The organism is Hominimerdicola intestinalis (assembly GCF_054655215.1).
This window is the reverse complement of sequence record NZ_BAAHNZ010000001.1, coordinates 227,535-285,205: the sequence shown is the minus strand read 5'-3', so window position 1 is coordinate 285,205 and position 57,671 is coordinate 227,535. Positions and strand designations below refer to the sequence as shown.

Below are 57,671 nucleotides of genomic sequence, written 5' to 3'. Positions count from 1 at the left end.
CAAGCGAATTAACATAATCGTTGCCTTCGTCGCCTATATTACGCTTGCCCGTAATGCTGATAGTAAGGCTTTTGCCTGTTACAAGACGTCTTGTCCAGCCTGCCGCCTCAAACGGCTTCCATTCCTCTACGTTTCCGTCGATAGCTACCGAAAAGCTCTCCATACCTGCGATAGGCTTAAGCGCCGCAGCGTTTCCGCTTCCTCCTGCGGTATCGATCTGAAACTGATTTTCATAACATGGGTAAACTCCTGAATTGCTCATAAAACTGCCTTCCTTTCAAAATATGTTTTGTTTTTTGCACACACCGAAAATACCGGTCTTTCCGGTGCGCTTTCTGTTTTGCAGGGCCTGCTTTCTGTGCGCAGTTTAACGCCTTAGGCACAGTCCGGGCTATTATGAAAACGGCCTTTACCGTTTTTCACACTTATTTTCCGACAACAGCTCCTGTATCCGCCGCCGCTCCTTTAAAAGCTTTGAAAGCCCTGCAAGAAGCGATACCGTATTTCCCTCAGGAAGCCTGCCGTTACGGCATTTACAGGTATTGAAGCGATCAGCTGTCCGCATAATTTCGGCGCAGATCTCTCTGCGGCGTTTTTCAAGCTCCTTTTCCGTCATTTCAGCCTGCACCCGATTCGATCCTTTCTATCAGAACCGACAGCCTGCCGTATGCTTCCCCTACGGTAAAATATGACGACGGGCTTTCTGCAGCGCATTTCATACAGGTGCTTCTGAGCAGAGCCTGTATTTTTTTAAGCTCGCATATTATGTTTTCAGTCTTTTTTATATGCGCCTTTTCTGCGCTCATTTTCGATCTCCTCCATCAAATAGTTTTCTATCCAGCGTTCATGCCGTTCGCTGAGAGTATTCTGTTTTTTATATGACCATACAAAAATAATAAGCATAACCGTTAACGTAAGCATATGCGCCCTCTCCCAATGAAGCGTCCGACTGTACAATTTACTGTACTGTAAGCTATTGACTTTACGAAAGAAAAATGGTATAACATATACACGAAGCATTTATGTCAACCTTATGTTGAAATTTTCCCTGCCGGATTTCCACACAGCTTTTCATCCGCAGCAATCTGTCAACCTTTCGTTGTCTTTATTATAGCTTATATTTGCCCCTTTGTCAACAGTTTGTTGTGAAAAAATATATTTTCGGCAAAATTGCACAAAAATAGGCAACTGTATGTTGACGCCCTTGACAAGACAACAAACAGTTGATATAATAGTATCATTGATACATGAGAGGAGGACAGTCCGCACAATTATGCGGACGGGAATATGTTCAATGAAAGACTTAGGAAGCTCAGAGCTGAAAAGAAAGTGCCGCAGCAGGCGGTAGCAGAGCAGCTGGGAATAACAAAGCAGGCGTACAGCCTTTACGAGCTGGGAAAGCGTCAGCCTGATTTTGAAACGCTAGTAAAGCTCGGCGAATACTTCGGGGTCACAACAGACTATATTTTAAGGGGAGAGGAAAGCTCTCCTGCGGCAGACGACGACAGCATTAAATTCGCCCTGTTCGGAACTACCGACATAGACGACGAGGTACTGGACGAGGTTAGGCACTACGCTAAGATAGCGCAGAAAATGAGAGAAGAAAAAAACGGGAACTGAAAAAGGAGAGGGGACGGCAGATGACAAGCACCGAGCTTTACCGCTTTGCAGACGGGCGGGATATTCTTACTATCGACGGAAAACTGAATAAAGTACGGTCTATGTCGCTGATGGACTCATGCAGGAACTGCGCCGTTGTGATCGACAGCTCACAGATAGACACCAGCGCTGAGGAAACGGTCATTCTTGCTCATGAGGTAGGGCACTGCGAAACGGGGGCTTTCTACACTGAAAATACTCTTGAACTAAGGTCGAGATGCGAATACCGTGCGGACAAATGGGCAATAAAAACGCTTATTCCAAAGGAAAGCCTTGCCGAGGCCCTGGAGGACGGTATTACCGAGCTGTGGCAGCTTGCGGAGCATTTCGGGGTAACCGAGGATTTTATGCTAAAGGCATGCAGATTTTACGGACTTATTATATAGCCTTACCGGTGCGTATTCGGCTGCTGACCGAATAAAAAAGCAGACAGGCAATTCATCTGAACTGCCTGTCTGTTTTTATAATATTTAGAATATGTACTTTTATTCTGCAGCGTCTTGTTTATACCCGCTGTCAGGGTATTGTACCCCATTGTACGACCTCTAATTTAAAATATTTTTCATCAAAGCCCTGTTTTTTAATTTCGTCTTTTATGATATTCATTGACTCCTCGTTGCTGAAACCTATTTCCAGTATGTTTTCGTCTTTGTCATAGGAGGCGGAGCTGTAATCCATATATCTTGATCTTATTATGTAATTATAAAAGGAAACAAGCTCGTATTCCGTCGGCTCTTTCGGCTTATCCTCCATATAATTTCGATAATAAAAACGTATGCAGACAAAAAACAGAATAATATTTACCAGCACAAGCGCCAAAAGCAATATATTTTTCAGGCTCGTTTTACGCATATTAAATTCCCCCTTACGGTCAAAGCTCTTTAAGGCTTTCGGTTATAATACGATCCAATCCGAGATATTTTTCAGCAGATCTGTCAGACATACTTACCGTTAGAAGCGCAAGCCTTGATTTGTCCTGCGATTTTAAAACTACCATAAAGCCGTTTTCAACATAAGAGTGAAGATTATAATTTTTAATTGAATAAACGGAGTAGTCGGGTATATTACCTCCCGGCTGATTTCCTCCCCGAAATTCGCATATCTGTATACCTTCTGTATCAAGCCCCAGAGAAGCAAGATAATCCGAGGAAAAAATTTTAGAATAGCTTATACCTTGATAGGGACAGTCTGCAACCGCTAAATTTATATAAAACTCTCCCCGTTTTATGATCTGTATACTGCTGTCGTTCCTTACGCATATTATTTTATCCTCATAGCTGTATTCAGAGCTTCCGTCATTATTAAGATAGTAGTTTTTCATATCCTCCGCAAGACTGCTGCTGTCCGTCCACGAATCCGCCCACTGCTGAGGAACAGAGAAGGAAAACTGCTCAAGACCGATACTGTAAAGCGGCAGGCTCTGAGTTTCAAGATATATATCAAAATCTGTTTTTTCCTTCGGACGTGCCGAAAGAATAATATACAGCAGCTGCAGCAGCGCAAGTACAGCAAGGATAATTATGACTGCTGTTTTGGGAAGCTTTTTTATGCTTTTCATTTTTTCACCAACACTTTAAATCTGTCATTACATCGGCGGTTTGCCGAGTTTTAAACATTATTCGTCAATTTCAGACTGATCCTATACTCTTATTATACCGATCAATTTTTATAAAGTCAAGATTTTACAGGCAGATATGTAGTTTTTTGTAATATCTCACCAAAATATTATGCTGTACTTGTAAACATCTCACAATTTACCGCTGTAATTCTCAGAAGCTTTATCAATATAAAAAGCGCAGAAAACCGTACATTCAGCCTTCTGCGCTTTTTATTATTTGTTTCCCGCCTGAGCTAGGACTTGCTTTGTTTTTGCTGTCTTATATCCGCGGCATATAAGTACCCGCCCGCAGAAACGAGCGACGTCAGGAGCGATTACGCAAATTGCGCCGTCTGCGCTAAGACCGACGTCTGAGTCAGGAATAGCATATTATTGATTATCATTACCGACTTCCACCAGTTTGCCGCCGTTTCATATTCCCTGTATTCCGTCCACCACTGCCACGGTACGCTGTATGAACCGTCGGAAAGCTGACTGTTTATTATAAATTCGCACTCAGCCGCTGCGGCTTCTTTATTGTCCTCAAAAAAGATACTGTCGGACGAGCTTATGAACCTTGACGGAAGAGTAACATATTCTTTGCCCCACTTTTCAGTGTCCTTGCAGATATTAAGCGATACCTGCTCTTTAAGTATGCTTATAAGTTTTTCCATATCGAAAAGATCGGTCTTTCCTGCCTCCGAGCAGTATTCGTAAAGCCTGATAAAACAGGAAATAACATGAGAATCGTCCATCGGGAGATTAGACAGCAGCCAGCCGCAGGCCTGTTCGGCAATTTTACACGCTTTTTTATACAATCCGCTGTTTTTGTCTGCAAACCTGATAATAAATCCGGCTAAGCAGGCAGTGGGATTATACTTAAATTCTCCGCCGTCTTTTCCGTATTCCCACCAGCAGGCGTGAGGATGATCGTTGTTTGTGAGAATAACATTGCGCCACTGATCATGCTCCTGTGAAAAATCCGAGCCGCTGTCAAGATAGCGAAGAATACCTTGAATAACAGCATGACCACCGTCGGTAAATCCGATCCCGCGAAGGATCTCCGTCGCCTGCCAGGTCTGTATCGGAGATGAATACGGATTCCAACAGTCCGCTTCAAGTCCGTGTCCAAAGCCGCCGTCATCATTCTGATAATATGAAAGCGCCGTAAGAACCTCCTCCTGCGTGCCGTTTTCAAAGTGATACCTCCAGCAAGCCAGCTCGATCGGTCTGGCGTTCCGATAAATAAATTTTCTTGCGTTTTCAAATACGTCTGCGTATTCCTTTTTCATTATTAAATCCTCCCTTTCGCTTTGCAAGCTTAGCCTCTGATGAATTTTATTATGTTCTTTTCAGACGCAAAGGGGTTAAGCTGAAGAATACGCCCCCTTATTCTGCTCTCGGCGAATTCCGGTTCAATATCCGAGGCGGCTTCGGTAAATTCCCGTCCCCAGAAGCTTTCAGAAGTGCAGAAAGCGGTGCTGCTCCAGCCATAGGCTTCTCCCGCCTTGTTCAGCTTCCGCGCATTGCCGCACATCGTTATGTACATTTTCATCTGCAACGACGTAAGCGCACGGTCAAAACGGCTTTTGTCCTCCTTTGAAAAACCGCCCAGCCGCTTTATCTCATGAACGGGAGCATATCCCGTTTCCCTTATCACACTGTAAATGCGCTTTTCAAAGACGCTGATCCTTCCGTCGGCATACTCACCGTACAGAGTTTTTTTCCCTCTGCGTACAGCGTAGAAATACGGATACCATTCCTTTGTTATATAACCGCCGCAATTGAAAAACAGCTTTGAATAGGCTATATCTCCTCGCTCGTCAAGTACCCTCATGCGCCACTCCCAGGGGTCGGTCTCTGGATCGCCGGTATGCCATTTTACGGGGGAATCAATATTCTCCTGTTCCTCCCATGAGTAGGGTATAAGCGCAAATATGCCCTTTGAACTGCCGCCGCCCATTGTAAAGCCGCATTTTAAAAGCTCTGTACAAAAATCCGAAAAATTATTTATCATTTTACCGCCTCCCTTCCTCTGACTTCTTTGCGTCCGTTTCAATTATACTTCAAATAAAAGCGAACGTATTGTAAAAATGCGACATCATACCTTTTGAGCCGCATATTTTTTCAGCTGAGAGGGAGTCATGGTGGAAAACCGCCTGAAATCCCTGAGGAGATGAGGCTGATCGGTATAACCGTACTTTAAAACTGCATCCTGAACGTCGAATCCGTCCCTGAGAATATCCTGCCAGAGCAGCTGACAGCGTATCATTGACACAAGCTTTTTCGGCGCAGCTCCCGTATTCCTGACAAACAAACGCTCAAGCGTGCGCAGGCTGACCGCGGTATAGCTGCATATATCGGGAACTCTTATATTTCCGTTCGATCTGATAATATAATCAACGGCGTTCATAAGCCCGGGATCAAGCTTAGAGGTATCAAGCCTTTCAAGCAGGTATTTTTCCGCCGCCTGCGTTCGGGTGTAAATATCCGAACAGTAAACAAGCCGCTCTTCAAGCTCCCGCTTAAAACCGCTGAAATATCTCTCAGTATCCTCCGCACAATTGAGCGCAGACGACATATCCTCTCCAGTAAACAAAATCACGCTCCAAGCATAAAAACGTATCGCAAACGTCGCGGTAAGACTGTTTGAATTTTCACCGCAGGAGATAAACGGAAGGTCGTTTATGCCGCAGAAAAAGCTTCCGTAACAACCGCCGGTAAAATTAATATCGAGAATAATATCCATACAGGTATCGGGAATTACCAGACCTTTGCGCGGAGTTTCCTCAGGCTTTGAGCGCACAGTCCCTTTACTGCCCCAGAAACAGCGTATGTACGGTCTAAGTGCGGGACAGGGGGGTATCTCCATATATTCGGGACAGCTTTTGAACGGCTCTGCGGTAAGCGGCTTATAGGTGGTAATATCCATAGATCGTGCTCCGTTTCACTGAATCTTTTTTGTTAATCCAAGTGTAGCATATTTTCCGAAGAAAGTAAAGAATTGAAAGCCGTAAGAACAGCAAAAAAGGACGGATAATAATATCCGTCCTGCAAGATTCCGTCTGCGCCAAGACCTTGTAAGTATTAGTTTTTACAAACCATATCCGCGGCATATAAGTACCCGCCCGCAGAAACGAGCGACGTCAGGAGCGATTACGCAAATTGCGCCGTCTGCGCTAAGACCGACGTTTGCGCTAAGACCTTATCTGACCGCTGCCGTTGATGAGGTATTTTGTGGTGGTAAGCTCCTTTAGACCCATTGGTCCTCTGGCGTGAAGCTTCTGGGTGGATATTCCTACCTCCGCACCTAAGCCGAATTCCTCGCCGTCGGTAAAGCGTGTGGAGCAGTTTACATATACGCAGGCTGAATCAACACGGCTCTGAAATTCCTCGGCAACGTACAGGCTTTCAGTCACTACGCATTCCGAATGACCCGTCGAGTATTTCGCGATATGCTCCAGAGCGTCGGCAAGTCCGTCAACTACCCTGATCGCAATTATATAGTCGCCGAACTCCGTCGCATAGTCGTCCTCGTCGGCAGGAGTAACATTTTCCGCTTCAAGTATCATTCTCGTAAGCTCACAGCCCCGTATTTCCACATTGTGCTCGTCAAGCCTTGCTTTAAGCTTAGGCAGGAGATCCTCCGCAATGTCACGGTGAACAAGACAGGTTTCCACCGCATTGCATACCGACGGACGCTGGGTCTTTCCGTTGTCCACAATATCTACCGCCATATCCACTGAAGCCGTTGAGTCAACATAAACATGGCAGTTGCCCGTACCCGTTTCAATTACCGGAACTGTAGCGTTCTGCACTACCGCTTTTATAAGCTGAGCACCGCCTCTCGGTATCAGTACGTCGATATAGCCATTTGCCTGCATCATCTGAGTAGCTATGGCTCTGTCGGTATTCTCCACAAGCTGAATAATATCGGGTGAAAAACCGGCAGTCTGAACCGCCTGACGCATAAGATCACAGAGTATTTTGTTTGAATTGAACGCTTCCTTTCCTCCGCGGAGGATAACCGCATTTCCGCTTTTAAGGCATAAAGCCGCAGCGTCGACCGTAACGTTCGGCCTTGCCTCGTAAATTATTCCCACAACGCCCATAGGCACTCTTACTTTTGTTATTCTCATTCCGTTGGGACGAACCGAGCCGCTTATTACCTCGCCTATCGAATCTTCGAGAGCGGTCAGCTTTTCACAGGCGCAGGCAATACCCTCGATACGCTTTTCGTCAAGCCTAAGCCTGTCCTGAAGCGACGGGGTCATATTGCGGCGCACCGCATTTTCAAGATCAAGCTTATTTGCTTCGATAATTTTCGGCATGCACCTTCTCAGGATATGTGCGATCTCAAGCAGTGCATCGTTCTTCTGTTCCGACGAAGCGCCGGCAAGACCTGCCTTTGCAGCCTTGGCTTTTGTTCCGAGCTCCTCAATATAATTCATAAAAATTACTCCTTTCAGGGTAGATTTTATTTTTACTTGATATGTATCATATCCTTATCTAACTTCAATATGATCTCAAAACCTGTATCAATATTAATTGACATTTTATTTTCCTCCTAAAAATATGTAAAACTAATTCTTTTTATCAGACCTTCGGAATTAATTACAAATTCCAGATGTTTCGTATCTGATATTTCATATTTATATTCTATCTTTTTATTATTCATATTGACTTTTTCAATTGGCTCTCCGAAATATTGGATAACCTTTTCCTTGTAGTCATTGATTTCAATACTGCCAACTGACAAGCTTATTCCTTTTGGTAAATCGTCATTCAAAAATGTAAACCCTATTGAACCTATCTTATTATCACTATAATCTTTATCATCTACCGCACAATGCATTGTTACCGTAGCCAAAGACTCTCCTTCATATAGCAGAACACAGCTTCTGAGTTCAGATTCTTCATCAACTATCATTGTTTCGTTTTGATAAGAAAAACCATCACCCAAATCATCCAGCGAGAATGGAAATGAAAAAGTTTTATCGCCTATAACAACGTTACTGACGATCTTATCAAAAACCTCCTCGTTAAATGTTCCGTCGTACTCATTTATTTCCGACTGAACCTCAGTTTTGCTCTGAGTATCGCTTTCCGTACTTTCCGATACCGATTCGGAAATACTGCTTTGTGTGCTTCGGCTTTTATCATTATCGGACGATAGTGTGTTTTCAGAATTTTTGCAGGCTGTTAAATTAGAAACCAAAAAGGCAGCCGCCATAAATAATACAAGTTTTCTTTTCATAGCTTCTCCCCCATTTTTCAGCTCTGCTTTGCCGCTTTGAAAAGTGTTCCCAGATCTCCGTTTTCAAAAAGATAATATAGGTTGTCGGGATTCTTACCGTTCAGGATTATCATATCTATCCCGCTGTTTACGGCTATTTCAGCGGCGTTTATCTTTGTTATCATTCCGCCTGTGCCAAGCTTTGTTCCCGCTCCGCCCGCAAGCGCCCTTATCTCGTCGGTAATTTCCTCAACGACGGGGATAAGCTCAGCTTTTTCGTTCTGCCTGGGGTCGCTGTCGTAAAGTCCGTCTATATCGGACATTATTATAAGCAGATCGGCATGAGCAATAGAAGCTACCGTTGCGGCAAGAGAATCGTTCTCCCCTACCTCAAGCTCCAGCTCGTCGATAGCTACCGTGTCGTTTTCATTTACTATCGGAATAACGCCCTGCTGTATAAGCCTTTCAAGCGCATTCTGTACGTTTATCCTCCTGTCCTCTATAAGGATATACTTAGTCAGCAGAACCTGCGCAACAGTAAGGCCGTAATCGGAAAAAAGCTTGTCGTAAAGATACATAAGCTCGCACTGACCGACTGCGGCACACGCCTGTCTGGAAGGGGTGTCCTTAGGTCTTTCCATAAGCCCAAGCTTCGCCACTCCCAACGCAATAGAACCGCTTGAAACTATAATTATCTCATGTCCGGCATTGTGAAGATCGGCGATATTCTTAACAAGCTGCTCTACACGCCTTATGTTAAGTCTGCCCGTTCTGTGAGTAAGCGTCGAGCTTCCCAGCTTTACGACTACTCTTTTTTTGCTTTTCAGATATGACATCATGATTCCTCTATTCTGTAATATTTATGGCTATGCTCAGCTAAGAACTCAGAATTATTTCCTGTAATGATCATCTCAGATCCTCTCCCAGAATATCGGGAAAAACTCCCTTTATTCGGTTATACAAATATCCTAAAAACTCTCCCTGCTCTGCCATAGCGTAAAGCTCCTGAGGGGTGACAAGCTTAAAATCAACCGTTTCGCCCCTGACATGAGTTTTCCCTAACGGATTTTTGTATTTATCATACAAATCCCAAAGTTCAGACATAAATTCCCCTTTCCGAATATCGGTTAATGTTTTTATGTTATCAATTACTGCAAATATCGTTTAAGATCATCCGCAGATGTTCCGAGGCTTGCCCTCGATCCAGCAGCGGAGATTTTCCGCTACCTTTTCAAGCAGACGTTCCCTTGTTTCTTTGGGCGCCCATGCAACGTGCGGCGTAATTACGCAGTTTTTCGCATTTCTGAGAGGACAGTCCTCCTGCATAGGTTCAAAAGCAAGAACGTCAATGCAAGCCGCCGCAATAGTTTCGTTATTAAGCGCTTCGGCTAAATCATATTCGTCCACAAGTCCTCCTCTTGCCGTATTAACAAGAACAGCGGAGCTTTTCATAAGCTTTAAGCTTTCCGAATTTATCATTCTTTCGTTGTCTTTAGTCAAAGGACAGTGCAGGCTGACCGCATCAGAGTTTTGAAGAAGATATTCAAGCGTACAGGTCTGAGTTCCGTCGTCAACCTTTTGTGGCGAACGGGTATAAGTCAGAACATTCATATCGAAAGCTTTGGCGATCCTTGCGACCTGTCTGCCTATATCGCCGTAGCCGATTATCCCGATAGTTTTTCCCGCCAGCTCATAGGTAGGTATGCCGAAGTACGAAAACAGCTTATAGTTTACCCATTCGCCGCTGCCGACCGAATCGGCGTATTCTCTTATTTTATTGAAATAATTTAGTATCAACGCAAAGGTATGCTGAGCTACGGCGTTTGTGGAATATGCCGGAACGTTGCACACGACCGCTCCGTGACGCTTAGCGGCTTCTGTATCAACGTTGTTGTACCCCGTGGCGAAAAGCCCCACATATTTCAGGTTCGGACATTTTTCAAAAACCTCCTCGGTAATAAGACATTTGTTGCATATTACAGCGTCTGCGTTTCCGATACGCTCAGAGACCTGTTCGTTTGGCGTATATCCAAAGACCTGACTTTCTCCGAGAGAAGTTATACTGTCTAAGGATACGTCGTTTCTTGTTACCGTTTCAGAATCGAGTATTACGAGCTTCACTGCAAAAACCTCCGATAAAAGCCTATTCGCCGTCGTCCTTAAAGGCGTTGTCTACGATCTCCTTTTCCTCTTCCTCTTTCATGCGCTGCATAAGCTTCGCTCTTATAGCCTCCTTTTCGGCTTCCTCATACTGCTTACGGCATACCGCTCTGAGAGCCTTTGAATAGCGATGTGAAAGCACCGCCGCACCTATAAGAAGAGCCGCCTCGGTAACCGCAAGTGCGGAAATAGCGAAGTGAGTCGTCCAGAACTGAGTTATAAAGGTAGCGTCTACAGCAAACATAAGCAAAATATAATGCCACGCTCCCTTTCTGTAAAACTGGACAAGATAAAGCGCAGTTGCTATCAGACAGAATACAAAGTGAATGTTAAGCGGCAGAGGAGTATAAACGTTCTGCATTTCGTTTCTTGCAAGTATCTCCAAAATAAAAACCTCTCATTTCCTGATACCTTTCGGTATTTATATTTACAAATAGCTATAACCTTTATAATAATAACACAATAAGCTGAATAAAGCAACTGTTTAAAAAGTATTTTTTTACTTTTTACCTATCTTACCGCACATAGCTTTAATAAAAAGTAAACCTTTTTTGTGTTTATTCTTGACAATTATTAAAAATAAGTTGACCTGCTCCAAGAAAGTTACTGAGTTGCATAGGTCTCAGCTTCGGCTGTTATCCTGGCAGCGGCTGCTTTAACTGTAAAACGCAGAAAATAATTTATGACATTTGTTTAACGAAGCTTTCTATGGCTTCGTTTTCTTTTTTCCACTAGTATTTTAAACAGTATCAATTTTGATCCTTTTGTTGTCTTTTCCCAAATGCAGTGTACGAAAAAGACGGAGAAATTATATTATTCCCGACGAGTCCCCGTTGGCTTTCATTACATATTTCAGAAACCGACGATCTTGCCCAGCTGTAATTACGGGGTTGAAAAAAATATAATAGTATGCTATACTTTAAATTAGGTATATTCTTATACCGAAATCAATGAAACGGGGATAAGACTATGGATTCATGTTCACAGCTTCTTTATTATAAAACTCCTGCCGACGACTGGAACAAGGCTCTGCCTGTAGGCAACGGGCGGATCGGCGGCATGATCTTCTCTCAGCCCCTCTGCGAGCGTATTCAGCTTAACGAGGATTCTGTTTGGTCCGGCGGATTCAGAGAGCGTAATAACAAATCTGCTCTTCCCAATCTCGGAAGAGTAAGAAAGCTGCTCTTTGAAGAAAAGATCGCCGAAGCGGAAAAGATAGTATTTGACGCTTTCTGCGGCACTCCCGTGAACCAAAGGCACTATATGCCTCTTTGCGATATGAATATTATTCACTGGAAGGACGATACTGCCGATTTCAGCTTCCGTTCCCTCGATCTTGAAACGGCGGTATGCACCACGGAATACTCGATAAACGGCTGCGCCTTTAAACGGGAGGTATTCGTTTCCCAGCCGGATCAGGTAATGGTAATACATATGACCGCTTCGGAGCCGGACGGTATAAACGTACGCTTAAAGCTGGACGGACGTGACGATTACTTTGACGACAACTCCCCCGTTTCTGAAAACTCACTGCTTTTTTACGGCGGCTGCGGCTCGGAGGACGGAATAAACTTCGCCGCCTATATGAAAGTTCTCAATAAGGGCGGAAAGGTCTATCCATACGGAAGTTTCCTTACCTGCGAGGGCTGCAGGGAAATAACCGTACTTCTGGGAGTTCAGACAAGCTACCGTCATAACGACTACAAGGGTCAGGCAGTTTACGACGTTGACTGCGCTGCCGAAAGATCCTACGAGCAGCTTAAAGCCGAGCATATAAAGGATCATCAGTCTTACTATAAGCGCTGTGAGATAGATCTTGAGGACAACAGCGGCGGAAACTCAGCTCTCCCGACTGACGAAAGACTTGAAAAAATACGCAGCGGTGAAAAAGATAACAAGCTTATCGAAACGTATTTCAATTTCGGACGCTATCTTATGATAGCCGGAAGCCGTGAGGGTACTCTTCCCATGAATCTTCAGGGTATCTGGAATCAGGATATGTGGCCTGCATGGGGCTGTAAATTTACTATAAATATAAATACCGAAATGAACTACTGGCCTGCTGAGGTATGTGATCTGAGCGAGCTTCACACACCCCTGTTTGATCATATTGAAAGAATGCGCCCCAACGGAAGAGTTACCGCAAGGGAAATGTATAACTGCAAAGGTTTCGTATGTCATCACAATACCGACATATGGGGAGATACCGCTCCGCAGGATCTGTGGATGCCGGGTACTCAGTGGCCTATGGGTGCTGCCTGGCTTTGCCTGCATATCTGGGAGCATTATAAATTTACTCTGGACAGGGATTTTCTTGCCCAAAAATACGAAACTCTGAGGGAAGCGGCGGAGTTCTTCACCGATTTCCTTATAGAGGACAAAAAGGGACGGCTTGTTACCTGTCCGTCAGTTTCTCCGGAAAACTCATATCTGACCGAAAGCGGCTCACAGGGCGCGCTCTGTATAGGTCCGTCTATGGACAGCCAGATACTCTTCGAGCTTTTTACCGCAGTGATCGAAGCGTCTGAAATTCTTGGAAAGGACGAAGGATTCGCCGAGGTGCTTTCCGTTATGCGTGAAAGACTTCCCAAGCCTGAAATAGGCAAATACGGTCAGATAAAGGAATGGGCGGAGGATTATGACGAGGTCGAGCCGGGACACAGACATATTTCCCAGCTTTTCGCTCTTTATCCCGCAGATATCATATCAATGAGAAAAACTCCCGAGCTTGCAGAGGCGGCAAGAGCCACTCTTGAACGGAGGCTTTCACACGGGGGAGGTCATACCGGCTGGTCGAGAGCATGGATAATAAATCACTGGGCCAGGCTTTTTGACGGGGAAAAGCTTTATGAAAATATAACCGCTCTGCTTTCTTATTCCACCAACCCCAATATGTTCGATATGCACCCTCCTTTCCAGATCGACGGAAACTTCGGAGGAACAGCAGGTATCTGCGAAGCGCTTTTACAGTCTGAAAACAATGAGCTTATACTTCTTCCCGCACTTCCCAAGGCATGGAAAAACGGCTCGTTCAGAGGACTTATGGCAAGAGGCGGCTTCGAGGTATCATGCAGCTGGGAAAACGGCAGGGTAGTTTCTGCTCAGCTGCGTTCCCGCCGAGGAGGAAAATGCACACTCGTTATCGGACAGGAATACAGGATCAGCAGAGGAGGCGCAGAGGTAAACGCTGAATATTCAAACGGCGCATATACCTTTGAAACCGACAGGGGAGCTTTATATTGTGTAAAATAGCCGCATAAGCCGCTGCGGTCTTTGACCGAGAACGGCCGAACAGATAAAAACAAAGCGGTATGCAGAAAGGACGTTTATTTGCAATGAAAGCGGAAAAATTCATTTTACTGGCGCTGGCGGCAGGTATCGCCGCTTTAAGCTCCGGCTGCGGTCAGAAGATACAGGACAACGAAGCGCTTATATCGGCAGCTCCGCAGGACACCAGTATACCCGTTTCCGACGATTCGGAAGCCGAGCCTGAGGAGGTAAACAACGCTGCCGAAAAAACCGTTACCCCCAGCGAGATACCCTATGTAAAATACAGCAAGACCTATCAGGCAGAAAGCGGAACTCTTACAGGCAAGGCGAAAACCGGGAATAAAAGAAAGGGCTATAAGGGAGAGGGCTACGTTACCGGTCTTTACACAGAGAACGACAGCTGGGAGCTTACCTTTGAGCTTACAGACTCTCAGTATTATAACATTACTATTGCTGCAGCTACGGATAATCCGCTAAAGAATACGGCGTCGGTAAACGGCGAAACAATAGGAGAATTTCTGACCTCGGGTTCGGGTAAGTTTGAAACGGTGACCTTTGAAAATATATATATGGAAAAGGGCTACGCCAAGATCTCAATACCTCCGATAAAGAACAGGATAGATATTGACTATGTAAAGATAGAAGCCAGCGACGAAATAAGCAAGCTTGATCTCAGTATCAAAAACGCCTCGCTTGTAAACAAAAATGCGGATTACAGGACCCGTGCCGTTTATAAATATATCTGCGACAATTTCGGCAGAAAAGTGATCCTCGGTCAGCACGATACCGTCGGCTCGCTTACCGAAAGCAGCAAGATATACGAGGTTACCGGTAAATATCCCGCAATACGCTTCGGCGATCTTATGCCCTTTACTCAGGACAGCACTGTTCTGGGCGAAAACGAGATAGAGCTTGCGAAAGGCTGGGCGGCGGACGGCGGAATAGTAAGCTATATGTGGCACTGGACCGACCCTATGGGCAGCGGAGAATATTACTCGGACAAAACCGATTTTGATATTACAAAAGCGGTAACCAAAGAAGATATTGCCCTTAAACCGATCGAAGAAATAAAGAAGCTCCATGACGACGGAAAAATCTCTGACGAATGCCTTGCAGTAATAGAGGATATTGACAAGATCTCCGAAAAGCTGGGCGAGCTTCAGGAAGCCGGAGTCCCGATTTTGTGGCGACCGCTTCATGAGGCTTCAAACGGCTATTTCTGGTGGGGCAAAGACGCCGACGCTTACAAATGGCTGTGGAAGCTGCTTTATCAGCGTCAGACAAACTATCATAAGCTTAATAATCTAATCTGGGTCTGGTCGGCACAGAACGCCTCCTGGTATGTAGGGGATGATCTATGCGATATACTGTCAGTAGATATTTACGACCAGGGCAATTATTCCGGACAGATCAACCGCCTGCTTTTCCTGCATAAGCTCTCAGCCGGCAAGCCGGTAGCGGTCAGCGAATGCGGCAACTTCCCGAGGATACAGAATATAGCCGATGAAAAGGCGACCTGGTCCTATATCGGTCAATGGGGCGGCAACTTCCTGCTCAATGAGGACGGTAGCGTTAACGAAGAGTACAATACCTCCGACAGCCTTATAGAAATGTACAACAATAATCTTACAGTAACAAAGGATAAGCTGCCGGATTTCCAGAATATTGCCGACAAGCTGAAAGCGGACGATGAAACCGCAAAGAAAGAGAACAAGGATTCCTCATCCGATAAGGACGAAAGCTCGCAGAGATCCTCGGATAAAAATGAAAGCTCTGCACCAGACAGCCGGTAAAAACTGAACGTATCACAAAAAAGCGGACAAACGCTTTTCCCTATCGCCATAAACCAACGTATTTACGTTGCTGCTATAGGGGAAAAACCACGTTTGTCCGCTTTTCAGTTACTTTAAGGATCAGAATTTTATATTTGTTTTATAACGCTTATTATTTCATTTAGCCATGCAATTTCCGCTTCCTCAATGCGGCCCTCGTCGCAAAGCCGTGCAATATGCGGATCGACAGGGATCTCAGCCGCCGAATCTATACTATACTGCTCTGCAAGAGCTTCAACTCGGCTTTCACCGAAAATCCTGTGCTTTTCATGGCAGGACGGGCATTCAAAATAAGACATATTCTCAACTATCCCGAGTATCGGTATATTGAGCATTTCAGCCATTTTTACTGCCTTTCCGACGATCATTCCTACAAGCTCCTGCGGAGAAGCGACTATAACTATTCCGTCAACGGGAAGCGACTGGAATACAGTCAGCGGTACGTCGCCCGTTCCCGGAGGCATATCGACAAACATATAGTCTACCTCGTTCCAGACTACGTCGGTCCAGAACTGCTTTACTGCGCCTGCAATTACAGGTCCTCTCCAGATAACAGGCTCGCTGTCGTCCTCTAGCAGCAGGTTTATCGACATTATTTCCGTTCCGTTCTCAGACCTTACGGGAAGAAGCCCCAATTCACACTCAGAAGCCTTTTCGCGTATTCCGAACATCTTCGGAACAGACGGTCCGGTAATATCGGCGTCAAGCACAGCCGTCTTATAGCCGAGCTTCTGCATTGAAGCCGCAAGAAGACAGGTAACCAGCGACTTTCCGACTCCTCCCTTTCCGCTTACGATGCCGATAACTTTTTTTATATGCGAATGCTGATTTGCTGCTTCGATAAAGCTCTGAGGATCTGTACGCTCAGCACAGCCGCTTGCGCATTCCGAACAATTATGAGAACATTCTTCGCTCATAGCTGACTACCCCCGTTTCCCGAACAGCCGTGCTTATCCTCGCCGCACTGATGTCCGCCGCAGGAATGACCCTGCTCATGATGAGAGCAATGAACGTTGGCGTTAAATACAAGCTTTCCCTCAAGCAGCGCCTTTACCGCTTCGTCGGCGCTTCCGCTTACTCCGCCGTAAAAACGTATTCCTGCCTGATCCAGCGCCTGCTGCGCTCCTCCTCCGATACCTCCGCATATCAGCACGTCTGTGCCGAGACTTTTCAGAAAGCCTGCCAAAGCTCCGTGGCCGCTTCCTGCCGTGTCGGCAAGCTGCTCCTTTTCAATTATGCCGTTTTCAGCGTCATAAATCTTAAACTGAGCCGTGTGTCCGAAATGCTGAAATACATTTCCGTTTTCGTAGGTTACCGCAATTCTCATTTTTCCATTTTCCTTTCTGCATACAGCTTTTTCACATATCCTTCCGCAGCAATATGCGGATGAACCGCTGCAAAGACGATAATTTCCTCCGCTGATACGAAGCGGCTTCCCGTTTACCAAACTATTCGCAAGCTTAAAACGTGCGCTTTCGTACATTTCGGTAACGGTAGTACGGGAGATCTCCATCTGCTGCGCACACTGCTCATGAGTTTTTCTGCCGTAATCAATAAGCCTTATTACCTCAAATTCGTCCACTGACATAACAATAGCTTCGCCGTCAGGGTTTTCATAAGGCCCGAACCTGCTGTAAACAGGCTCTGTGCATACTCTGCGGCAGCGTCTTGGTCTTGCCGTACGATCGCCTCCTTAACAGTTATCGACATATGTCGTTTATTATTATACACCCTTGCTTTCAGAATGTCAACAGGAAAACGAAAGGAAAAGAGCAAAAAACAAACGGACAGAAACCTCCGTCCGTTTGAAAAACACTTTATTAGCCGATAAATGTTATCTCTCCGCAGTTTCTTGCATTATTTATTGTATCCTGTAAACTGCTGAAAAGCTCACTGTAGCGAAGCGATTTGTTTTCGAAACGATATGCCCCAGCTCTAAGCGAACAAGGTACTTCGGCACCGCTGCAGCTTATTGTTCCGCCGTTTTGCGCAAGCACCTTCTGAGCAAGCTTTCCTGTTTCCTCCTTATCGGAAAGCCCGGTCACCATTGCGAACTCGTCGCCGCCTATCCTGAAAAGGAACATTCCCTCCTCAGCCGCCGAGTCGATTCTTTTCAGGCTTTCCGCTATCATCATATCCCCTGCTTTTCTTCCGATCTCCTTATTTACCCTGTCAAGTCCTACAATATCAAAGCAAAGCACATAAGTTCCGCTTTTGGCTTTAAGCTCGTCGTAAAGCTCAGATATATCAAAGTTTCTATTTCGCATAATATTACCTCCTGTTTTAAATACGTTTTCGTCCGGGATCAATTTCGGGAATATCCCTGTAAATCTCCACTGACTTTTGAATTTTGACGGGGGAGTTCCCCACAGCTTTGTAAAAGCTCTGGTAAAGACCTCCGGGGAATTATACTGATATTTAAATGCCGTTTCGGTTACGCTCAGACCCGAATGAACCAGATCGTAAGCGGCATTTGTAAGCCTGCGCTTTGAAATATACTCCTTCAGACTGGTGCGTGAACAGTATCTCCATATCTTCTGAAGATTTGAAAGCGAGCAGAAACAAGCATCTGCTATATCCTCCTGAGAAATTTCACAGCAGAGATGTTCCTCTATAAAATTAAGCGCGTCTGCAAATATACAGAAATTATTCATTATATCAGCTCTCCCTTTGGAAAAAAGGTAACGTTACACAGTTTTTTTCCTGTAATTATATTATAGCAGACCGCCGCCTATCTGTCTTGACCTTTTGAGTAAAAAAATATCCGCCTGAAACTTTCAGACGGATATTATATCACTGAGGTATCATAAGCTTACCGCTTTTAAGCAGATCGAGCATCTGGGTATTCTGAGCGGCGGTTCCGGTGTAATTTCCTACGCCGTTTGTCCATGCGATCTCCTCCTGAAGCGAATAGGTGCTGTATACTCCTATATCCGCAAGTCCCTGATAAAGAGAACCGCCGGTATACGGAGTTTTCTTATAGTACTTTACTCCCGATGTTGCGACCGAGATGTTTTTTGACTGAGCCGAAAGATAGTTCTTTATATTAGTAGTTCTTATTGCAGCGATCTTGAAACGATATCTCGAACCTTTTGAAAGACCTGTTATTTTACAGCTTGCCGCATTGTAAACGTCCAGCTTCTTCACATACTTTCCCGTATCATTGCTATAGATATAGATCCTGTAAAAGCTTGTCCCGCTTACCGTATTCCATTTAAGGGACACGCTTGTTTCCGTTTTGGAGGAAGCCTTAAGACCCGAAGGAGTATTGGGCTTTGTATTGATAGTATAAACCTGACTTGCTATACCCTGCTGTCCGCTGTAAACAGATTTGATCTTGATCTTATATGAAGTATTTCCTTTCAGATATGAGAATCTGTATTCAGTATCCGTTACCTCTCCGACCCTATCGTAGTTTCCTGTTTTGGTATTATACAGATAAGTATAATAGCTTGTCGCTCCGGGAACTGCATTCCATCTTACCCTTACTCCGTTATCAACATAGCTTACAACGCTTATTCCCGTCGGTGCCTGATATACCGGCTTCAGAAGCTTGCCCGATTTCAGCAGATCAAGCATCTGGGTATTCTGAGCGGCAGTTCCTGTATAGTTTCCTACGCCGTTGATAAGAGCTATGCCCTTCTGGAAGCTGTATGATGTAGTAATTCCTATTGATGCAAGACCCTCGGCAAGCGAACCGCCTTTATACGAAGTTTTCGGGTAATACTGCGCTCCCGTAGTCGCAACGGAAATATTTTTCGACTGAGCCGAAAGATAATTCTTTATATCAGTTGTTCTTACCGCAGCGATCTTAAAGCGGTATCTCGCCCCCTTTGTAAGACCTGTTACCTTATAAGACAAAGCGTCGTTTACGTCAGCTTTTTTTGTATAAGACCCCGTATCGTTATCGTACATATAGATACGGTAAAAGCTTGTACCGCTTACCTGATTCCATTTAAGAGTCACGCTGGTTTCCGTCTTTGAAGAAGCCTTTAATCCCGACGGTACAGAGGGCTTTGTACTAATTGTATATACCTTGCTTTCATTTCCCAGCCTGCCGCTGAACGAGGCTCTTACCTTTACCTTATAAAAGGTATTCTCAGCAAGTCCGGATATCCTGTATTCGTTTGTACTTGTAAGCGACTGTCTTTTATAACTTCCGCTCGCCGGATCGTAAACATAAACGTAATAACCGGTCGCTCCCGAAACCTTGTCCCAGCCTATCCTTACTGCGTCAGAAACAACTCCCTTTACGCTTATATTCCTAGGAGCGTCCTCAGGAACAGGCTCAGCTCCCTTTTCTCTGTAAAGTACGTTCATATCGACATAAGTGCTGCCTACTCCGTTAACGTTTCCCGTTCCGGTATACTGCCACATATTAAAATCGCCCGTATAGTTGGTATTGGTAGTATAATGAGCAAGCCAGATCGGATAAGTCTTTCCCAGCGTTTCTCCGTCGATCTCATATGTAAGCCACGACATATTTGCGTAGATCCCCGCCTCATAGCCGGCTTTTTTCACAGTATCGCTGAAAGCCGTGCAAAGGGCGGTTTTCTGCGCCTTTGACAGATTTGCCGCGTCAAGCCTTCCCGTATCGTAATCAACGCCTTCAATATCAAAATAAACGGGCATTTCAAGCTCGTAGCCCTTTATATACTTCAGAACGAACTCCGCTTCCTCTTTAGCCTCGGCGGTATTTATCGCCTGAGTATAGAAATAGACCCCGACATCAAGTCCTGCCGCCTTTGCTCCTTTTATATATGAAGAAAAATTATCGTCAAGCACAAGCTTTCCGTTTCCGTAGCCTCTGTAGCCTACGCGGATAATAGCATACTCGATACCCGACGCCTTTACCTTATTCCAGTCAATTGTGTTCTGATAATAGGATACGTCTATTCCGTATATCTTTTCATGCTCGCTGAACCTTGACTGATGTACAAGGTTTCCCGAACCCCATACTGATCTCAGCCTAGGCTGATTATTTACAAACTTATGATATGAGGGGTCGTTTTCGGAGCATGGAATCGTATCTCCCTCAAAAACGTACTCCGCAAGCTCCTCCGCTTCGCTCTCAGGCTGCTCCTCAGTCACGCTTTCCTCAGATATGTCAGAAAAAACCACTTCTTCTAAACTGTCAGCCGATGAAAGCTTATCTGAAACCGAACTGTCATTCTGAATAACAGAGCTGTCCATATCGTCGGCATACGCTGTAAGAGCAGGCTGCGCAAGCATTGCCGCCGCCAGTAAAAGCGATATTGCCTTAGTTGAATAACTCATAAAATTAACCGTTCCTTTCGATCCTTTAAATATTCGGTATGTATGTCTTTTTATTTCTGTCTGAATATTTATAATTTCCAAAACCGCTTCCTTACGGCTGTTTCACCTTGCCTTAACCGGAAGCACACCTTTTATACAAGGCGCTTACACATAAATATTATACAGAAAATTTTAATCTCTGTCAACCGTTTTAGGCTATCTGTAATAAATACAAAAGTTTTTTCCATAATAAAATGGCATCATATGACTTGTTTTTACACATAAAGGCTTTTCTTCCGTTCCGTTTACCGAAAGCAGATGTAAATTTCGGCAAAATTAAGGACTAAAGCTATTGAAATCGGGCGGACTGTATGATATACTTATTAATGTATGTGAACAGATCAATAAAACCGTAAATAAAATACAGTGAAAGGAGAAATGCTTCGTTTTCGGGGCATAATAATGCAGATGTTTAAAAAGACAGCTATTTTGAAAAGTCCGTATGATAAGGGAAAGCAGAAGGAAAAATATCTGATGGTATTTCTTTGCGCATTCTTCGGAATGATGGTGGCTTTTCTGCCGTCCATGATAGTAAATAAAGGCATATTCCTTTATTACGGAGATTTCAATTCGCAGCAGATGATGTTTTACCAGCACGCCAACGAAGCGGTAAGGGAGGGCGCAACCGCATGGGACTGGGGCACAGACCTCGGCTCGAATTTTATAGGCTCATATTCGTTCTACCTGCTGGGAAGTCCGTTCTTCTGGCTTTCAACTCTTTTTCCGCTTAAAGCAGTGCCTTATCTGATACCATGGCTGCTTGCTCTCAAGACCGCAGTCGCGGCGCTTACCTCCTACGCTTACATAAGACGCTTTGTAAAAAACCCCAACGCCTCATTTATAGGCGCTATGCTCTATGCGTTTTCGGGGTTCCAGACATACAATGTGTTCTTTAATCATTTTCACGACGTTACGGCGTTCTTCCCTCTGCTGCTGCTTGGCTTCGAGCTGCTTACGCAGGATCATAAAAAGGGAGCGTTTGCTCTTGCAGTGGCGATATGCGCTACTATAAGCTACTTCTTCTTCGTATGCGAGGTCGTATTTACGGTTATCTATTTCTTTTTACGATGTACGGACAAGGAATTTAAGATAGACCTGAAAATATTCGGACTACTTATATTTGAAGCGGTCGTCGGGGTAATGATCTCTGCGGCGATACTAATACCGGCGGTTATCGACGTATTCTCGAATCCGAGAGTGTCCTCGCGTCTGTACGGTCTGGATATGGTCATCTACAGCGAAAACGTCCGTATACCCAGAATAATTCAGTCGTTCTTCATGCTTTCAGATATGCCGGCGAGGATCAATATCCTTAACTCGGACAAGGCGAGATGGGCTTCAATGGCTGGCTACCTCCCTATGTTCTCAATGTGCGGAGTTATCGCTTTTATGAGAACAAGGAAGAGATCGTGGGCTACAAAGCTGGTCGCAGTCTGCGGTATAATGGCTTGCGTACCTGTGCTGAACTCGGTATTCGTTATGTTCAACAGTAGCTATTACGCAAGATGGTACTATATGCCTATTCTTATAATGTGTCTTATGACAGCAAAGGTAATTGATGAAAACAAAGCGGATCTTAAAAAAGGCTTTGTTCCCGTCGTTGCCGTATGCGCAATATTCATAGGAATAGGAATGCTGCCTACTCAGGAAAACGGAAAGACAGTTTACGGAAAGGTCCCTGAGTATATTGAGCTTTATTATATCCAGGCTATAGTTACCGTTCTTATGCTTATTATGCTGTTCTATATTATTTACAGACTCGGCGAAAACAGAAAGAACTGGTACCGTATCGCAAATACAATGACTGCCGCCGCCTGCATTATCTGTATGACCTCGTCGGTAATTTACGGCGCTGCTCAGGGCGACGATAATGCGGATTATATTGAACGGGCGATTAACGGCTCGGACAATATAGATATGGCGAAGCTTGACGGAGATATGTCAGGCTCTCAAAATAATTTCTACAGAATAGATACCTCTGAAAACGTAGACAACTGGTGTATGTTCTGGGGACTTTCCTCAATGAGGACTTTCCACAGCGTTGTTCCTACCTCTATTATGGATTTCTATTCGTCTATAGGTCAGACGAGGGACGTAGCTTCAAGAATGGAAACAAAGCTCTATCCGCTGAGAGGTCTTTTCTCTGTAAAATACTACTTCAAGGAGCTTTCTGACGCTCAGCTTAAAGGAACTGCTCAGAATAATCCGTCCGAAACAATTGCGAATCTGGCAGGTTTCAAATACGTTGACACACAAAACGGCTTCAATATTTACGAAAACGAATATTATGTTCCTATGGGCTTTACCTACGATTACTACACAACCGATGGTATTATACGGTCGGCTCAGGAGATCCATAAGACCAATATCCTTATGAATGCCGTTGTACTCGACCAGAGCCAGATAATCAAATACTCTGACATACTTAAAAAGTACAGCTACGCACCCTCGGAGCTTACCGCCGATAATTACAAGGCGGCCTGCGAGGAAAAACGCGCTCATTCATGCTACTATTTCAAGGAGGACACCAACGGCTTTGACGCAAAGATAGATCTTGACGAATCAAAACTGGTATTCTTCAGCGTTCCCTACGAGCAGGGCTGGACCGCCGAGGTAAACGGAGAGCCTGCTGAAATAGAAAAGGTTTCCTACGGCTTTATGGCGGTAAAATGTCCGGCAGGGGATAATACTATAACCTTCCGCTACAAAACCGCAGGACTTGCAGAAGGAAAGATAATTTCCGCTGCCGGCTGGGGAATACTTCTTATATACATTGCCGCAGGCTATATCTACCGTAAAAAGCACCCGGAAAAGGTTCTTGTAAGCATAACCGAAGAGGGCGGCTCAGAGGAAACTCCTGATAAAGGTTCTGAAAAGAGCGGATCAGACGAAATACAGGAGAATGTCGAAGCTGAGGAAAACGGCGGCGATCAGTAGATCACAGATCTGAAAGGAGTGCGTTTTTATGCACCTAAGCGAAAAAAAGCTCTCAGGAGAACAGATCTTCAGCGGACGGGTAATAGATCTTTCCGTTGACAAAGTAGAGCTTGAAAACGGAAAAATTACTACAAGAGAGCTTATTACTCACCCCGGCGGAGTTTGCGTCGTTCCAATAGACGAAAACGGCGATATATATATGGTAAAGCAGTTCAGATACCCTTTCTCTGAGGTGCTGCTGGAAGTACCTGCCGGAAAGCTTGAAAAGGGCGAGGATCACAGGGAATGCGGCATAAGAGAGCTAAAGGAGGAAATAGGTGCTGAAGCGGGGTATTTTGAATATCTCGGCTGCCTTTATCCTACCGTCGCTTACGATACCGAGATCATTCATATGTATCTTGCAAAGGAATTAAGCTTCGGAGAGCAGAGTCTTGACGACGGCGAATTTATAGACATTGTAAAGCTTCCCTTTGAAAAGGCGGTTGAAATGGTAATGAACAACGAGATACCCGACGCCAAAACGCAGCTTGCAGTATTGAAGGCTAAGCTTACAATTTAAATACTCCTGCATACGGACAGCTAAGACCTGCGGAAAGCTCCGCGGCTTATGCTGTTCTATGTTTGACAAGGGAAAAATAATGTGATATAATAACCTAAAAACCCTAAGCTTTTTACAAAAAGTTTAACAGGGCGGCTTATTAGCAGTTTCAGTCCTTTTCTATTGTATTAAATAATAATGGTAGGAACAGAAAATGATCAAAAAAATAGTAAAGCTTCTGGCTTTCAGAGTTATTTACCCCTGCGCCTACAGGCTGGGCTGTCTTAAACGGCAAAACCGCAGAAGGGTCATATTCGCAGAGGTCAGGCATTCCTTTCTTACCGACAGCTACAGGCTTATATACGATGAGCTGAGCAGGAAACCGGGATACACAACGGAAATAGTATATCTGGTAACAAATCAGGGCGGTCTGTCCTATTTGTGGCGTTATTTTAAGCTGTGCCTGAAAATGGGTTCGGCAGGCTGTATCCTATGCGACGATACCTGCAATCTATTCGGAGCGTTCCGTCTAAGGAAAGGCACAAAGCTTATACAGACCTGGCATTCCTGCGGGGCGTTTAAAAAATGGGGCGAATGTATAAGCGGTTTAAGCTTCGGGGAAGATATTGAGGAGCTCAGAAAATATCCGGCTCATACAAACTATACGCTGTGTACCGTAAGCTCCGAGGAATGTATATGGGCGTTCAAGGCGGCATTCGGCCTGCCGGAAGAAAACGGCTGCGTAAGGGCAGTCGGAGTTTCAAGGACCGACGTTTTTTTCAAGCCTGAAAACCGTACGGCGGCTTACGAACGCTTCGGCAAAGGCTGTCCGGAGGCGGAAAACGCGCGCAGAAGCGGAAAAAAACTGATACTTTACGCTCCTACCTATCGGGGCGATGCGGATAAGGCTTATATACCAGAAAAGCTGGATACAGAGCTTATGAAAAAGGAACTGGGCGGCGAATATATTCTGCTGATAAAGCGGCACGGCTTTGTCAAGAAGAAATGGGATATTCCCGAAAGCTGTGCAGACTTCGCTTTTGACGTATCCGAAAGCATGAATATAGAGGATCTGCTGTTTGTTTCGGATATATGCATTACCGATTATTCCTCGCTTATCTTTGAATACTCGCTTTTTGAAAGACCTATGTTTTTCTTCGCCTTTGATCTGGACGAGTTTTACGATTACAGAGGATTTTTTTACGATTACACTGATTTTGCTCCCGGACCTATTGTAAAGACAACTGAAGGGCTTATCTGTAAAATAAAAGACAAAAACGGATTCGACAGAGACAGAATAAAAGAATTCAGGCAAAAGTTTATGGGCGCTTGTGACGGAAACTCGACTCAGCGGATAGTGGATTACATTACCGCTCCCTGAGCCGTACAGCGCATTATTCCTCAAATTTTTGGAGGTTAACAATGAAATTTGGTATTTTATTGCACAAAAACACTCAGAATATCGGAGATGATATTCAGTCCTTTGCGGCGGCGAACCTGCTGCCGTCAGCCGATTATTTTATAGACAGGGAAACCTTCGATTCATTCAGAACGGAGAATGATGAGCCTGTTGCAGTAGTTATGAGCGCATGGTATATGTGGTCAAAATGGAACTGGCCGCCGTCAAGATATATTGTTCCGCTGTATACAGGAATGCACTGGGCAGATCATCAGATCGCCAATCAGGACGGCTCTCCGGTAAAAACAGAATTTCTTACAGGGATAGGCGGGGAATATCTTAACGCCTATGCTCCTATAGGCTGCCGTGATATGCCTACATTGGAATCCTTCAAGAGCTTGGGGATAGACGCATATTTTTCAGGATGCATAACTCTTACTCTCCCTGAAATGCCCCGTATCAAGCCGGAAAAGGAATATATCTGCTGCGTTGACGTAGAACCTTACGTTATGAAGCATATACGCAAGCTTCTGGAGGGAAGAGATGATCTGGAACTGCGTGAAATAACTCATTACAAGGATTACCGCAATTCAGACGCTTCCTGGGAGGAACGCAAGAAGGCGGTCACCGATCTTCTTACCGTTTATCAGAACGCAAAATGCGTTATTACAAGACGTCTGCACTGCGCCCTTCCGTGTCTTGCTATGAATGTTCCGGTCCTGCTGTTCAACAGCAGAAAACCGTCGGCGGTAGACAGATTTGTTCCTTATTTTGACTGGATACACAACTGCAAACGCAAGGATTTTATCAACGGCTCATACAAATATGATATTACAAATCCTCCTCCTAATAACGGGGGGCATATCGAAACCAGAAACAAGCTTATTAAGACAGTAACGGATTTTGCCGAAAAGTACAAAAACGCTTCGGGAAGCTATAAAGACTACGATCGTCTTAAATATTCCGATGAGGAAGTTATAAAGTGGCGTCACGATACAATGAAAAGAGTAATGTACGACTGGCTTATGTATACCAGAAATGATTTTCAGACTATAAAAACGCTTGAAGCTGAAAATCAAAAATCAGCAAAGGCGCTTGACTCTCAGAAAAAGAAAAGCACAGCCGAGCTGGAAAAGCTTAAACAGGAGATAAAAAGGCTTAAAGCCGAAGTGGCAAGGCTTAAAGCCGATAACGAAAGACTTCGCAGGATCCTTAACTGCCGTCCCGTTAAGACAACTATAAAGCTGAGAAACGCTTTTTTGAAAGACAGCAAAAAGATCAAACTATAAATACGAACGGAGATCATGCCAAATGATATACGGAGCAATGCTTGCAGGCGGCTCTGGCACAAGAATAAAGACCTCGGTAATACCAAAGCAGTTTATTGAGATCAACGGACAGCCTATTATCCTATATACGCTGAAAAATATGCTCAAGGTCGAGCGTTTCGATTATATCTATATCGCCGTAAGAGACGATTATAAGGATTACCTCAGAAAACAGGTAGAGGACAATATCGAACAGAAGCACAAGGTCAGGATCATCAGCGGCGGAAAGGAACGTATCGACTCGATAAACAGCGTTACCGGCGCAATAGTATCCGACAACGGTCTGAGGGAGGACGACGTTATCGTTATTCACGATGCGGTACGTCCCTTTGTTACAGAGAAAATACTCAACGACAGTATTGACTGTGCGGCTCAATACGGAGCCTGCGTCTGCGGACTTCCCTGCGCCGATACTATTCTTCATTCTAAAAGCGGAAAAATAGTAGAGGATATTCCGAACCGAGCCGAGCTGTTCAGCGGACAGGCTCCCGACAGCTTCAGGCTCATGCATTTTATAGATATGAAAAACAATCTTACTGAGGAGCAGAAAAAGGTAATAACCGGCACTTCGCAGATATGCACCTTCAATAATCAGCCTATTTACATTATAGAGGGCGACGCAATCAATTTCAAGATAACTACTGACAGCGATCTTGTAATGGTAAAGCATTTGCTGGGAGAAAACAAATAAAACACAGCTGCCGGATCCCTGCTTGTGAATAGAAACTCGTATAAACTTATTTTTATACCGAAGCACGGCAGAGCGGATATTTATAAACGCAGAACTGCCGAGGCTCAATGTTACTGACGGAAAGGACTCTTTTTATGAAAAGCTTAATTGAAATACCGGAAAAAATGGAGGCTTTGGTACTGGAGGGAGTAGGCGATCTCAGGCTCAAAACCGTTGAAGCGCCAAAGCTGAAAGAAGGCACGGTTATGGTAAAGATCAAGGCCTGCGGTATCTGCTCCAGCGATATACCCAGGATCTTCGTTACCGGAACGTATCACTTTCCTACAATTCCCGGGCATGAATTTTCGGGACAGATAGTTGCTGTAGGCGACGGGGTTGACGAGGCTCTGCTGGGCAGAAAAACCTGCGTATTTCCGCTGCTGCCCTGCGGACACTGCAAGGCCTGCGGACTTGAGGAATATGCCCAGTGCTCAGGCTACAGCTACTTCGGCTCACGCTGCGACGGCGCTTACGCCGAGTATCTTGTCGCTCCGGTCTGGAATCTCGTACCATTTGACGACAGCCTTTCCTATGAAACCGCAGCGCTGTGCGAGCCTGCGGCGGTAAGCCTTCATGCCGTTGACATCGGTCAGATAAAGGAAGGTCAGAACGTAATGATAATCGGTACGGGAACGATAGGCTTCCTTATCGGCGCTTTTGCAAAAAAGGCTACAAAAACGGGAAAGGTAATAATCTGCGGCCGCTCACAGAATAAGCTTGAATATGCAAAAAAACTGGGCTTTGAAACCGTCAACCCAAAGGACGAGCCTATTCCCGACGCTATCAGGAGAATAACCGGAAGCGACGGCGCAGACGTAAGCTTTGAAGCGGTAGGAACAAACGAAGCTATTGAAAACGCTGTAAGGGCTACCGGCGCACTTGGCAGGATAGTTCTTGTCGGAAATCCGGCAAGCGACCTTGCTATGCCTAAGGATGTGTACTGGTCGATACTTAGAAAGCAGATAACCGTAGCAGGCTCATGGAATTCCAGTTACAACAGCAGGGTAAACGACTGGGCAAAGGCTCTGGAGATATTTGAAAGCGGAGAGCTTAACGTAAGGGAGCTTATTACTCATACCTTTCCGATCTCGGAGCAGAAAAAGGCTTTTGCGGCTTTAAAGGATCCCAACGAATTTACCGTAAAGGTAATGTTTACTTTTGATTAATTTAAGGAAAATGTGATTTGATATATGGATACAATGCTTACACCCGAGCAGCTTGAATTTTATGAGGAAAGAAAGAAAGCGGCAGAAGAGCAGGAACGCAGAGGAAAAAAATACGCACTTATAACGAATATTGAATTCAGACGTGTAATAATGCATATCAGCGGCGAATTGAAAGGCTTTGACAGCTTTGAAAATTTAAGCGCCAGATTCGTTACCCGTAACAGAACTCTTGCCTTTTATCCTCAGAGCTTTGAGCTGGAGGGAAACCGGTTTCATCTAAGCTTCAACATAATGAGCGTCAACTGTGAAAAGCCTGTCCAGACGGGCAATTACTACCTTGTTTTATTCAGGGAATACGACGGAATGGAAGCGGAATTTTCGCCCGAGATCACCGAGGATCCCAATACCGAGATAGTTGTTCGTTCGGGAACGGTCTACAGAATTACCTATGACGATGAAGGAAACGTTTCGGAAAAGCTTGAGCTTACCAGCGAATACCCCTCCTTTATTTCTCCGGAATTTGAATGCGAAATAAATAAGCTCAAGGATAATCCGCTTAACTTCAGGCTCAGAAGAAGCGCGTCAAACCTTTTCTACTGCGATTCGCTGACAGATATGGACACAATGGAATATTCGGTCAATGTAGAATATAAAGAACCGCTGCCCCCTCAGACCCTTTTCAGAAGAATTAAAAAGCGATGGAAAGAGCGCAGGGACAGAATGGTCAAGGATCTCAATGCGTTTAATCTGTTCCTGTACAAAGGTTTTTTCAGGCTCTTCGCTAAATTTGCAAAGAAGAAGGGCAATGTGATCCTGTTTGCTTCCGGCTCAAGAGCCGAAATTGGAGGAAACGAAAAGTTTATATACGACAGAATGATAGAGCGGGGTCTTGACAAAAAGTACAAATTCCGCTTTGATTTCAAGGAAAGCATAAATATAAAGCGCAACAGCTTTAAAATGCTCAGGTTTACCTGGTATCTCGCTACGTCTGATATAATTATAATCGACGACTATTATCCCGAGATCTACAAGGTAGATTATCCGCCTAACGTAAAGATCCTTCAGGTATGGCATGCCTGCGGAGCGTTTAAGTCGCTGGGCTTTGAAAGACTTGGCAAGCCGGGCGCACCTCCGTTCAATACGAGAGTCCATAAATGCTACACTCATGTTCCCGTAAGCTCTTATCATTCGGCGAAGCATCATGCCGAGGGCTTCGGTATAGACGAAAGCAAGTTTTATCCAGTCGGAATTCCGAGGACGGATATTTTCTTTGACGAAGAATACAAAACCGCTACCAGAGAGAGAATGCTCGAGGAATTTCCCGCCTGCAAAACAGCGTCTAAGGTTTATCTTTACGCTCCGACTTTCAGAGGCGACAACGCCGAAAATGCTTATTTCCCATTTGATAAGTTTGATCTGGACGTATGGGGGAATTTTTTGCGGGCAACAAATTCAGTCCTTATCATAAAGCTTCACCCGTTTGTAACAAGACGGGTCGAGATCCCTCCGAAATACTCGGATATTATTCTTGACGCCTCCGACTACCGTGAGGTAAACGATATTCTGTTTATCGTAGACGTGCTTATAACAGACTATTCGTCAATAATCTACGAAATGTCGCTTCTCAGAAAGCCTATGCTTTTCTTTGCGTTCGACCAGAAATACTATGAAGCGACAAGAGATTTCTACGAGCCTTATGAGGAGCTTGTTCCGGGAAAGATAGTTCATTCCTTTGAAGAGCTTATGGAAGCAATGAAAAACGGCGATTATCAGTTCCACAAGATGGACAGCTTTATAAAGAAGAATTTTACCTATACGGACGGAAAAGCAACCGACAGAGTTATCGACCGGCTTATCATCGGACTGCCCGAAGATAAAGACGGTACAGGAAAGGATTGATCCCCATGAATTCATCAGAAAAAGGAATGATCTCGGTTTCAATGATGTGCGTAAGCATAGACCAGACTATGGATTATCTTGCCGCTTTTGAAAAAAACGGCGTCGAGTATCTGCATATTGATATTATGGACGGTGAGTTCGTACCTAATATCACTCTTGGAACGGATTATGTAAAACAGCTCAGAAAGCTTACTGCAATACCCTTTGATTTTCACTTTATGGTTACGGAGCCGGAGGAGAAAATGAAGTGGTACGACATACGGGAAAACGACTACGTCGCAGTTCACTATGAATCCACAAGACATATCGACAAATGTATGCAGTATATAAAGAGCCTTAGAGCAAAGCCTATTCTCGCGCTTAATCCGGGTACTCCCGTATGCGTTATCGAAGAAGTGCTTGATTACCTTGACGGAGTTCTGGTTATGAGCGTAAACCCCGGGTTTGCAGGACAGAAGCTTATTCCCGGCACACTTGAAAAGGTTAAGCGTGTAAGAAGCTTTCTTGACGAGCGCGGCAGGCAGGACGTTATAATCGAGTCGGACGGAAATATGTCAAACGAAAACGTAAGACTTGCTTACAGAGCAGGCTCAAGAATTTTCGTTGCAGGCACTTCCAGCATCATAAAGCCATCCCTTGACGGAGTGGACGAAAGAATTGCCGAGAAAAGAAAACACATGACCTTATGATCTGTTTGATCCGTCCTTTTCGGGGGCGGATCTTTTATTTTTTATTTATCATAAATAAAACCCCCTCTATAAATAGGCGAAAAAGGGGGAAAAGTTGCACGCAAATATGCAACTATGAACGAAAAAGTTTTTAATTAAATCAAATTTTGTATAACTGCACAAAAGATCCGCTGTAAATTTATACAATATAACAGCAGGCATTGCGGTTTTCGGAAGCTTAGTATAATCTGCCGAAAAGGGCAAACAATAACCGTAATAATCATCAGCGTGAAAGATCTTAACAAAATTACGGATTGGAGGATTGCCCTGCACAGAACTGTTTCACGGCTGTCAAGAGCCTGCGCAGGGCGGCAAAATGGATATAAAGCTCAGTAAATCGCAGTATTCGGAATTGTACAAGGAGGCCTCTGAAGGGACAAAATGGTATATAACCATACCAAAGGCGTTCGTTATAGGCGGCCTTATCTGTATGCTTGGGGAAGCGCTGCTTAATATGTACTCTAACTACGGACTTTCGGAGAAAAACGCCGGCATAGCGACCTCAATAACGCTTATCCTGATCTCGGCTATCCTGACCGGCTTCGGACTTTACGACAAAATTGCAAAGCACGGCGGAGCAGGTACGCTTGTACCTATTACCGGTTTCGCCAACTCGGTCGTAGCTCCGGCTATCGAGTTTAAAACAGAGGGTCTAGTTCTCGGACTTGGAGCTAAGATATTTATTATTTCAGGGCCGGTAATACTTTACGGTACACTTGCAAGCGTTATTTACGGTCTGATATACTATTTATTCCTAAGATAAGCATTAAAGCCGCAATTACAAAACGTCTGCAAATCACGCAGAAAACTAATCTCATTTATCCGACAGGACAAAATGCGTGCTGCTCTTGAAGTTTTTTATTATTTGTGTTATTATAGATATAAAGAAAGTAAAATACAAAGGACGGCTGATTCAAATGCTTAAAAAGCTGCTTTCAAGAGAAGAATGTGCAAAATGCAGGATCTGCTGCTGCTTTGACAGCTCAGATATATGGGAGGCTCCCGTAATAGACTCTGAAAAGTCACAGCAGATAACAAAGGATTTCAGATCTGATCAGGAGTTTGTTGAAAAGGACGGTCATTATCTGCTGAAAATGAAAAAAGAGCCAAACCGTGACCTTTATTACTGCTCTCTTCTGGATCATGAAAAGGGCTGCATAATGGGAAACGAAAAGCCTTTTGATTGTAGGATCTGGCCTTTCAGAATAATGTCGCTGAACGGAAGAAGAGTCATAACGCTTTCACCTGTCTGTCCTGTTGTCAAGACCCGCCCGCTTAACGATATTATGAACGTATGCGGAGAAATAAGCGAAGAGATATTTAATGAAGCCCGCAAACATCCCGAATACGTCAAGCCTTATATAAGCGGCTATCCTATTGTAGCCGTTGAGGAAGAACCAATTAAATCTGAATAAGCAAAAGCTGCCTCAGACTTATTTCAGTCCGAGGCAGCTTATTTTATTTTGCATTTGCAAGCATAAGCTTTATTCTGTTTTCCTGATTTACCTTTGTAGCGCCAGGGTCGTAGTCTATAGCCACTATATTTGCGTCGGGATACGCTTCCTTGATAACTCTTGACATACCCTTCGCAACTATATGATTAGGCAGACATCCGAAAGGCTGAGTACAGATAATATTCTTGGTGCCGGTTTCAGCAAGCGCCGCCATTTCAGCCGTAATAAGCCAGCCTTCTCCCATTTTTACTCCCTGATGAATATACTTGTCAGCACAGCTTCTGAGATGTTCAAAATCGTGAGGCGGCTGAAAGACGCCATGCTCCTCTATTATCTTTATCTGCTGACGCTGAAATTTATACAGCACCTTATAGCCTATTCCGTACATAAGGGTACGGCTTGATCTTCTGTCGTAAAGATCCGCGTCGTTGATAAGGTCGGAGGCACAGTAAAGAATAAAATCAAGAAGTCCCGGTACGTTAGGCTCGCAGCCCTCCGAAAGCAGAAATTCGTTCAGATTGTTATTCGCCAGCGGAGAATATTTAACATATATCTCACCTACTATACCTACCCTCGGCTTCTTTTCCTTTGAACGGGGTATCGCTGCAAATTCTTTTAGCATTGCCTTATATATCGGCTTCGGCGATAAATAATCGTTGGTATCCATAAGCCTGCCCAGTCTGTGCTGCCATCTTGCAAGCAGCTGATCGGTAATATTCGGTTTTAGCTCATAGGGCTTGCACTGATTGTACAGCAGCATAAGCATATCGCCGTACATAACGGCGTAGACCAGTCTGAGCGCTATTGCCGGTGTCATAGGAAACGCCGGATTCTTTTCAAGTCCGCTGAAGTTCAGGGATATTACCGGGACCTGAGGAAACTGAGAGGCTACGGCCTTTCTTATAAGATGAATATAGTTTGAGGCACGGCAGCCGCCGCCCGTCTGTGACATAAGCAGAGCAGTCTTGTTAACGTCGTATTTTCCGCTTTTCAGTGCGTCCATAAACTGTCCGATAACAAGCAGCGCCGGATAGCAGGCGTCGTTATGGGTATTCTTCAGACCCTCGTCTATAACGTTTCTGGAGGTATTCTGAAGCAGCTCCATATGATAGCCGTATTTTTCATATATTTTTATTATCAGCTTAAAATGAATCGGAAGCATATCGGGAATAAGAATAGTGTAATCCTTTTTCATATCCTCGGTAAAGACCGTTTTAAAGACCCGTTCTGAACCCATTTTAGCCGTATTTTTTTCGCTCACTTTGCACTTTCCTCCTTTTCCTCAAGCGCAGCGGCAAGAGAACGAAGTCTTATCTTTGCTGCGCCCAGATTTGTTATCTCATCTATTTTCAGCTGAGTATAAAGCTTTCCGTTTTCCTCAAGAATAGCTCTTACCTCGTCTGTAGTTACAGCGTCTATTCCGCAGCCGAAAGACACAAGCTGAACAAGCTGCATATCGTCGTTCCGACAGACGTACTGCGCAGCTCTGTAAAGCCTTGAATGGTACGTCCACTGGTTCAGAACGTCAAGCGGCGGACAGTCTACCAGTCCTGAAACGCTGTCCTCCGTAATTACCGCAAAGCCAAGAGAGCAGATAAGCTTATGTATTCCGTGATTTATTTCAGGATCTATATGATACGGACGTCCTGCAAGAACGATTATCTTCTGACCTCTGCTTCTTGCCTGAGAAATTATCTCCTGAGCCTTTTTCTCAATATGACGGCGGTGTCTTACCTGCTCGGAATAAGCCTTGTTAAGAACAGAGGCTACCTGCTTCGCAGTAATACCGTATGCTGAAAGCGAAGCCGCTACTGCCTTTGCAGCGTGCTTCTTTATATTTATATCAAGATAGGGCGCGATAAAATTACTGCTGTTAAGTTCGGGAATATTTGCTTTTAAAAGCTCGGGGTAATAAGCTACAACAGGGCAGTTATAATGATTATCCGACTGACCCTCATCAACGTTATAACTCATGCAGGGATAGAATATAAAATCCACGCCCTTATCGAGCAGGCTCTGGATATGACCGTGACACAGCTTTGCAGGATAGCATACCGTATCCGACGGGATAGTCTGCTGACCCTTATAATAGGTATCTCTTGTGGATTCCTCTGAGAATATGACTTCAAAGCCCAGTTCGGTAAGCAGGGTATGGAAAAACGGCATCTGGTCGTAGAATTCCAGCGCAAGGGGTATACCCGCCTTAGCTATAGGCTTGGACGGTTTTCTATTTTCAAGCTCAAGGATACGGCCGTATTTATATTCCACCATATTTTCTATACGGTTTTCTATTTTTATGCCGGCGCCCTTTTCACAGCGGTTCCCTGAAATAAACCTGTGTCCGTCGCTGAATTTAATTATCGTAAGGTTGCAGTGAGCCGTACAGCCTTTGCACTGAACGGCGGCAGAATTATATGCAAACTGCTTTAATCCGTCAAAATCCAGAAGTCCGGACGGAGCATCGCTGTTCCTTGACTTTTCCATTGCGAAAAGCGCACAGCCAAGAGCGCCCATAAGTCCTGCTATAGCCGGACGTATAACGTTTCTGCCAAGCTCGATCTCAAAGGAACGCAGTACGGCGTCGTTGAGGAAGGTTCCTCCCTGCACCACAATATTTTTTCCGAGCTCCTCCACCGATTTTGCTCTTATTACTTTATATATAGCATTTTTGATTATAGACGAGGAAAGTCCTGCGGAAATATCCTCAACGCTCGCTCCGTCCTTCTGAGCCTGCTTTACCGAGGAATTCATAAATACCGTACATCTTGAGCCAAGCTCTACAGGCGCCTTTGCAAAAAGCCCAAGCCTTGCAAACTCGGATATTTCATAACCCATCGCCTGAGCAAAGGTCTGTATAAACGAGCCGCAGCCGGAAGAACAGGCCTCATTCAGCATAATACTGTCTATAGCGTTGTTTTTTATCTTAAAGCATTTTATATCCTGTCCGCCTATATCAATAATAAAGTCAACGTCAGGACAGAAATACGCCGCCGCTTTATAATGAGCGACAGTTTCTACTATACCGTAATCGACGCCCAAACCGGCTTTAATAAGATCCTCCCCGTAGCCCGTTACCGCAGAGGCCTTTATATTCAGACCGTCGGCGCATATCGTATATATCTCCTCAAGCTTTGAAGCTATAACGTCAAGCGGCTGTCCCTTATTTGAACCGTAATACTGGTACAGCAGCTTTCCCTCCGGAGTAATAAGCACAAGCTTTGTAGTAGTAGAGCCGGCGTCTATTCCCAGATAAGCGTCGCCGGTATAAGTCTTTATATCCTCATATTTCAAATCAGACTGCTTATGACGGTCTACAAAACGCCTGTAATCCTCCTGTGACTCAAACAGCGGCTTTCCTGTAACTATTGAATCCTTTGCCTTAGCGTTAAGTATTTTGTCAAGCGCCTCGTCTATCGTCATCTCCTCGCTCATCTGCTGAGCGTGAAGCGCCGAGCCGTAAGCCATAAAGCAGGGGGCAAGCTCAGGAAATACCGCATTGTCTGCGTCAAGTCCGAGAGTATCCGTAAACGCCTTTCTCAAACCGCTTAGGAACGACAGAGGTCCTCCGAGGAAAAGCACCTTTCCGGCTATCTTCCTGCCCTGAGCAAGACCCGAAACCGTCTGATCAACTACCGCCTGAAAAATAGAAGCGGCTATATCCTCCTTCTTAGCGCCCTGATTAAGCAGCGGCTGTATATCTGATTTTGCAAAAACTCCGCAGCGCGAAGCTATCGGATAAAGTTTTTGACTATGTAAGGAAAGCTCGTTAAGCTCGTCCGGCGATACTCCCAGAAGCCCTGCCATCTGGTCTATAAACGCCCCGGTTCCTCCGGCGCAGGAGCCGTTCATTCTCTGCTCGACTCCTCCGGTAAGGAAAATTATCTTTGCGTCCTCTCCCCCCAGCTCGACTACTACGTCGGCGTCCGGATAGGACTTGTTAACTGCGGTAAAGGCAGAGAAAACCTCCTGAACGAAGGTTATTCCGCATGCCTCGGCTATACCGAGACCGGCTGAGCCTGTTATCGCAATTTTAAATTTATCGGCAGGATATAAATCCCTTATGATTCTCAGCTGTTCCCCTACAGTTTCCCTTACCTTTGAAAAATGTCTTTCGTATTTATTGTATATAATATCATCACCGTCAAGAATAACCGTCTTAACAGTAGTAGAGCCCACATCTATTCCAAGGCTGTAAATTTTACTCATCAATATTACCTCATTGCTGTTCTGAAATTTCGTATACATTATATATTATAGCATAATCTCTGCAAAAAGCAAATACTTTTTATAAATATTTGATTTTTATCATATTCCAATTTCTTCTCGTCAGATGAACTACAAAACCGTGGGGATCTTTCCGCCCGCACTTTGTTAATAAAGAAAACAGATACGTTCAATATCATTGGTCAAGCCGTTTCTCAAAATCAGATACAGGCATAATAATCGCCTTGTACCATACCGCAGCATATTTCCCTTATAAGATCAAGCTGTTTTTTCCTTGATTCCCTCTGCAGCTGTTTTTGCAAAAGCAGTTCAAAAAATTGCCCCGCTTCTGAATGGTATTATTTTAAATTATATCATATATAAATAACAAAATCAAGCCGTTTCCCTCTGCTCGAGATTGATCCGTTCATAAAATATTTGTATATCAAATATAAAATCTATTTGAAAGATCTATCGTTTTATGGTATTATTAAATAGTTATCGTTTTATTATGTACCATACTCATAATATTGTGTCAACCTAAGGTTGCACATAAAGAAGAAATGCCAAGCCTGTGTTGGTTGTAAAACCATGTAGCCTGTGTTATACTGCTAAATGTACTCTTACAGTATAAATTTGATAAGGATTTTCAGACGGCTTTTCAATATGTACAGCCATTTGTCATTATACCAAACGGTTACAAAACTATCGACGAGTATATGAAAATAAACGGATTGACGCACGTCTGGGAAGGCGTTATTCCCTGCTTTGAAACAGACGGAGAAAGTATGGATATCTATATTGCTTGTGAATGAGGAAGTAAAAGCTATTATCAGAAACAAGTGATTTTCAGCTTACTGTTTCATTTCGTTACGCACCTATTTTATAGCAGCATAAGCTGCCACTATGTTTTTATCTCATAGTGGCAGCTTCGCTTATAAAGAAAGGATCCTTTTATGATATATACCATTACCTTCAATCCATCTCTGGATTATACTGTTACAGTTGACGATTATGTTCACGGAAGTACAAACCGAAGCAGAAATGAGCATATCCTTATCGGCGGCAAAGGAGTTAACGTTTCCGCAGTTTTGAAAAACCTGGGGGTTGAATCGTCAGTTCTGGGCTTTACAGCAGGCTTTACCGGGGAGCAGATCGAACGCGGACTAGAAAAGCAGGGACTCAGCTGCGATTTTATCAGATTAAACAGCGGATTTTCTCGAATAAACGTCAAAATAAAGGGCAGCAGCGAAACTGAGATAAACGGGTCAGGTCCTGATATTTCAGAGAGGGAAGTTAATTTGCTTAAAACAAAGCTTTCAAGGCTCAGCAGCGGTGACTACCTCGTGCTTGCGGGAAGTATTCCCAGATCCGTTCCGAATACCGTTTACAGCGATATATCGGCTGAAATGGCTGAGCGCGGAGTAAACGTCATTGCAGACGCCTCGGGGAAACTGCTTCTGAATCTGCTCAAATACCATCCGTTTTTAATAAAACCCAACAATTATGAGCTTGAGGAGCTGTTCGCAGTACGGCTAGGAAGCGACAAGGATAAAATTGCTCATTATGCGGCAAGGCTTCAGGAAATGGGTGCGCAGAACGTTATAGTTTCAATGGCTGGCGACGGCGCAGTCATGCTTACCTCTGACGGAAATACAATCTATGCCGACGCTCCTAAGGGCAAGGTAAAAAACTCAGTCGGAGCAGGAGATTCAATGGTCGCAGGCTTTCTCTGCGGCTGGCTTGAAGCAGGTGATTATCTTCACGCTTTTAAAATGAGCATAGCGGCAGGAAGCGCCAGCGCTTTTTCCGAAGAACTTGCAGCGGCGAATGAGATAATGAAGATATATAAGTCGCTGAAAATATAAACCGATAGACCTGCCGTTATAATATATGTACAAACGGAACATGAAAAAATTGTTCAGTATACATAAAATCATATAGGACTGCTTAAAGATTTTTGGCATATCCCTTGACTTTAACAGGGAAAAGTAATATAATAATAATGTTAACTTATTTTTAATTCATGGAGGGTTTTTTATCATGGGAAGAGTGTATAATTTCAGTGCGGGTCCTGCTGTACTGCCGGAGGAAGTTCTGAAGGAAGCGGCAGACGAAATGCTTGATTACAAGGGAACGGGAATGTCTGTAATGGAAATGAGTCATCGTTCCAAGGCTTATGACGAGATCATCAAGGAAGCTGAAAAGGATATCCGCGACCTTATGAATATTCCGGAGAATTATAAGGTTCTGTTCCTTCAAGGTGGAGCTTCACAGCAATTTGCAGCAGTACCTATGAACCTTATGAAAAATAAAAAGGCGGCTTACATAATTACCGGCCAGTGGGCTAAAAAAGCTTATCAAGAAGCACAGATTTACGGAGAAGCAGTCGCAGTAGCTTCTTCAGCAGACAAAACCTTTTCTTATATACCGGATTGTTCGGATCTTGATATTCCGGAAGACGCAGATTACGTTTATATCTGCGAAAACAATACTATTTACGGCACAAAATTCAAAGAGCTGCCTAATACAAAGGGTAAGGATCTTGTTGCCGATGTTTCATCATGCTTTCTATCCGAGCCGGTAGATGTTTCTAAATATGGCGTAATATATGGCGGTGTCCAGAAAAATATAGGTCCTGCCGGCGTTGTTATTTCTATTATCCGCGAAGATCTTATTACTGAAGATGTATTAGAAGGCACTCCTACAATGCTGAAATGGAAAACTCAGGCTGACGCTGATTCTCTTTATAACACTCCTCCGTGCTATGGTATATATATCTGCGGCAAGGTTTTCAAGTGGATCAAGAAAATGGGCGGTCTTGAGGCTATGAAGGCTCACAATGAAAAGAAAGCAAAGATCCTTTACGATTTCCTCGACCAGAGCAAAATGTTCAAGGGCACTGTTGAGCCTAAGGACAGATCGCTTATGAATGTACCGTTCGTTACAGGAAACGCTGAACTTGACGCTAAATTTGTAAAGGAAGCAAAGGCAGCAGGTTTAGAAAACCTCAAGGGTCATAGAACAGTCGGCGGAATGAGAGCTTCTATTTATAACGCTATGCCTATCGAGGGCGTGGAAAAGCTTGTTGAATTCATGAAGAAATTTGAGGCTGAAAACGCATAGATTCAATCAGATCGGGCGCAAAGCATTGAACGGGATCGGAATTATTTCCATATGCTTTGTTCTTGCTGTGATAGGATAATAACCTGATAAAAACAGATGGGTGGCTTTTCGTCACCCGTCGTTTATTTAATGAAATGAGGTAGATCAATATGTATAATATTATGACGCTTAATAAGATAGCCGCAGTAGGCACAGATAAGTTTGATACGGCAAAATATTCAGTCAGCGACAGCTGCACAGCTCCTGACGCTATCATGGTTCGTTCCGCTAAAATGCATGATATGGAATTCGGTTCTAATCTTCTTGCAATTGCAAGAGCAGGCGCAGGCGTAAACAATATTCCTGTTGACAAATGTGCAGAGCAGGGAATCGTTGTTTTCAATACTCCCGGAGCTAACGCAAACGCTGTAAAGGAGCTTGCTATCTGCGGTCTGCTTATGGCTTCAAGAAAGATTCCCGAGGCTATGCAGTGGGCTCAGGGACTTAAAGGAAACGGAGCAGAGGTCGGCAAAATGGTTGAAAAAGGAAAGAGCAATTTTGCAGGCTGCGAGATAATGGGCAAAACTCTCGGTCTTATCGGTCTGGGCGCTATAGGCGGAAAGATCGCAAATATCGCAATTTCACTTGGCATGGACGTAATCGGCTACGACCCGTTCCTTTCGGTAGGCGCAGCTCTCAGCCTGAAGCCTCAGGTAAAGGTTACTGCCAATATAAACGATATCTACGCTAACGCTGATTATATCTCGCTTCATCTTCCCTATAACTCCGAAACTAAGGATACGATCAATAAAGATACTATCGCACTCTGCAAAGACGGCGTAAGACTTATGAACTTTGCAAGAGGAGAGCTTGTAAATTCTGAAGCAATCGTTGAAGCTGTAAACAGCGGCAAGGTTGCAAGATATATCGTTGACTTCCCCTGTGATGAGGTCCTCGGCGTTGAGAATATCGTCGCTATCCCTCATCTCGGCGCTTCTACTGAAGAATCTGAGGACAACTGCGCAGTTATGGCGGCAAACGAGCTTATAAATTACATTGAATACGGAACAATAAAGAATTCCGTAAACTTCCCTAACGCAGAGCTTGCAAAGACAGGCGACGCTTTGGTATGCGTACTGCATAAGAATACTCCGGCTATTATAACTCAGGTAACCGCCGCTGTTTCCGACAAGGGCGCAAATATTGAAAACCTTGTAAACAAGTCAAAGAAGGATTTGGCTTATACAATGCTGGACGTAAACGGCGATGTTGACATCGAGGCTATAAAGGCTGTAGACGGTGTTGTTAACGTAAGGATTCTTTAATATACAATAAAAATAACAGCAGTAAAGCTGTTCCGCAGGTCAATAGCTTCTGCGGAACAGCTTTTTTCAGGATAAACGGGAGATAGTATATTTATGATCGAAATCATATCCGCAATAGTGTTTATAGGTGTACCTATGTGTCTGTCCTACGCTATTTACAGAATTATCGACCGAAGCGGAGAAAAGGCAAAAAAGCTGACCCAGCGCTTTCCTTTTATCGAAAAGCATAAGTTTCTTATTCAAATTGGCGGAATGGCGGGGTTTGTTCTTATTTTCGGAATTATATCCGTACTTGCCGGAATCCCCAAGGAAATATTCTATACTGTGTCAGGACTAATAGTAGGATTTATAAACGGTATTTCAGCTGCGATAATGTATAACGACTGAATCCGAGATCGGACTTAAAACAGGGCGGCTTTGCAAAATGTAAAGCCGCCCTGTTCATATCATCTGCCATTATCCGCTTTTTCCGCCGCCATCGCCCTGTCGCTTTCGTTTATCATCAGATCGGGACTTACTATATAACAAGGTTCACCGTCCTGTACAAATACACCCTTGAGATACCTTGTATAAGCCTCCTCGGAAATTTTAAAGCACGGCTCTACGTTTTTATCGGGAACATCTGTCATTACGGAGATCGTGTCGGTAAGTATCCCTATTTCAAACTGTCCTCCGCTTTCCCTGTGAGCATATGAAATAATTATACAGCTCCTGTCCGTTATCTCCCCCTTAGGAAAACCGAATCTGAGCCGCGAATCTATAACCGGAACAGCCTTTCCGTCCGCAGTGCATACCCCGGCAAAGTAGTAAGGAAATTCGGGAATCTCATGCATTTTCTCAGCAACTATTATAGACTTTATATCCTCAAACGCAAGCGCAAACTTTTTTCCGCCTGAAAGGAACATCAAATATTTTCCGATTCTTTCATTTTCCATAATAACACCTGCCCTTCTAAACGATGATCTGCTCTCTGAGCCTGAGATATATTTCAGCCGCAATATCCTCAAGCGGAGCCTGCTTATGGAGCGCGCCAATCTCAAACGCCGCCTTGGGCATTCCGTAAACAACACAGGACTGTTCGTTCTGACCGATATTATATGCTCCGGCTTCCTTCATAAGCTTTAGACCCTTTGCGCCGTCTCCGCCCATTCCGGTAAGAATAACTCCTACAGCGTCCTTTCCGGCACACTGCGCCACAGATTCAAACAATACGTCTGCCGACGGACAATGCCCCGATACCTTTGCTCCCTTATCGCAGGAAACAAAATATCCCTTTTCGTCTTTAAATATTTTCATATGACTGTCACCACGGGCAATTACCGCCATTCCCTTTTCAAGATAAAGCCCATGACGCGCTTCGGTAACAAACAGCTTTGTTTCATTATTAAGTCTTCTGGCATAAAGCTTTGTATAACCCTCCGGCATATGAAGAACTACCGCAACAGGAGGAACTGAGGGCGTAAACGCCTTTAATATCTCCGGCAGAGCCTCTGTACTTCCCGTTGACCCGGCAACGGCTATTATTCTGCTGTCCTGTCTGTACTGTTCGCCTGTCTTGACAGGATAATATTTTCCTCTGCATTTTATTCGCTTCAGGTTTGAAGCGAGCTTCATACTCTGAATAAGCTGTTCCTTAAAGCTTTCATACGAGCCGCCCTCGTCAGGCTTTGATAAAAAAGCCGCCGCCCCTGCTTCATTAGCCCTTGAAGCGTAGGTCCTATTGCAGGAACAGACGATTACCGGAACTGTATACTGCGGCATAAGCTGCTCCAAAAACCTAAGTCCGTTCATTCGCGGCATTTCTATATCAAGGATTATAAGATCGGGCTTCAGTTTCTCTATCTCATCCCTTGCCTCATAAGCGCTGCCTGCCGACGAACAGGTACAGAAACCCTCCGCCGAATTCACTACATTCTCTGCAAAACGGCAGAACAGCGGTGAATCGTCAACGATCAGTACCTTTTTATCAGCCATTTCTGTCCGCCTCCCTCCCGGATGAAACCTTTCTGTATACCGCAGGCTCTTCCCTTATATAAAGATCCCGTTCGGTACATACCTCGGCATGGCCGATATAAAGATAGCCGCCGTCGTTTGTTGCGTCATAAAAACGCCTTAAAAGCTGTGATTTTGTAGGCTCGTCAAAATATATCATTACGTTACGGCAGATAATAAGATCGAATTTTCTCTTAAAATTGATCTCGTCCATAAGATTGTGGTATTTAAATACAACGTCACGGCGAATACTGTCCTTTACCTGATACGTTCCGTTGCTCAGTCGGGTAAAATACCTTTCGGCCCATATTTCCGGTACGGCTTTCAGCGACTGCTCCGGATAAACCCCGTTCTTAGCCGACCTCAAGGCATTAAAGGAAATATCCGTTGCCAGTATTCTCGTATCCCATAAATACTTTGAGCTTCCGAAGAAATCATCGGCGCACATAGCGAAATTATACGGCTCGTTCCCGAAAGAGCAGCCTGCGCTCCAGATCGAAAGCTCTCCGCTGCTGCGTGACTCAGCGGCACTTTTCAGAAAGACATCACAGAAATGCCTGAAATGGTCGGTTTCCCGCATAAAATATGTGTAATTTGTAGTAAGACGGTTTATAATATTTGCCATTTCGTTTCCAGAACGGTCACAGTAAACAGCTTCAAGATATTCTGAAAAGTCATTGAAGCCGCTGTCAAGCACATAGTTTGTAAGACGGCTTTCAACAAGAAATTTCTTTTCAAATAAATTAAGCCCATATTTTGCTTTTATGATCCCCGCAAGCCGTTTAAAATCGCCGTCGCTAAGCTTCATAGGCATTTAGCCGCCCTCCTTTTTCTATTCATTTTCCGCAAGACGCACAGAATCTATCAGCGGAATACGCTCTGCGTCCTGAACGATATAACCTGATATAAAGGAATTTTCCACAGGTGACGGAGCAAACTGTACGGAACTGTATACCGACGCATCTCCGGTCCTTTCAACTATAACTCCGTAGGGAGAGCCGTTTGACTCAACCACGATAACACAGCTCTTATCTGTATAGACGCCCTCCGAAAGTCCCAGCCGCTTGTTAAAATTCATTACCGGAATAACCTTTCCCCTAAGGTTGATAACGCCTTCGATATAATCTGCCGTTAAAGGCAGACGGGTAATAGGCGGTATTTCTATAATATCCCTTACCGACATTATATCGAAAGCGTATTTACCGCCGCCGCAGTAAAAGGTCAGAATATGTTTTTGCTCGATCTCAGAGCTGTCCGTTATATTATCCATTCCTAAAAACCTCCCTGCCTGTCATCTGTGTCCGTACCCTGAATACCCTGCGTCTTGAATATTTCATTTACGTCGGTTATAAGCGTTATACTTCCGTCTGCAAGTACTGAACAGCCGGTAAGTCCGTTCTCCTTAAGGTTAAATCCGGACAGCAGCGGCGAAAAAGGCTTTACTACGACCTGCTGATCAGCGGTTAGCTCGTCCGCAAAAATCACCGCTTCTCTTCCCTCTTCCGAACAATAAAGCATTATTCCGCCCGTAAGCTCAGGGCGCTGAGATCCAAAACCGAAAGCCTCCGAAAGCCTTATTACCCTCAGGCATTTTCCTCTCAGCATTACAAGCTCAGTTCCGCCGGGATCATTTATAAGCTGCTCATCACGCGCCCTGAAAACCTCTCTAACCGAGGAAGCCGGAACTGAGAAGCTGCCGCCTCCCGCTGAAACGCCGAGTACGTCTATGATGGAAAGCGACAGTGGTATTCTTATAACAAACTCCGAACCTGAGCCGTATTCGGAGCTGACGTTTATTTTTCCGCCGACCTTTTCTATATTCCGGCGTACAACGTCCATTCCCACACCCCTTCCGGAAAACTCCGTTACCTGCTCATTGGTCGAAAAGCCTGCCTTCATAATAAAATTATAGCATTCGCTTTCAGTGTATTCGCTTTCCGGCTTAGTTAAGATTCCGTTTTTCCTTGCCTTCGCCAAAAGCTTTTTTGGATCCATTCCCGCTCCGTTGTCTGAGCATTTTATTACTACCTCGGAGCTTTCATAGCCTGCCGAAAGAACTACCCTGGCGGGTTCGGTCTTTCCCGCAGCCGCACGTTCGCTGTCGGTTTCTATTCCGTGGTCTATAGCATTCCTGATTATATGCATAAGCGGATCGCCAAGAATATCGGCTACCGACTTATCGACCTCGGTTTCCTCTCCCTTAAAAACAAGCTCTGCATTCTTTCCAAGCTTTTTGTTCATATCCCTGACTATTCTGCTCATCTTAGTAAAAACCGTTGATACAGGGACCATTCTTATAGACATTACAACGTCCTGAAGCTCGTCTGTCAGTTTTTTAAGCTCTCTAGATGCCTTTCTGAACCGATCAAGCTTAGCGTTTATATTTTTGAGATCGGGACTTGAGGTAACCGACGACTCAGCTATAACTATCTCACTTACCAGGTCAAGCAGCCTGTCCAGCTTTTCAAGACGAACCGAGATAATGCTGCTCTGTGAATTCTTCTTTTCATTCTGCGGCAAAACCGCCGGTTTATCAGCCTGCTGTTTTTCCTGTGGCTTGCTTACCACGGGACGCTTTATTTCCTCTGCCGAAGCTACGCTCATTCCGTTTTTGAGAACTTCCATAACCTTTTCGGTATCGTCGGTAATAAGCTTTATGTAAAGTCCGTTCGCCGCTATTATATCCCCTGCCGAATCGCTGTCAAGATCTGCCGGCACAGTTGAGCATACCTCGGAACAGCCGCCCAGCGCCTTTATCAGAACCATTGCCCTTACGGCCTGCATAAGGCAGCCGTCCTCGTATACGACCTTAAAGGTTCTTATATTTTCGTTTTCTTCCTCAGGAAAAAGCTCATTAGCGGTTAAAGCCGCAGAGGTCTGTAAGCTTGCGCCGCCTTTCATTTCATCAGCAAACGACCGTATAACAGCCGCCAGCCTGGAAAAATCCGTTGGCTCACAGGCCTCGTCGCTTATCGTGCTCATTTCATTTTTAAGACAGTCGGAGCTTTCAAACAAAAGCTCGTAAAGCCTTGTTTTATCATAACTTACCAAAGGATCCTCCCGTATAACCGAAAACAGATCCTCTACTGCATGAGCGAGAACGGACATATTATTAAGTCCCATCATCGCCGCCGAGCCTTTGACGGTATGCATTATACGGAATATTTCCCCGATATCCTCGCCGCTAAGCTCCCCCTTTTCAGTCCGCATCAGTATTTCGTCCAGACCTTCCAGAAGCTCGTCCGTTTCAAAAATAAACGTATCCAGCAGCGGCTGCATGCCGGCGTCAAATTTTGCCATACCGTTCCCTCCCTTCTTCTTGAATTATAGTTTCTGTGTTTCCATAAGATAGCCTTCGCGGATACATATATCCATGACCCTGTCGTACGGCAGACTTTTTACCTTATGATATTTGGTTTTTTCCGCATTGGTATATACCTTCAAGGTACAGGTTCCGTTTCTTCTCTGAAAAATATTCCTGGAAACCGAGATCTTGCTTATATTCTTTTTAGGCAGCACGATCTTATGAAACTGATACCACGGACAGTAAACCAGCGTACAATAACCGTTTTTGAAGCCAAGCTCTGTAGAAAACGCCGCGTTTATCTGAACTATCAGCAGCCATATAAACGGAATGACCGCAAGCGCCATAATTATATTTATCTCTGTATGCCATTTTTCAAAAATAAGCTTTGCAGCCGTACCCGCAGCCGGAGGTATAAAGCAGAACAGCGCAGGTATAAGCATAAAACGCATAAGATCATGCCTGCCCGTGGATATTTCGGTTTTGGGCTTAGGTACGTTCGGCTCGAGAATTTTGAGCGACGCCCACATTTCGCTGTCTGTAGTTATCGGTATAAGCGCCGATATCTCACGCCTTTTCTTTCCGTAGCCTGTACAGTAAAGCGTTACCGAGCATATTCTGAAGATCCTCATGAGCAAGGTCTGCTGAAAGTCAAGAAAATTTACCTTTTCACGGTTTATAACGTGCTTTCTTTTAGTTGCTATACCGCTTTGTATTATAAGCTGAGAGCCGCACCGGGTAGCTGTAAAGCTCCAGTGTCTCATAAGATTTGCCGTAAACGACAGTATCCAGCCTCCCATTACTATTCCTGCCAGAACAAGCACCGCTTTAGGAATAGTGCTTGAAAGCCTGAGCAGCTGATTGTCGATCCTTATTATCTCGCCGTTTACCTTACGGATAAACTGCTCCTCCATTTTTATGCCCAGCTCCTTCCCCACAAGCCTGTATACCTCGAACATAAACGTTCCGAAAAGTATCATTCCTGAAAGAGTTGATGAAAACAGCAGGGAAAAAATAAGCAGATAGGTCTTTTTGGGCGATACTGAAAACTTTGGAAGCTTTCTGCCCTGAGCCGTGACCGCCTCGTATATCTCATTGACGCACCGTTCCGAAAGCACTAGCTTAATATCTGTTTTAGGAAGGGAATCGGCGTTGGTTTCGATAAACATAGTACAGGCATTAACAGCATTGTATATATAACTCTGGGTACATGAAAACGTAGTTATCTCGCTGAAATAGACCTTCGTCGTAAGAATGCCGAAAAGTCCGGTATGAGCAATGATTCCGTCCTCTTCTATCTCATAGTAAACAAAAATCCAACGCAGCACCGCAAACGCAAATATCGCGGCAATAGTCAGAATATCCAGCCAGTTGGTTCTTATCCAGCTTTGAAAATCAAACTGAGCCGCTGCCAGATACTTCGTAACGGGGATAAGCAGCAGCCATATATTCTTTGAAGTATAGTTTATTATTTTTATCGGATGCTGTCTGTGTCTGAAAAACGACTTCAGCCAGCTTCTTTTCTCCTTTGCGGCAGCCAGAGCCGCCTGAGGTCTGTTCAAATAAACACCGTCCTTTTTATCCGCCGGCTTATTATCAGCGGCAGGCTTTACTGAGGTTTTCTGCTTCTTATAATATCATTTATATACCTCGTAGCCTCCAAACAGTCGTCCTTTCTCATAAAAGGCAGCAATATCTTTGAGCCGAGAGCGTTTATGATAATAAAATTCAATCCGGTAAACCTGCTCAGCGGAGTTATTACAGTAGTTACGGATTTTACCGATTCCATAGGCATAAACTCACTGGTAAGAGTCAGCATTCCGCTGTACTGTACGATCTCGTCATGAGTAATGCTTATTCTCGAATGCCTGAAATACATAGGAATAAGCACGCAGGAAAAAAATGCATGAACTGCCCAGTAAGCCGCCGCCGCATATATATCATATTCGCCGATAAGCGGAATAAGCAGGAATATCGCCGCTGTTACCGCAACGAGAACAAGGGTCAGCAGAATATATATAGACGCCGCGGCTCTTTTCGCAGGCTTGTATTTATACATAATATCCGTCCTTTCTCAGCCGAAACCTCCGGCCTCAAGCAGTCTGACCAAAAGCACAAACAGACAAGGGTATAAATTTATTAAGACAGGCATATCATTTACTGACAGTCTTTCAAACAGAAAGGAACTTTTTCAATGGACAGAATAAGCCTGATTTGTCAGAAGCTTTCCTCTTTGATCTGGGGCTACCCCGTGCTTATATTAATGCTGGCGTCGGGAATATATCTCTCCGTCAGAATGGGTTTCCCCCAGATACATATAATAAAAATCTTCAGAAACACGATCGGAACACTTTTCAAAAAGAATCCCGATCCTGCTTCCGCCGGTTCAAAGGGCGCTTTTTCGCAGCTCCAGGGCTTTTCAACGGCTCTTGCAGCAACCGTCGGAACAGGAAGCATAGCCGGAGTCGGAACCGCAGTTGCAGCAGGAGGACGGGGAGCTGTTTTCTGGCTCTGGATATCAGCCTTCTTCGGCATGGCGCTTTCCTATACCGAAAATATCCTCGGCGTAAAATACTGCAAAAACTCAAAGGTCAAGGGCGCAATGAGCTATATGGAAAACGGTCTGGATTCAAGATGGCTCGCCGTAATTTTCGCAGTTTTCTGCACTCTTGCCTCACTTGGTATGGGCTGTATGGCGCAGAGCAACTCTATCGTATCAGTATGCAGCGGAAGTTTTGCTCTTCCGGCATATGCCGCCGCCGGAGCGACAGTTCTGCTTACAGCCTTTACGGTATCCGGAGGAAAGCGGCTTGGTAAGGTTACCGAGCGGCTGGTTCCTCTGATGTCGGTTTTTTATATCGGAGGCTCACTAATAGTTATATGCAGAAATTACGAATTTCTTCCCTCTGCCGTTTCCGGTATTTTCAAGGAAGCTTTTAATTTTCGCTCGGCAGCCGGCGGATTTTCAGGTTTTCTGGTAAATTCCGCAATTGTTATCGGACTGAAGAGAGGTGCGTTCTCAAACGAAGCGGGTCTTGGCTCGACCGTCGCTGTTCACAGCTCCTGCGAGATAAAGGATCCGAAAACTCAGGGTACTTGGGGAATGGCAGAGGTCTTTATAGATACCATGATAATCTGCACCCTGACTGCGCTGGTGCTTTTTACAAGCGGAACCGATATAAAGGACGGCTCGGCGGAGGTTATCTGCAAGGCCTTCGGCACAGGGCTTGGAAGCTTCGGGGAAGCCTTTATAGGCGTATCTATAATGCTTTTCGCTTTTGCAACAATAATCGGCTGGTTTTTCATCGGACTTAAAGCATGGGAATACCTGCTTCCACGGCGCAGCAGGCTTTATAAGCTGATCTTTCTTGCCTGTGCTTACGCCGGCGCTGTTACCTCTATTTCGATTGTTTGGGAAATATCCGATATTTTCAACGGTCTTATGGCCATACCTAACATTACCGCTCTGCTGCTGCTTTCAAACGAAGCCGTTGCCGAGCATAAAAAACGACGGCTATAATACGGTATGAGCGTGTCTTGTAACATGACAGCCGACATTTACCGAAACGGGAAGTCCTGCGATATGCGTCGGGGCTTCTTCTATATTTACCGCAAGACAGGTCTGAGTTCCGCCGAAGCCCTGAGGGCCTATTCCAAGCTTATTTATCCCTTCAAGCATTTTTTTCTCAAGCTCTGCATAAAGCGGCTTGGGATTTCTTATGCTTACGCTTCTGCAAAGCGCTTTTTTTGCAAGATAAGCGCACTTTTCAAAATCTCCGCCAATGCCCACACCAATTACAATCGGAGGACAGGGGTTAGAACCTGCCGCTGCGCAAACGCCGACTACCCAATCGACGATCTCGTCAGCTGTGACCGACGGCGTCATCATTTTAAGCTGCGACATATTCTCGCTTCCGAAGCCCTTAGGTGCGACCATGATCTTAACGCTTTCACCTTCGGTTATTTTCAGATGAACAACGGCAGGAGTGTTATCTCCTGTGTTTACACGCTCAAGCGGATCGGAAACTACAGAACAGCGCAGCCTGCCCTCTGTGTAGCCTCTTGCAACGCCCTTGTTTATCGCCTCGTTAAGCGAGCCGCCGACGAAGTGAACGTCCTGACCGATCTCCATAAATACGACTGCCATTCCGCAGTCCTGACAAATCGGAATAGTTTCATCTCTCGCGACTTTTATATTGTCAATAATATCATTAAAAACATTTTTTCCTACGCTGGATCTCTCAGCCTTTGCGCCGCACCTTATGCACTCCTCCATATCCTTGGGAAGATAGAGATTAGCCTCGATGCACAGATCCCTTACCGCATTTTCAACTTCCGATACGTTAATTTCTCTCATTAATATCACCTTTTATATTAATTTTTCGCATAAATATACTCGATCAAGGGGGTTAAATAAGCTTTATCAGTCCAGTCGCATTTCTGACCGGCGGCACACATTAAGGCTTTCATCCACGGTTCAAGCTCGTTTGGAGCTTTTTTAGCAACCGCTTTTTGCAGCAGCCTGCACAACGTACGGTCTTTAAAACTCATTTTCTCTTCATTCCACGCCCCTCTGCCGTAGAACAACGGAATATTCTTTAATTCACCCTTTAAATTAAACGCCCTTAATTCTTCAAATGCCTTTTGGTCAAACGGAGATGCGCCTACGCAGAAAACGGCAGTTCTTTTATTGCTGAGCCTGCTGTAATTCTTTTTCAAAAAACCCAATCCTGCTATTCCCGAAGCATAAATTCCGCCGCATAATATTATTTTTTCATACTTAACGATCTCGCTTATTGAGGCTTTAGGAGTTTCTATATATTCATATCCCGTTGCCTGAGCAAGCCACTTCGCATATTTTTCAGTTGCCCCGTATTTTGATTGATAAATAATAATTCCCGTATGCATTTCTTACTCCTATTAAAGCTGCCTTATACCGCCAACGAAAACCGCTTCCGGACTTGTCATTACCTCAAAGGGATTACCACTGAACATAACCAGATCAGCGCGCTTTCCCACCTCGGCCGAACCGCAGAGATCGTCAATTCCTGCAATTTCAGCAGCGTTTATCGTTATGCTGTCAACTGCACTCTGAAGATCCAAACCGTGTTTTATGCATATCCCGACGGTCAGCGTAAGATACTGGATCGGAGTTTCTGAATGATCGGTACATACTGCAGTTTTAACTCCGCTTTGCGCCAAAACTCCTGCGTTTTTTGGAGTAATATTAGCAAGCTCCGGCTTGCAGGCGTCGCACATTACAGGACCTACGACCGCACAGGCGTTTTCCTGTGCAAGCTCGTCTGCGATAAGATGACCGTCGGTGCAGTGGACAAGCACATAGTCAAGCTTAAATTCCTTTGCAATTCTGACAGCTGTGAAAATATCGTCCGCACGGTGACAGTGAAAATGCGCTTTGACCTTACGTTTAAGCAGCGGGATCAAAGCTTCTGACTTTATATCGAGATCGGGCGGATCATCACCGTTTTCCTCCGCCGCTTCCTTGTCCTCCATATATCGTTTCGCCTTTGCAAGCGTTTCTCTTATCATTGCCGCAATTGCCATTCTTGTACATGGCGTTTCGTCACGATTCATATATGTCATCTTGGGGTTTTCGCCCAGTGCGAATTTCATTCCGACGGTTTTTAAAAGCATTTTGTCGATACGTCTGCCCACAGTTGAAACCGCCGCAATATCCCCTGCGATCGGATTCATAGAACCGGGCGAAATAACCGCAGCGGTAATTCCTGCTTTGACAGCCTCAGAAAAGCTTATATCAAAGGGATTTATTCCGTCGCATATTCTGAGCTGAGGGGAAACAGGCTCGCTTTCCTCATTAAAATCCTCGCTTTCCGCTCCCACGCCGTTTGTAGTCAGCCCGAGATGGGTGTGAGCGTCGATAAAACCGGGATAAAGGGTCTTTCCCTCTCCGTCAAGATCACCGTCAGATATTTCGTTATATGCTCCTGCGCCGATTTTCTTAATAACTCCGTTTTCAAAGGTTACATAACCAATTTCAATTATATCTCTGTTTTTATTCTGGGTGTATATTTTTACGTTGTATATTGTCATTTATACAGCTCCTTTAATGCGCGGTAATATAGATTTTTATCATAGGTTATCCATTTGATGTTTTCTTTGTTTTCCGCAAATATGAGACATAGTCCAAACTGATAATTATATTGCTCATTCGGTGATAAAAAAGCGTTTATTTTCTTTATATCATCATCAATATTTGAATTCCACCATGTCTTACATTCAATTACCAATAAATTATCGTTATTAGTTCCTCGCTTATGTATAATTATATCAGGATAAACCCTGTTTAAACAATAACCAATGCACTTCACATCCAAAATATCCCTGTTGTATTCGCAATCAAGGTTATATCCAGAGAAAGCCGGATCTTTACTTATCAAATTATCTAAATAATGAGCAAATTTATACATAATGCTTCTCTCACAGGCTTGACATTCTATAAGATAGCTGTCTTTTGAATACAGCTCTGAAGCAGCCTGTTTTATATAACCTTCAAGTATTGACTGAGTTATCATAATCCTTCACTTTCTTGTCTTTATTTCAATGCCTCATAAATGATCTTCTTCATCTGTCTTGACGGATATGAACCGAAGCCGCCGCAGCGCTGGATCATATAAATAAGCGTTATCTTATCAACCGGATCGTTGCAGTAATATGTTCCGAGCCAGCCGTCCCAGCCGTATTCGCCGATATTTCCTACGCCCTCGCACTCCGACGGGTCGGTAAGAACTCTGTTCAGACAGCTGTAGCCGCAGCCCCTGCACTGATCCCAGTCAAGAGTTTTTCTCTGCTCGAAGGTAAGGTGATCGGTAGTCATGATTTTTACCGCATTTTCGCTCAGAAGCCTTGTGCCGTTATGTACTCCGCCGTGAATAAGCATTGATGCGAATTTTGCATAATCGTCCGCGGTTGAAACAAGCCCCGCTCCGCCCGATTCAAATGCAGGAGGTTCTTTGAAAAATCCTCTCAAGCCCAAATGCTGCCATGGAATTACCTCAAGGCGGTTTTCATTATCGTTCCAGAGATACATTTCCGAAAATCTGTCCAGCTTTTCCTTTGGCACATAAAAATCCGTATCAGTCATTCCAAGCGGCTCGAAAAGCTCTTTTTTAAGGAATTCACGAAAGCTCCTTCCGCTCAGCTCCTCAATAAGCAGACCTGCCACGTCTGCGCCTATGCCGTAAAGCCACTTTTCGCCCGGCTGAAATGCAAGAGGAGATCTTGCCGCACGTTCCATAAGCTCACGGGTTGAAATTCGTGCGCCTGCTTCGCATTCCTCATAATATTTGTGGTAAACTTCTTCCATTTTAATTCCTGCCGGATAAGACATATCGGGATAAACCAGTCCCGAGGTCATATTCACGACCTCACGAACAGTTATTTCACGCTTTGCAGGAACGATTTTTCCGTCCTCGGCAAGAACGGTCATATTCTTGAAAAACGGCAGATATTGCGCAATACTGTCCTCAAAATCAAACATACCTCTGTCGTGTAAAATCATAAGCGCCGCCGCCGTTATAGGTTTTGTCATTGAATATATCCTAAAAATAGTATCGCTTTCAACAGGGATATTTCTCGCAATATCTGCCATTCCGCTGTTATGACGATAAATCTCCTTTCCGTCCTGCAAGACCAGAACCGAGCCGCCTGCAACGTCGCCCCGCTCGACCTGTCCGTCTAAAATTCCGCCGACTTCCTCAAGCTTTTTAACGTTCATTATCTTATCCTCCAAATGTAAATCAGTTAGTTGAGCCAAATCCGCCCACTCCCCTAACAGTATCGGAAAGCTCTGCGGCTTCCTCGACCTCAGGTGTATAAATAGGTGTAATCACAAGCTGTGCGGTCCTTTCGCCGGGCGAAACGGTATAATCTTTGCTTGAATGATTATGCAGAGGTATCATTATTTCCCCCCTGTAGTCGGTATCTACAACTCCGACACAATTTGCAGGGGCAAGTCCGAACTTAGCCGCCAGCGACGATCTTGCGTATATAAGCAGAACGCATTTTTCCTCTCCGCAAAGCTGTGCCGAGAGTCCCGTTGGAATCATAGCCGTTTCCCCTGCCTTGACAGTCAGAGGAGCGTCAATACAGGCTGACAGATCGTAGCCTGCGCTCTCTTCTGTTGCCCTCCTTGGCAGCACAGCGTTTTCCTTTAATCTTTTTATCAGCAGTTTCATATATTATCACGCTTCATTACTGTAAGAAGCTTCTCCTTTTCCGATTTCAATTTTACAATATCCCTCTGTAGTAAAGTCCTCTGGTAAGCCGCATATCCTCAGGCTTCTCGCCAGCCATAAACGTTTCCGTTATCCTCGCAGTCTGCTCCGGCGCTTCGTCAAAGAAATCAAGCTGAATAAACTTCGCCGTCCTGAAATCGTCAAGTTTGTCGCCGATATATAAGACGTCCGAATTAAGCACCTCAACGTATCCCTGCTCCTTTGAACATCTGATCGGAAAAAATCTCTTAGTTCTGTCCCATATTCCGTGCGTACAGTTCTTACAGCCCTGCGACTGCTTAACAGGACAGTTTACCGCAAGCATTAGCGGGAGCCTGCCGTAGCCTATTATTCCGAAGTCAAGTCCTCCGCCCAGCTCGTTTATCTGACCTGCTTTAAGCTCAAAGGAAACTATACAGTCACTTAAACCGAGCCTTTTAAGCTCTTCCAGCGCAAGGGAATTAGCAGCGTTCAGTCCGAAACCGCCGTGCATTGTCATTCCAAGCTCCCTGCCCATGGAAATATGAGCGTAGTTGGTGCAGACGATATGAGCTATCCCCTGTTCCTTCAGTCTTTTCAGCTTTTCAAAATCCTTCTTCTCGTCAAAGGTAAATCTGGGCATTTCAGCCGCAAGCTTCTCCGAATCAGCATACCCGGGCAGGCCGCCTTCAAACGCCCTTTCAAGCGCTCTTAAAGGACACACTGCAAGGCTTATCCTATCCCAATCCGTTTCTGAAAGCTGAGCTATATCACGGACCGAAACTCTCAGTTCTGGAGCCGCACTTTTTTCAGCTTTAATTATATCAAACTTCTTATGCGTAAATGCAGGCTTTTTGGTGAAAAATCCATATCTCTTCTTATCCAGAGCGGCGCAGACCTCACGCCTGAGAGAATTAAGCTGAGAAGCGGTACAGGCTGCCCCCTCCTGAATTTCAGCAGTCAGTCCTCCGAAACGGTAAATAGTACCTCCAAGCTTTGAAAGCTGTTTTTGTATAAACTCCTCGTCGGCAGGACGGTTTACAGCCGCTTCAGTCTTTTCACCGTATACCTCCGCCGTTATCCCGTTATCGTCGGACGCTGAAAGATATACCCTTTCATTTATCCTGATACGGATATAAAAGTATATACCGCTTCTTTTGTATTCCTGCCTGTAAAGCTCATGTATCTGCGGTATGACCTCAGCCGAAGATATTACGTCCTCCTTCTGTCTGTAGCCGAACATTTTTCTGCCTGTCCTGCCGGTATAGTAGCCGTCGGTGAATCCACTGCGGGAAAATACGTTTTCAAGCCTTTTTATGTCGTATTTCTCTCCGTTCAGCGCTTTTCTGAGCGAATCCACAGCACAGGCTACATATTCGGGACGCTTCATTCTTCCCTCGATTTTAAAAGAAGCGGCGCCGAACTCCTCAAGCTCACGGATATGACCCATATAAGACATATCCTTAAGCGACAGATCGTACCTGTCAGTCTGATTTTCCGCCGCAGAAGCAGGAAGCCGGCAGGCCTGGGCACAAAGACCCCTGTTTGCGCTTCTCGAGCCTATGACTGCGCTCATATAGCATTGTCCTGAAACGGACATACAAAGCGCGCCATGCACGAAAACCTCTGTTTCTACAGGAAGCGTGCAAAGCTGTTTTATAATATCCGCATTAAGCTCTCTTGAAACAACGGCTCTTGAAAAGCCCGTTTCCTTTGCCAGAAGGACGCCTCTCTCGGTGTGCAGGGTCATCTGAGTCGAAGCGTGAATCTCCATATCGGGACAACATTCCCTTACAATACGAACCAGCGCCAGATCCTGCGTAATAAGTCCGTCTACTCCAATTTCACAGGCAGCTTTTACTTCGTCCGCCAGCGCTTCTAGCTGTCCGTCGGTAACTATAGTATTTATAGCCTGATAAACCTTAACTCCCCGTACATGGCAGCCGTAAACCGCATTTTTCAGCCCGTCTTTATCAAAGTTTGCTGCGTTTTGCCTTGCGGAAAAAGCCTCTCCCCCCAGATAAACGGCGGTACATCCTGTTCTGAGTGCGGCGTCAAGAGCCTCTCGGCTTCCGCAGGGCGCTAATATTTCCGCCATTACTTTTTGCCGTAATTATACGGATACTTATTCTCAAGCGCCTTGTTTATATCCTGAGAGATCATATCCTTTGCCGATAGCTTTTCGCTCTCCGCCGACAGCGATTTTCTCAGGCTGACCTCCTTTTCAAGCTGAGAAACTCTCTCCCTGAGCGTTCTAAG

Annotated in this window: 54 protein-coding genes and 1 pseudogene (2 of these 55 cut by a window edge); 19 read left to right on the top strand and 36 right to left on the bottom strand. The window is 44.7% G+C overall.

Translation table 11 applies throughout. The features are described 5' to 3' along the window. The 4 genes from ACYQ0H_RS01395 to ACYQ0H_RS01380 all read right to left on the bottom strand — a co-directional run. Positions 1-262 carry the 5' portion of a phage tail tube protein gene (locus tag ACYQ0H_RS01395; RefSeq protein ID WP_459811038.1) on the bottom strand. 188 nt of this gene lie to the left of the window's left edge, so only the first 262 of its 450 coding nucleotides appear in the window; its start codon is at positions 260-262; the stop codon falls past the left edge of the window. Between the two features lie 147 nt (positions 263-409). Continuing rightward, a complete protein-coding gene (locus tag ACYQ0H_RS01390; RefSeq protein WP_459811037.1) occupies positions 410-616 on the bottom strand; it encodes a hypothetical protein in 207 nt (68 codons plus the stop codon). A gap of 1 nt (position 617) precedes the next feature. Then, the gene (locus tag ACYQ0H_RS01385) at positions 618-806 is read right to left on the bottom strand and encodes a hypothetical protein (protein WP_459811036.1); all 189 of its coding nucleotides are present in this window, start codon (positions 804-806) and stop codon (positions 618-620) included. Next, positions 772-921, bottom strand: a complete 150-nt coding sequence (locus ACYQ0H_RS01380) for a hypothetical protein (RefSeq protein ID WP_459811035.1) — start codon at positions 919-921, stop codon at positions 772-774. The genes ACYQ0H_RS01385 and ACYQ0H_RS01380 overlap by 35 nt, the downstream gene beginning before the upstream one ends. A 366-nt stretch (positions 922-1,287) precedes the next feature. On the opposite strand from ACYQ0H_RS01380, the gene ACYQ0H_RS01375 reads away from it, so the two are divergent. Together ACYQ0H_RS01375 and ACYQ0H_RS01370 are read left to right on the top strand one after the other, a co-directional pair. Beyond that, positions 1,288-1,620, top strand: coding sequence for a helix-turn-helix domain-containing protein (locus tag ACYQ0H_RS01375; RefSeq protein ID WP_459811034.1), 333 nt, complete (start codon positions 1,288-1,290; stop codon positions 1,618-1,620). A 20-nt stretch (positions 1,621-1,640) separates the two neighbouring features. After that, entirely contained in the window at positions 1,641-2,045 is a 405-nt protein-coding gene (locus tag ACYQ0H_RS01370; RefSeq protein ID WP_459811033.1) for an ImmA/IrrE family metallo-endopeptidase, read from the top strand. Between the two features lie 130 nt (positions 2,046-2,175). Here the strand turns inward: ACYQ0H_RS01370 and ACYQ0H_RS01365 are convergent, their stop codons facing one another. The 11 genes from ACYQ0H_RS01365 to ACYQ0H_RS01315 form a co-directional block, all read right to left on the bottom strand. Further along, a complete protein-coding gene (locus tag ACYQ0H_RS01365; RefSeq protein ID WP_459811032.1) occupies positions 2,176-2,511 on the bottom strand; it encodes a hypothetical protein in 336 nt (111 codons plus the stop codon). A 19-nt stretch (positions 2,512-2,530) separates the two neighbouring features. After that, a complete protein-coding gene (locus ACYQ0H_RS01360) occupies positions 2,531-3,217 on the bottom strand; it encodes a hypothetical protein (protein ID WP_459811031.1) in 687 nt (228 codons plus the stop codon). A gap of 374 nt (positions 3,218-3,591) precedes the next feature. Beyond that, on the bottom strand, positions 3,592-4,548 hold the full coding sequence (locus ACYQ0H_RS01355) for a hypothetical protein (RefSeq protein ID WP_459811030.1): 957 nt from the start codon (positions 4,546-4,548) through the stop codon (positions 3,592-3,594). Positions 4,549-4,577: 29 nt separating this feature from the next. Then, a complete protein-coding gene (locus ACYQ0H_RS01350; RefSeq protein WP_459811029.1) occupies positions 4,578-5,273 on the bottom strand; it encodes an AlkZ-related protein in 696 nt (231 codons plus the stop codon). 84 nt (positions 5,274-5,357) lie between these two features. Then, positions 5,358-6,188: a helix-turn-helix domain-containing protein gene (locus tag ACYQ0H_RS01345; protein WP_459811028.1), complete on the bottom strand. Its 831-nt coding sequence runs from the start codon at positions 6,186-6,188 to the stop codon at positions 5,358-5,360. 265 nt (positions 6,189-6,453) lie between these two features. Then, the gene (locus tag ACYQ0H_RS01340; RefSeq protein WP_459811027.1) at positions 6,454-7,707 is read right to left on the bottom strand and encodes a glutamate-5-semialdehyde dehydrogenase; all 1,254 of its coding nucleotides are present in this window, start codon (positions 7,705-7,707) and stop codon (positions 6,454-6,456) included. A 116-nt stretch (positions 7,708-7,823) separates the two neighbouring features. Next, complete coding sequence (locus tag ACYQ0H_RS01335; RefSeq protein ID WP_459811026.1) at positions 7,824-8,513, bottom strand: hypothetical protein; 690 nt, start codon at positions 8,511-8,513, stop codon at positions 7,824-7,826. Positions 8,514-8,530: 17 nt separating this feature from the next. Then, entirely contained in the window at positions 8,531-9,328 is a 798-nt protein-coding gene (gene proB / locus ACYQ0H_RS01330) for a glutamate 5-kinase (protein ID WP_459811227.1), read from the bottom strand. A 70-nt stretch (positions 9,329-9,398) separates the two neighbouring features. Next, positions 9,399-9,596 carry an NUDIX hydrolase gene (locus tag ACYQ0H_RS01325; protein ID WP_459811025.1) on the bottom strand — a complete coding sequence of 66 codons (198 nt, stop codon included), beginning with the start codon at positions 9,594-9,596 and terminating at the stop codon, positions 9,399-9,401. Positions 9,597-9,662: 66 nt separating this feature from the next. Further along, entirely contained in the window at positions 9,663-10,613 is a 951-nt protein-coding gene (locus ACYQ0H_RS01320) for a D-2-hydroxyacid dehydrogenase (RefSeq protein ID WP_459811024.1), read from the bottom strand. Between the two features lie 22 nt (positions 10,614-10,635). Continuing rightward, positions 10,636-11,037: a hypothetical protein gene (locus tag ACYQ0H_RS01315; protein WP_459811023.1), complete on the bottom strand. Its 402-nt coding sequence runs from the start codon at positions 11,035-11,037 to the stop codon at positions 10,636-10,638. A gap of 584 nt (positions 11,038-11,621) precedes the next feature. Between ACYQ0H_RS01315 and ACYQ0H_RS01310 the strand changes: the two genes are divergently transcribed. Continuing rightward, positions 11,622-13,904 carry a glycoside hydrolase family 95 protein gene (locus tag ACYQ0H_RS01310; protein ID WP_459811022.1) on the top strand — a complete coding sequence of 761 codons (2,283 nt, stop codon included), beginning with the start codon at positions 11,622-11,624 and terminating at the stop codon, positions 13,902-13,904. 83 nt (positions 13,905-13,987) lie between these two features. Beyond that, positions 13,988-15,715, top strand: coding sequence for a glycosyl hydrolase (locus ACYQ0H_RS01305; protein ID WP_459811021.1), 1,728 nt, complete (start codon positions 13,988-13,990; stop codon positions 15,713-15,715). A 128-nt stretch (positions 15,716-15,843) separates the two neighbouring features. On the opposite strand, the gene ACYQ0H_RS01300 is transcribed toward ACYQ0H_RS01305, so the two are convergent. The 4 genes and pseudogenes from ACYQ0H_RS01300 to ACYQ0H_RS01285 form a co-directional block, all read right to left on the bottom strand. After that, positions 15,844-16,671, bottom strand: coding sequence for a P-loop NTPase (locus ACYQ0H_RS01300; RefSeq protein ID WP_459811020.1), 828 nt, complete (start codon positions 16,669-16,671; stop codon positions 15,844-15,846). Beyond that, positions 16,668-17,429: pseudogene (locus tag ACYQ0H_RS01295) on the bottom strand (DUF134 domain-containing protein); the annotation flags it as partial. The pseudogene ACYQ0H_RS01295 and the gene ACYQ0H_RS01300, both read right to left, overlap by 4 nt. 145 nt (positions 17,430-17,574) lie before the next feature. Next, positions 17,575-18,408, bottom strand: coding sequence for a helix-turn-helix domain-containing protein (locus ACYQ0H_RS01290; RefSeq protein ID WP_459811019.1), 834 nt, complete (start codon positions 18,406-18,408; stop codon positions 17,575-17,577). Positions 18,409-18,547: 139 nt separating this feature from the next. Further along, complete coding sequence (locus tag ACYQ0H_RS01285) at positions 18,548-21,031, bottom strand: GH25 family lysozyme (RefSeq protein ID WP_459811018.1); 2,484 nt, start codon at positions 21,029-21,031, stop codon at positions 18,548-18,550. Between the two features lie 441 nt (positions 21,032-21,472). Between ACYQ0H_RS01285 and ACYQ0H_RS01280 the strand changes: the two genes are divergently transcribed. From ACYQ0H_RS01280 to ACYQ0H_RS01235, 10 genes are all read left to right on the top strand, one after another. After that, complete coding sequence (locus tag ACYQ0H_RS01280) at positions 21,473-24,007, top strand: YfhO family protein (RefSeq protein ID WP_459811017.1); 2,535 nt, start codon at positions 21,473-21,475, stop codon at positions 24,005-24,007. A 28-nt stretch (positions 24,008-24,035) separates the two neighbouring features. Continuing rightward, the gene (locus tag ACYQ0H_RS01275) at positions 24,036-24,566 is read left to right on the top strand and encodes an NUDIX domain-containing protein (RefSeq protein WP_459811016.1); all 531 of its coding nucleotides are present in this window, start codon (positions 24,036-24,038) and stop codon (positions 24,564-24,566) included. Between the two features lie 193 nt (positions 24,567-24,759). Next, positions 24,760-25,926, top strand: a complete 1,167-nt coding sequence (locus ACYQ0H_RS01270) for a CDP-glycerol glycerophosphotransferase family protein (protein ID WP_459811015.1) — start codon at positions 24,760-24,762, stop codon at positions 25,924-25,926. A gap of 41 nt (positions 25,927-25,967) precedes the next feature. Next, entirely contained in the window at positions 25,968-27,233 is a 1,266-nt protein-coding gene (locus tag ACYQ0H_RS01265) for a polysaccharide pyruvyl transferase family protein (RefSeq protein ID WP_459811014.1), read from the top strand. 22 nt (positions 27,234-27,255) lie between these two features. Beyond that, entirely contained in the window at positions 27,256-27,963 is a 708-nt protein-coding gene (locus tag ACYQ0H_RS01260) for an IspD/TarI family cytidylyltransferase (protein WP_459811013.1), read from the top strand. Positions 27,964-28,097: 134 nt separating this feature from the next. Next, positions 28,098-29,168, top strand: a complete 1,071-nt coding sequence (locus tag ACYQ0H_RS01255) for a galactitol-1-phosphate 5-dehydrogenase (RefSeq protein WP_459811012.1) — start codon at positions 28,098-28,100, stop codon at positions 29,166-29,168. Positions 29,169-29,192: 24 nt separating this feature from the next. After that, positions 29,193-31,067 carry a CDP-glycerol glycerophosphotransferase family protein gene (locus tag ACYQ0H_RS01250; protein ID WP_459811011.1) on the top strand — a complete coding sequence of 625 codons (1,875 nt, stop codon included), beginning with the start codon at positions 29,193-29,195 and terminating at the stop codon, positions 31,065-31,067. A 5-nt stretch (positions 31,068-31,072) separates the two neighbouring features. Continuing rightward, positions 31,073-31,756 (top strand): ribulose-phosphate 3-epimerase, encoded by a 684-nt coding sequence (locus ACYQ0H_RS01245; RefSeq protein ID WP_459811010.1) that lies wholly within the window; start codon positions 31,073-31,075, stop codon positions 31,754-31,756. 361 nt (positions 31,757-32,117) lie between these two features. Beyond that, on the top strand, positions 32,118-32,558 hold the full coding sequence (gene spoVAC, locus ACYQ0H_RS01240) for a stage V sporulation protein AC (RefSeq protein ID WP_459811226.1): 441 nt from the start codon (positions 32,118-32,120) through the stop codon (positions 32,556-32,558). 154 nt (positions 32,559-32,712) lie between these two features. Continuing rightward, positions 32,713-33,210, top strand: a complete 498-nt coding sequence (locus ACYQ0H_RS01235) for a hypothetical protein (protein ID WP_459811009.1) — start codon at positions 32,713-32,715, stop codon at positions 33,208-33,210. Between the two features lie 43 nt (positions 33,211-33,253). Here the strand turns inward: ACYQ0H_RS01235 and ACYQ0H_RS01230 are convergent, their stop codons facing one another. Both ACYQ0H_RS01230 and ACYQ0H_RS01225 read right to left on the bottom strand, forming a co-directional pair. After that, positions 33,254-34,486: a 2-hydroxyglutaryl-CoA dehydratase gene (locus tag ACYQ0H_RS01230; RefSeq protein WP_459811225.1), complete on the bottom strand. Its 1,233-nt coding sequence runs from the start codon at positions 34,484-34,486 to the stop codon at positions 33,254-33,256. A 20-nt stretch (positions 34,487-34,506) separates the two neighbouring features. Beyond that, entirely contained in the window at positions 34,507-37,455 is a 2,949-nt protein-coding gene (locus ACYQ0H_RS01225) for an acyl-CoA dehydratase activase (protein ID WP_459811008.1), read from the bottom strand. Positions 37,456-38,408: 953 nt separating this feature from the next. On the opposite strand from ACYQ0H_RS01225, the gene pfkB reads away from it, so the two are divergent. The 4 genes from pfkB (at position 38,409) to ACYQ0H_RS01205 (ending at position 42,269) form a co-directional block, all read left to right on the top strand. Beyond that, complete coding sequence (gene pfkB, locus ACYQ0H_RS01220; RefSeq protein ID WP_459811007.1) at positions 38,409-39,320, top strand: 1-phosphofructokinase; 912 nt, start codon at positions 38,409-38,411, stop codon at positions 39,318-39,320. 175 nt (positions 39,321-39,495) lie between these two features. Further along, positions 39,496-40,578: a 3-phosphoserine/phosphohydroxythreonine transaminase gene (serC, locus tag ACYQ0H_RS01215; RefSeq protein ID WP_459811006.1), complete on the top strand. Its 1,083-nt coding sequence runs from the start codon at positions 39,496-39,498 to the stop codon at positions 40,576-40,578. A gap of 149 nt (positions 40,579-40,727) precedes the next feature. After that, complete coding sequence (locus tag ACYQ0H_RS01210) at positions 40,728-41,882, top strand: 3-phosphoglycerate dehydrogenase family protein (protein WP_459811005.1); 1,155 nt, start codon at positions 40,728-40,730, stop codon at positions 41,880-41,882. A gap of 93 nt (positions 41,883-41,975) precedes the next feature. Next, positions 41,976-42,269: a hypothetical protein gene (locus ACYQ0H_RS01205; protein WP_459811004.1), complete on the top strand. Its 294-nt coding sequence runs from the start codon at positions 41,976-41,978 to the stop codon at positions 42,267-42,269. A gap of 59 nt (positions 42,270-42,328) precedes the next feature. Here the strand turns inward: ACYQ0H_RS01205 and ACYQ0H_RS01200 are convergent, their stop codons facing one another. The 7 genes from ACYQ0H_RS01200 to ACYQ0H_RS01170 are packed head-to-tail and all read right to left on the bottom strand — an operon-like array spanning position 42,329 to position 49,237. Beyond that, positions 42,329-42,817 (bottom strand): chemotaxis protein CheW, encoded by a 489-nt coding sequence (locus ACYQ0H_RS01200; RefSeq protein ID WP_459811003.1) that lies wholly within the window; start codon positions 42,815-42,817, stop codon positions 42,329-42,331. A 16-nt stretch (positions 42,818-42,833) separates the two neighbouring features. Next, positions 42,834-43,856, bottom strand: coding sequence for a chemotaxis-specific protein-glutamate methyltransferase CheB (gene cheB, locus ACYQ0H_RS01195; RefSeq protein WP_459811002.1), 1,023 nt, complete (start codon positions 43,854-43,856; stop codon positions 42,834-42,836). After that, the gene (locus ACYQ0H_RS01190) at positions 43,849-44,688 is read right to left on the bottom strand and encodes a CheR family methyltransferase (protein ID WP_459811001.1); all 840 of its coding nucleotides are present in this window, start codon (positions 44,686-44,688) and stop codon (positions 43,849-43,851) included. Before ACYQ0H_RS01190 ends, cheB begins: the two co-directional genes overlap by 8 nt. Before the next feature lie 18 nt (positions 44,689-44,706). Beyond that, the gene (locus ACYQ0H_RS01185; protein ID WP_459811000.1) at positions 44,707-45,144 is read right to left on the bottom strand and encodes a chemotaxis protein CheW; all 438 of its coding nucleotides are present in this window, start codon (positions 45,142-45,144) and stop codon (positions 44,707-44,709) included. A 2-nt stretch (positions 45,145-45,146) separates the two neighbouring features. Then, on the bottom strand, positions 45,147-47,174 hold the full coding sequence (locus ACYQ0H_RS01180; protein ID WP_459810999.1) for an ATP-binding protein: 2,028 nt from the start codon (positions 47,172-47,174) through the stop codon (positions 45,147-45,149). 24 nt (positions 47,175-47,198) lie between these two features. Then, a complete protein-coding gene (locus ACYQ0H_RS01175) occupies positions 47,199-48,740 on the bottom strand; it encodes a PH domain-containing protein (RefSeq protein WP_459810998.1) in 1,542 nt (513 codons plus the stop codon). 47 nt (positions 48,741-48,787) lie between these two features. After that, on the bottom strand, positions 48,788-49,237 hold the full coding sequence (locus tag ACYQ0H_RS01170; protein ID WP_459810997.1) for a PH domain-containing protein: 450 nt from the start codon (positions 49,235-49,237) through the stop codon (positions 48,788-48,790). 135 nt (positions 49,238-49,372) lie between these two features. On the opposite strand from ACYQ0H_RS01170, the gene ACYQ0H_RS01165 reads away from it, so the two are divergent. After that, complete coding sequence (locus ACYQ0H_RS01165; protein WP_459810996.1) at positions 49,373-50,698, top strand: alanine/glycine:cation symporter family protein; 1,326 nt, start codon at positions 49,373-49,375, stop codon at positions 50,696-50,698. Here the strand turns inward: ACYQ0H_RS01165 and ACYQ0H_RS01160 are convergent. The 8 genes in view from ACYQ0H_RS01160 to ACYQ0H_RS01125 are tightly spaced (at most 52 nt apart) and all read right to left on the bottom strand, a layout consistent with a single transcriptional unit that may run on beyond the window. Next, a complete protein-coding gene (locus tag ACYQ0H_RS01160) occupies positions 50,693-51,535 on the bottom strand; it encodes a fumarate hydratase (RefSeq protein WP_459810995.1) in 843 nt (280 codons plus the stop codon). The genes ACYQ0H_RS01165 and ACYQ0H_RS01160 overlap by 6 nt on opposite strands. A 17-nt stretch (positions 51,536-51,552) precedes the next feature. Beyond that, entirely contained in the window at positions 51,553-52,086 is a 534-nt protein-coding gene (locus tag ACYQ0H_RS01155; protein WP_459810994.1) for a flavodoxin domain-containing protein, read from the bottom strand. A gap of 12 nt (positions 52,087-52,098) precedes the next feature. Next, entirely contained in the window at positions 52,099-53,250 is a 1,152-nt protein-coding gene (locus ACYQ0H_RS01150; protein WP_459810993.1) for an amidohydrolase, read from the bottom strand. Then, positions 53,247-53,732 (bottom strand): hypothetical protein, encoded by a 486-nt coding sequence (locus tag ACYQ0H_RS01145; protein WP_459810992.1) that lies wholly within the window; start codon positions 53,730-53,732, stop codon positions 53,247-53,249. The genes ACYQ0H_RS01150 and ACYQ0H_RS01145 overlap by 4 nt, the downstream gene beginning before the upstream one ends. Positions 53,733-53,752: 20 nt before the next feature. Continuing rightward, the gene (locus ACYQ0H_RS01140; protein WP_459810991.1) at positions 53,753-54,934 is read right to left on the bottom strand and encodes a serine hydrolase domain-containing protein; all 1,182 of its coding nucleotides are present in this window, start codon (positions 54,932-54,934) and stop codon (positions 53,753-53,755) included. Positions 54,935-54,956: 22 nt separating this feature from the next. Then, positions 54,957-55,394: a dUTP diphosphatase gene (gene dut / locus ACYQ0H_RS01135; RefSeq protein ID WP_459810990.1), complete on the bottom strand. Its 438-nt coding sequence runs from the start codon at positions 55,392-55,394 to the stop codon at positions 54,957-54,959. A gap of 52 nt (positions 55,395-55,446) precedes the next feature. After that, positions 55,447-57,510, bottom strand: coding sequence for a peptidase U32 family protein (locus ACYQ0H_RS01130; RefSeq protein ID WP_459810989.1), 2,064 nt, complete (start codon positions 57,508-57,510; stop codon positions 55,447-55,449). Then, a protein-coding gene (locus ACYQ0H_RS01125; RefSeq protein WP_459810988.1) for a cell division protein ZapA crosses the window boundary here: on the bottom strand, positions 57,510-57,671 show its 3' end. Its footprint extends 291 nt past the window's final position; 162 of the gene's 453 nt are visible here — the last part of the coding sequence; the start codon falls outside the window, past its right edge; its stop codon occupies positions 57,510-57,512. Before ACYQ0H_RS01125 ends, ACYQ0H_RS01130 begins: the two co-directional genes overlap by 1 nt.

What these genes read in the sequence shown, in the direction of transcription:
- ACYQ0H_RS01390 (WP_459811037.1), bottom strand. Translation starts at nt 616, where the DNA reads ATGACGGAAAAGGAGCTTGAAAAACGCCGCAGAGAGATCTGCGCCGAA.
- ACYQ0H_RS01385 (WP_459811036.1), bottom strand. Translation starts at nt 806, where the DNA reads ATGAGCGCAGAAAAGGCGCATATAAAAAAGACTGAAAACATAATATGC.
- ACYQ0H_RS01380 (WP_459811035.1), bottom strand. Translation starts at nt 921, where the DNA reads ATGCTTACGTTAACGGTTATGCTTATTATTTTTGTATGGTCATATAAA.
- ACYQ0H_RS01375 (WP_459811034.1), top strand. Translation starts at nt 1,288, where the DNA reads ATGTTCAATGAAAGACTTAGGAAGCTCAGAGCTGAAAAGAAAGTGCCG.
- ACYQ0H_RS01370 (WP_459811033.1), top strand. Translation starts at nt 1,641, where the DNA reads ATGACAAGCACCGAGCTTTACCGCTTTGCAGACGGGCGGGATATTCTT.
- ACYQ0H_RS01365 (WP_459811032.1), bottom strand. Translation starts at nt 2,511, where the DNA reads ATGCGTAAAACGAGCCTGAAAAATATATTGCTTTTGGCGCTTGTGCTG.
- ACYQ0H_RS01360 (WP_459811031.1), bottom strand. Translation starts at nt 3,217, where the DNA reads ATGAAAAGCATAAAAAAGCTTCCCAAAACAGCAGTCATAATTATCCTT.
- ACYQ0H_RS01355 (WP_459811030.1), bottom strand. Translation starts at nt 4,548, where the DNA reads ATGAAAAAGGAATACGCAGACGTATTTGAAAACGCAAGAAAATTTATT.
- ACYQ0H_RS01350 (WP_459811029.1), bottom strand. Translation starts at nt 5,273, where the DNA reads ATGATAAATAATTTTTCGGATTTTTGTACAGAGCTTTTAAAATGCGGC.
- ACYQ0H_RS01345 (WP_459811028.1), bottom strand. Translation starts at nt 6,188, where the DNA reads ATGGATATTACCACCTATAAGCCGCTTACCGCAGAGCCGTTCAAAAGC.
- ACYQ0H_RS01340 (WP_459811027.1), bottom strand. Translation starts at nt 7,707, where the DNA reads ATGAATTATATTGAGGAGCTCGGAACAAAAGCCAAGGCTGCAAAGGCA.
- ACYQ0H_RS01335 (WP_459811026.1), bottom strand. Translation starts at nt 8,513, where the DNA reads ATGAAAAGAAAACTTGTATTATTTATGGCGGCTGCCTTTTTGGTTTCT.
- proB (WP_459811227.1), bottom strand. Translation starts at nt 9,328, where the DNA reads ATGTCATATCTGAAAAGCAAAAAAAGAGTAGTCGTAAAGCTGGGAAGC.
- ACYQ0H_RS01325 (WP_459811025.1), bottom strand. Translation starts at nt 9,596, where the DNA reads ATGTCTGAACTTTGGGATTTGTATGATAAATACAAAAATCCGTTAGGG.
- ACYQ0H_RS01310 (WP_459811022.1), top strand. Translation starts at nt 11,622, where the DNA reads ATGGATTCATGTTCACAGCTTCTTTATTATAAAACTCCTGCCGACGAC.
- ACYQ0H_RS01305 (WP_459811021.1), top strand. Translation starts at nt 13,988, where the DNA reads ATGAAAGCGGAAAAATTCATTTTACTGGCGCTGGCGGCAGGTATCGCC.
- ACYQ0H_RS01300 (WP_459811020.1), bottom strand. Translation starts at nt 16,671, where the DNA reads ATGAGCGAAGAATGTTCTCATAATTGTTCGGAATGCGCAAGCGGCTGT.
- ACYQ0H_RS01290 (WP_459811019.1), bottom strand. Translation starts at nt 18,408, where the DNA reads ATGAATAATTTCTGTATATTTGCAGACGCGCTTAATTTTATAGAGGAA.
- ACYQ0H_RS01285 (WP_459811018.1), bottom strand. Translation starts at nt 21,031, where the DNA reads ATGAGTTATTCAACTAAGGCAATATCGCTTTTACTGGCGGCGGCAATG.
- ACYQ0H_RS01280 (WP_459811017.1), top strand. Translation starts at nt 21,473, where the DNA reads ATGCAGATGTTTAAAAAGACAGCTATTTTGAAAAGTCCGTATGATAAG.
- ACYQ0H_RS01275 (WP_459811016.1), top strand. Translation starts at nt 24,036, where the DNA reads ATGCACCTAAGCGAAAAAAAGCTCTCAGGAGAACAGATCTTCAGCGGA.
- ACYQ0H_RS01270 (WP_459811015.1), top strand. Translation starts at nt 24,760, where the DNA reads ATGATCAAAAAAATAGTAAAGCTTCTGGCTTTCAGAGTTATTTACCCC.
- ACYQ0H_RS01265 (WP_459811014.1), top strand. Translation starts at nt 25,968, where the DNA reads ATGAAATTTGGTATTTTATTGCACAAAAACACTCAGAATATCGGAGAT.
- ACYQ0H_RS01260 (WP_459811013.1), top strand. Translation starts at nt 27,256, where the DNA reads ATGATATACGGAGCAATGCTTGCAGGCGGCTCTGGCACAAGAATAAAG.
- ACYQ0H_RS01255 (WP_459811012.1), top strand. Translation starts at nt 28,098, where the DNA reads ATGAAAAGCTTAATTGAAATACCGGAAAAAATGGAGGCTTTGGTACTG.
- ACYQ0H_RS01250 (WP_459811011.1), top strand. Translation starts at nt 29,193, where the DNA reads ATGGATACAATGCTTACACCCGAGCAGCTTGAATTTTATGAGGAAAGA.
- ACYQ0H_RS01245 (WP_459811010.1), top strand. Translation starts at nt 31,073, where the DNA reads ATGAATTCATCAGAAAAAGGAATGATCTCGGTTTCAATGATGTGCGTA.
- ACYQ0H_RS01235 (WP_459811009.1), top strand. Translation starts at nt 32,713, where the DNA reads ATGCTTAAAAAGCTGCTTTCAAGAGAAGAATGTGCAAAATGCAGGATC.
- ACYQ0H_RS01230 (WP_459811225.1), bottom strand. Translation starts at nt 34,486, where the DNA reads ATGGGTTCAGAACGGGTCTTTAAAACGGTCTTTACCGAGGATATGAAA.
- ACYQ0H_RS01225 (WP_459811008.1), bottom strand. Translation starts at nt 37,455, where the DNA reads ATGAGTAAAATTTACAGCCTTGGAATAGATGTGGGCTCTACTACTGTT.
- pfkB (WP_459811007.1), top strand. Translation starts at nt 38,409, where the DNA reads ATGATATATACCATTACCTTCAATCCATCTCTGGATTATACTGTTACA.
- serC (WP_459811006.1), top strand. Translation starts at nt 39,496, where the DNA reads ATGGGAAGAGTGTATAATTTCAGTGCGGGTCCTGCTGTACTGCCGGAG.
- ACYQ0H_RS01210 (WP_459811005.1), top strand. Translation starts at nt 40,728, where the DNA reads ATGTATAATATTATGACGCTTAATAAGATAGCCGCAGTAGGCACAGAT.
- ACYQ0H_RS01205 (WP_459811004.1), top strand. Translation starts at nt 41,976, where the DNA reads ATGATCGAAATCATATCCGCAATAGTGTTTATAGGTGTACCTATGTGT.
- ACYQ0H_RS01200 (WP_459811003.1), bottom strand. Translation starts at nt 42,817, where the DNA reads ATGGAAAATGAAAGAATCGGAAAATATTTGATGTTCCTTTCAGGCGGA.
- cheB (WP_459811002.1), bottom strand. Translation starts at nt 43,856, where the DNA reads ATGGCTGATAAAAAGGTACTGATCGTTGACGATTCACCGCTGTTCTGC.
- ACYQ0H_RS01190 (WP_459811001.1), bottom strand. Translation starts at nt 44,688, where the DNA reads ATGCCTATGAAGCTTAGCGACGGCGATTTTAAACGGCTTGCGGGGATC.
- ACYQ0H_RS01185 (WP_459811000.1), bottom strand. Translation starts at nt 45,144, where the DNA reads ATGGATAATATAACGGACAGCTCTGAGATCGAGCAAAAACATATTCTG.
- ACYQ0H_RS01180 (WP_459810999.1), bottom strand. Translation starts at nt 47,174, where the DNA reads ATGGCAAAATTTGACGCCGGCATGCAGCCGCTGCTGGATACGTTTATT.
- ACYQ0H_RS01170 (WP_459810997.1), bottom strand. Translation starts at nt 49,237, where the DNA reads ATGTATAAATACAAGCCTGCGAAAAGAGCCGCGGCGTCTATATATATT.
- ACYQ0H_RS01165 (WP_459810996.1), top strand. Translation starts at nt 49,373, where the DNA reads ATGGACAGAATAAGCCTGATTTGTCAGAAGCTTTCCTCTTTGATCTGG.
- ACYQ0H_RS01160 (WP_459810995.1), bottom strand. Translation starts at nt 51,535, where the DNA reads ATGAGAGAAATTAACGTATCGGAAGTTGAAAATGCGGTAAGGGATCTG.
- ACYQ0H_RS01155 (WP_459810994.1), bottom strand. Translation starts at nt 52,086, where the DNA reads ATGCATACGGGAATTATTATTTATCAATCAAAATACGGGGCAACTGAA.
- ACYQ0H_RS01150 (WP_459810993.1), bottom strand. Translation starts at nt 53,250, where the DNA reads ATGACAATATACAACGTAAAAATATACACCCAGAATAAAAACAGAGAT.
- ACYQ0H_RS01145 (WP_459810992.1), bottom strand. Translation starts at nt 53,732, where the DNA reads ATGATAACTCAGTCAATACTTGAAGGTTATATAAAACAGGCTGCTTCA.
- ACYQ0H_RS01140 (WP_459810991.1), bottom strand. Translation starts at nt 54,934, where the DNA reads ATGAACGTTAAAAAGCTTGAGGAAGTCGGCGGAATTTTAGACGGACAG.
- dut (WP_459810990.1), bottom strand. Translation starts at nt 55,394, where the DNA reads ATGAAACTGCTGATAAAAAGATTAAAGGAAAACGCTGTGCTGCCAAGG.
- ACYQ0H_RS01130 (WP_459810989.1), bottom strand. Translation starts at nt 57,510, where the DNA reads ATGGCGGAAATATTAGCGCCCTGCGGAAGCCGAGAGGCTCTTGACGCC.